39 protein-coding genes and 1 pseudogene are annotated in these 42,557 nt (G+C 41.7%); 17 read left to right on the top strand and 23 right to left on the bottom strand.

Annotation, left to right across the window (positions count from 1 at the left end; translation table 11 throughout):
• From D3222_RS17930 to acs, 5 genes are all read right to left on the bottom strand, one after another.
• Positions 1–169 (bottom strand): transposase family protein (locus D3222_RS17930; RefSeq protein WP_198672855.1); only part of this gene is annotated, 169 nt, incomplete at its 3' end.
• An 82-nt stretch (positions 170–251) separates the two neighbouring features.
• Positions 252–1,313 carry a sulfatase-like hydrolase/transferase gene (locus D3222_RS17925; RefSeq protein ID WP_232832569.1) on the bottom strand — a complete coding sequence of 354 codons (1,062 nt, stop codon included), beginning with the start codon at positions 1,311–1,313 and terminating at the stop codon, positions 252–254.
• A gap of 153 nt (positions 1,314–1,466) precedes the next feature.
• Complete coding sequence (gene actP, locus D3222_RS17920) at positions 1,467–3,116, bottom strand: cation/acetate symporter ActP (RefSeq protein ID WP_118987367.1); 1,650 nt, start codon at positions 3,114–3,116, stop codon at positions 1,467–1,469.
• Positions 3,113–3,424 carry a DUF485 domain-containing protein gene (locus D3222_RS17915; RefSeq protein ID WP_118987366.1) on the bottom strand — a complete coding sequence of 104 codons (312 nt, stop codon included), beginning with the start codon at positions 3,422–3,424 and terminating at the stop codon, positions 3,113–3,115. The genes actP and D3222_RS17915 overlap by 4 nt, the downstream gene beginning before the upstream one ends.
• Positions 3,425–3,487: 63 nt before the next feature.
• Positions 3,488–5,443 carry an acetate--CoA ligase gene (gene acs, locus D3222_RS17910; RefSeq protein ID WP_118987365.1) on the bottom strand — a complete coding sequence of 652 codons (1,956 nt, stop codon included), beginning with the start codon at positions 5,441–5,443 and terminating at the stop codon, positions 3,488–3,490.
• A 373-nt stretch (positions 5,444–5,816) separates the two neighbouring features.
• Between acs and sodA the strand changes: the two genes are divergently transcribed.
• The 3 genes from sodA (at position 5,817) to D3222_RS17895 (ending at position 8,085) form a co-directional block, all read left to right on the top strand.
• Entirely contained in the window at positions 5,817–6,443 is a 627-nt protein-coding gene (gene sodA / locus D3222_RS17905; RefSeq protein ID WP_118987364.1) for a superoxide dismutase [Mn], read from the top strand.
• Between the two features lie 118 nt (positions 6,444–6,561).
• Entirely contained in the window at positions 6,562–7,233 is a 672-nt protein-coding gene (gene yiiM / locus D3222_RS17900) for a 6-hydroxyaminopurine reductase (RefSeq protein ID WP_118987363.1), read from the top strand.
• Between the two features lie 261 nt (positions 7,234–7,494).
• On the top strand, positions 7,495–8,085 hold the full coding sequence (locus D3222_RS17895) for an RNA polymerase factor sigma-70 (RefSeq protein ID WP_118987362.1): 591 nt from the start codon (positions 7,495–7,497) through the stop codon (positions 8,083–8,085).
• Positions 8,086–8,288: 203 nt separating this feature from the next.
• Here D3222_RS17895 and D3222_RS17885 read toward each other — a convergent pair whose 3' ends face one another.
• Genes D3222_RS17885 through D3222_RS17870 form a run of 4 tightly spaced genes read right to left on the bottom strand, consistent with a single transcriptional unit; the run spans position 8,289 to position 10,732 of the window.
• Positions 8,289–8,768, bottom strand: a complete 480-nt coding sequence (locus D3222_RS17885) for a DoxX family protein (protein ID WP_118987360.1) — start codon at positions 8,766–8,768, stop codon at positions 8,289–8,291.
• A 1-nt stretch (position 8,769) separates the two neighbouring features.
• Complete coding sequence (locus tag D3222_RS17880) at positions 8,770–9,519, bottom strand: HvfC/BufC N-terminal domain-containing protein (RefSeq protein WP_118987359.1); 750 nt, start codon at positions 9,517–9,519, stop codon at positions 8,770–8,772.
• A complete protein-coding gene (gene bufB, locus D3222_RS17875) occupies positions 9,488–10,414 on the bottom strand; it encodes an MNIO family bufferin maturase (RefSeq protein WP_232832568.1) in 927 nt (308 codons plus the stop codon). The genes D3222_RS17880 and bufB overlap by 32 nt, the downstream gene beginning before the upstream one ends.
• A 24-nt stretch (positions 10,415–10,438) precedes the next feature.
• Positions 10,439–10,732 (bottom strand): BufA1 family periplasmic bufferin-type metallophore, encoded by a 294-nt coding sequence (locus D3222_RS17870; protein ID WP_118987358.1) that lies wholly within the window; start codon positions 10,730–10,732, stop codon positions 10,439–10,441.
• 234 nt (positions 10,733–10,966) lie between these two features.
• Here D3222_RS17870 and D3222_RS25110 point away from each other — a divergent pair, with 234 nt between their 5' ends.
• A complete protein-coding gene (locus tag D3222_RS25110; RefSeq protein ID WP_157975354.1) occupies positions 10,967–11,152 on the top strand; it encodes a hypothetical protein in 186 nt (61 codons plus the stop codon).
• Positions 11,153–11,328: 176 nt separating this feature from the next.
• Here D3222_RS25110 and trpS read toward each other — a convergent pair whose 3' ends face one another.
• From trpS to pilM, 11 genes are all read right to left on the bottom strand, one after another.
• Positions 11,329–12,366: a tryptophan--tRNA ligase gene (gene trpS / locus D3222_RS17865; protein WP_118987357.1), complete on the bottom strand. Its 1,038-nt coding sequence runs from the start codon at positions 12,364–12,366 to the stop codon at positions 11,329–11,331.
• A gap of 4 nt (positions 12,367–12,370) precedes the next feature.
• Entirely contained in the window at positions 12,371–13,075 is a 705-nt protein-coding gene (locus tag D3222_RS17860) for a phosphoglycolate phosphatase (RefSeq protein ID WP_118987356.1), read from the bottom strand.
• Positions 13,065–13,745 (bottom strand): ribulose-phosphate 3-epimerase, encoded by a 681-nt coding sequence (rpe, locus tag D3222_RS17855; protein ID WP_118987355.1) that lies wholly within the window; start codon positions 13,743–13,745, stop codon positions 13,065–13,067. The genes D3222_RS17860 and rpe overlap by 11 nt, the downstream gene beginning before the upstream one ends.
• A 60-nt stretch (positions 13,746–13,805) precedes the next feature.
• Positions 13,806–14,618: an adenine-specific DNA-methyltransferase gene (gene dam / locus D3222_RS17850; RefSeq protein WP_118987354.1), complete on the bottom strand. Its 813-nt coding sequence runs from the start codon at positions 14,616–14,618 to the stop codon at positions 13,806–13,808.
• A gap of 84 nt (positions 14,619–14,702) precedes the next feature.
• Entirely contained in the window at positions 14,703–15,629 is a 927-nt protein-coding gene (locus D3222_RS17845) for an SPOR domain-containing protein (protein WP_118987353.1), read from the bottom strand.
• A 171-nt stretch (positions 15,630–15,800) separates the two neighbouring features.
• Positions 15,801–16,901 carry a 3-dehydroquinate synthase gene (aroB, locus tag D3222_RS17840; protein ID WP_118987352.1) on the bottom strand — a complete coding sequence of 367 codons (1,101 nt, stop codon included), beginning with the start codon at positions 16,899–16,901 and terminating at the stop codon, positions 15,801–15,803.
• 47 nt (positions 16,902–16,948) lie between these two features.
• Positions 16,949–17,470: a shikimate kinase AroK gene (aroK, locus tag D3222_RS17835; protein WP_036779445.1), complete on the bottom strand. Its 522-nt coding sequence runs from the start codon at positions 17,468–17,470 to the stop codon at positions 16,949–16,951.
• Between the two features lie 369 nt (positions 17,471–17,839).
• Positions 17,840–18,874: a type IV pilus secretin PilQ gene (gene pilQ, locus D3222_RS17830; protein WP_118987351.1), complete on the bottom strand. Its 1,035-nt coding sequence runs from the start codon at positions 18,872–18,874 to the stop codon at positions 17,840–17,842.
• Positions 18,867–19,412, bottom strand: a complete 546-nt coding sequence (locus tag D3222_RS17825) for a hypothetical protein (protein ID WP_118987350.1) — start codon at positions 19,410–19,412, stop codon at positions 18,867–18,869. Before D3222_RS17825 ends, pilQ begins: the two co-directional genes overlap by 8 nt.
• Entirely contained in the window at positions 19,399–19,950 is a 552-nt protein-coding gene (locus tag D3222_RS17820; protein WP_118987349.1) for a PilN domain-containing protein, read from the bottom strand. Before D3222_RS17820 ends, D3222_RS17825 begins: the two co-directional genes overlap by 14 nt.
• Before the next feature lie 2 nt (positions 19,951–19,952).
• Positions 19,953–20,783 (bottom strand): pilus assembly protein PilM, encoded by an 831-nt coding sequence (pilM, locus tag D3222_RS17815; RefSeq protein ID WP_118987348.1) that lies wholly within the window; start codon positions 20,781–20,783, stop codon positions 19,953–19,955.
• 119 nt (positions 20,784–20,902) lie between these two features.
• On the opposite strand from pilM, the gene mrcA reads away from it, so the two are divergent.
• Positions 20,903–23,431 carry a peptidoglycan glycosyltransferase/peptidoglycan DD-transpeptidase MrcA gene (mrcA, locus tag D3222_RS17810; RefSeq protein WP_118987347.1) on the top strand — a complete coding sequence of 843 codons (2,529 nt, stop codon included), beginning with the start codon at positions 20,903–20,905 and terminating at the stop codon, positions 23,429–23,431.
• A 43-nt stretch (positions 23,432–23,474) separates the two neighbouring features.
• On the opposite strand, the gene nudE is transcribed toward mrcA, so the two are convergent.
• Entirely contained in the window at positions 23,475–24,023 is a 549-nt protein-coding gene (nudE, locus tag D3222_RS17805) for an ADP compounds hydrolase NudE (protein ID WP_118987346.1), read from the bottom strand.
• A 350-nt stretch (positions 24,024–24,373) separates the two neighbouring features.
• Here nudE and D3222_RS17800 point away from each other — a divergent pair, with 350 nt between their 5' ends.
• From D3222_RS17800 to pckA, 4 genes are all read left to right on the top strand, one after another.
• The gene (locus tag D3222_RS17800; protein ID WP_118987345.1) at positions 24,374–26,488 is read left to right on the top strand and encodes an intracellular growth attenuator family protein; all 2,115 of its coding nucleotides are present in this window, start codon (positions 24,374–24,376) and stop codon (positions 26,486–26,488) included.
• Positions 26,489–26,545: 57 nt separating this feature from the next.
• On the top strand, positions 26,546–26,962 hold the full coding sequence (hslR, locus tag D3222_RS17795) for a ribosome-associated heat shock protein Hsp15 (RefSeq protein ID WP_118987344.1): 417 nt from the start codon (positions 26,546–26,548) through the stop codon (positions 26,960–26,962).
• A 22-nt stretch (positions 26,963–26,984) separates the two neighbouring features.
• A complete protein-coding gene (gene hslO / locus D3222_RS17790) occupies positions 26,985–27,857 on the top strand; it encodes an Hsp33 family molecular chaperone HslO (protein ID WP_118987343.1) in 873 nt (290 codons plus the stop codon).
• Between the two features lie 214 nt (positions 27,858–28,071).
• Positions 28,072–29,691, top strand: a complete 1,620-nt coding sequence (gene pckA / locus D3222_RS17785; RefSeq protein WP_118987342.1) for a phosphoenolpyruvate carboxykinase (ATP) — start codon at positions 28,072–28,074, stop codon at positions 29,689–29,691.
• An 83-nt stretch (positions 29,692–29,774) separates the two neighbouring features.
• Here pckA and D3222_RS17780 read toward each other — a convergent pair.
• Positions 29,775–29,912 (bottom strand): annotated as a pseudogene (locus D3222_RS17780) (pirin family protein); the annotation flags it as partial.
• A gap of 718 nt (positions 29,913–30,630) precedes the next feature.
• Here D3222_RS17780 and D3222_RS17775 point away from each other — a divergent pair.
• The 8 genes from D3222_RS17775 to D3222_RS25105 all read left to right on the top strand — a co-directional run bounded on the left by D3222_RS17775 (position 30,631) and on the right by D3222_RS25105 (position 41,815).
• Positions 30,631–31,968, top strand: coding sequence for a sensor histidine kinase (locus tag D3222_RS17775; protein WP_232832567.1), 1,338 nt, complete (start codon positions 30,631–30,633; stop codon positions 31,966–31,968).
• Positions 31,968–32,594: a response regulator transcription factor gene (locus tag D3222_RS17770; RefSeq protein WP_118987340.1), complete on the top strand. Its 627-nt coding sequence runs from the start codon at positions 31,968–31,970 to the stop codon at positions 32,592–32,594. The genes D3222_RS17775 and D3222_RS17770 overlap by 1 nt, the downstream gene beginning before the upstream one ends.
• A 107-nt stretch (positions 32,595–32,701) precedes the next feature.
• The gene (locus D3222_RS17765; protein WP_118987339.1) at positions 32,702–33,193 is read left to right on the top strand and encodes a GlcG/HbpS family heme-binding protein; all 492 of its coding nucleotides are present in this window, start codon (positions 32,702–32,704) and stop codon (positions 33,191–33,193) included.
• A 1,022-nt stretch (positions 33,194–34,215) separates the two neighbouring features.
• On the top strand, positions 34,216–35,397 hold the full coding sequence (locus tag D3222_RS17760; protein WP_118987338.1) for a hypothetical protein: 1,182 nt from the start codon (positions 34,216–34,218) through the stop codon (positions 35,395–35,397).
• A gap of 52 nt (positions 35,398–35,449) precedes the next feature.
• On the top strand, positions 35,450–36,166 hold the full coding sequence (locus D3222_RS17755; RefSeq protein ID WP_157975353.1) for an NlpC/P60 family protein: 717 nt from the start codon (positions 35,450–35,452) through the stop codon (positions 36,164–36,166).
• 86 nt (positions 36,167–36,252) lie between these two features.
• A complete protein-coding gene (locus tag D3222_RS17750) occupies positions 36,253–40,341 on the top strand; it encodes a hypothetical protein (RefSeq protein ID WP_118987336.1) in 4,089 nt (1,362 codons plus the stop codon).
• An 81-nt stretch (positions 40,342–40,422) separates the two neighbouring features.
• Positions 40,423–41,565 (top strand): RHS repeat-associated core domain-containing protein, encoded by a 1,143-nt coding sequence (locus D3222_RS17745; RefSeq protein WP_118987368.1) that lies wholly within the window; start codon positions 40,423–40,425, stop codon positions 41,563–41,565.
• Positions 41,566–41,644: 79 nt separating this feature from the next.
• Positions 41,645–41,815 carry a hypothetical protein gene (locus D3222_RS25105; RefSeq protein WP_157975352.1) on the top strand — a complete coding sequence of 57 codons (171 nt, stop codon included), beginning with the start codon at positions 41,645–41,647 and terminating at the stop codon, positions 41,813–41,815.
• Positions 41,816–42,274: 459 nt separating this feature from the next.
• Here the strand turns inward: D3222_RS25105 and D3222_RS17740 are convergent.
• Positions 42,275–42,557, bottom strand: a 283-nt coding sequence (locus tag D3222_RS17740) for a transposase (RefSeq protein ID WP_198672854.1), incomplete at its 5' end; no start/stop codon positions are given.

Here is a 42,557-nt window from a genome sequence, read left to right as displayed (position 1 = left end):
GTTTAAGCCACTCGAATTGTATCTCACCAAATTCCTGGATTGATTTCCAGCCAGAAGCCCCACATAACACAGCAGAAAAAGCTAAAAAAATCACATCCATTAATTCATGTTTTTTATTGATGTCAGAACGTGGGTCATCTATCTTGCTGATAAAGTTGAAAATACTCATTATTAAGATCACGCTTTTATAGAATAGAGAGATCTTAACGTTTTAATGAGAGAAGTGGCTATAAAAAGTTATATTTTGGTCTTTATTTAACCCAAATAACCTTGTTAAAATTGTGAGATCTTGCCCTGTCTAAATAGGGCAGTAACTCTTCATCATATCCAATATATTCATTCCATTTTTGGCTTTCAGCCATATTAGCAATAACTGTGATCAGGCTATTGCTTTTATCTGATCTTCCTTGGTTACTTATCCAAGTTGTCTTAAATCCTGCATCGTTAGCTAAAGATATGATATTGTCGGCATAATGAACCTTATTTCTAAGCTGATATAAAGTAATATTAGAAAGTGAAATAGGTAAGGATAATATAGTAACTGGAGCTGGAGAGATAGCTTGATTGAATATCAGCATATTTCTCTGCATCGTGTCTAATGTTGGTGTTGTGGTTTTTTCATAACCGTACAAAGACATATGATCTCTTCTTGCTGATTCTCCTATCAGTAATATGTAAATATCAATATTTTTATCTTCTTGTATATAATTAAAATTTACTTTAACAGAAGAAATATTTTTAATTTTTTGATTTTCATATATTGCTTTTACCATTGCTGATGAGTTATAGAAGGGTGTTACCATTAAAAAGTGTTCTGATAGAATAATATCATCAGAATATTTTTTTCCTGAGATATAGTAGTCAACAGGCACTAACAGGCAGACAAAAATAAAAGCCCATAAACTGGATTTGAGTAATTTTTTGTCTATATTCTTTGATAACCATCTAATAGACAAAAAATATACTAACAGCATAAAAATAAAGAAAAATACATAGTATTTGTTGTAGGACAACATACCTACAGCTTCATTGCTATTTGTATTGATAAAAGTATTGGCAATAGTTGAAGAAAAACTTATCTGATGTTCATTAAAGAAGAAAAATGATGTGGATATATTAATCGACCACAATAGAGAAATAAGAAAAACCAATGGTTTAAGATATTTATAACAATAAAAAAATGCGTTAGCATTTACCAGCAAGAAACTCAGTAATATTATTCTTAACTTATACTCACCCGCTAAATCACTAATGAAGATTATCGGTAATAAAGAGAGAGTCAAAATAATAATAATTGGCCATTTATTTCGCATACAGATTAATAATTTAATTAATAAATTTAAATAAAAGAGTTAATCATTAACCTGGGATTAAAACAAGAGGTTAACTTGTGAAATAGCTCTGATTTCAAGTGGCTTCTAATGAAAATACCTCTCCCGAAGGAGAGGTTGGACATAAAAACGTAATTAGTGTGCTTTTCCTTGTGCGATACCAAGTCCTGTTTGTGATTGAATAAATTGGATTCTAAATTGTTCTCTTTCCTGTGTGCCTTGTTGTGAATTATCGGTGATAGAGAATAGCCATGAACCAATAAAGGCGATAAGCATTGAGAATAATGCTGGATATTCATAAGGATAGATGGGTTTCTCGTGACCGAGAATGCTGACCCAAATTGTTGGGCCGAGAATCATTAAAACTACCGCTGTAATTAATCCTAGCCAGCCTCCGGCTAATGCACCACGGGTAGTGAGTTTACGCCAGTACATGGATAAAAGAATGATTGGGAAGTTACAGCTTGCAGCAATAGAAAATGCTAATCCAACCATGAAGGCTATATTCTGGTTTTCAAATAAAATACCTAATCCGATTGCGATAAACCCAAGTATCACAACCGTTATTTTTGATACTTTCAGCTCATCTCGTTCATTAGCTTTACCGCGTTTAATGGCGTTTGCATATAGATCATGTGATACCGCTGATGCGCCAGCCAGAGTTAACCCCGCAACAACGGCTAGAATTGTGGCAAAGGCGACAGCAGAGATAAAACCCAGGAACAAGTTGCCTCCAACTGCACTAGCAAGGTGAACGGCTGCCATGTTAGTACCACCAATGAGTGCGCCGGTAGCATCTTTAAAGGAAAGATTTGGACTAACCAGTAAAATAGCACCGAAGCCGATGATAAAGGTTAGAATGTAAAAATAGCCAATAAAGCTAGTAGCATAGAAAACGCTTTTTCGTGCCTCTTTCGCATCACTTACAGTAAAGAAACGCATAATAATATGAGGTAAGCCAGCAGTACCAAACATCAATGCGAGACCGAGAGAAAGTGCGGATATTGGGTCAGATACCAACCCTCCTGGACTCATGATGGCTTCACCTCTTGAGTGGACAGCAATGGCTTCTTTGAACAGCGTATTGAAATTGAAGTTTACTGTTTTCATGACCATAAGGGCCATAAAGGTGGCACCAGCTAGCAATAAGATAGCTTTGATAATTTGTACCCAGGTCGTTGCTAGCATACCGCCAAACAGAACATAAAGTACCATTAGGATACCAACCAATACGACTGCAACATGGTAATTGAGTCCAAAAAGCAATTCGATAAGTTTACCTGCACCAACCATCTGAGCAATAAGATAAAGGGCGACAACAAACAGTGAGCCAATTGCAGATAACGTACGGATTGGACGTTGTTGTAGCCGGTAAGAAGCGACATCGGCAAAAGTATAGCGTCCAAGGTTTCTTAATCTTTCGGCAATCAGAAATAGGATAATAGGCCAGCCAATCAAGAAGCCGATAGAATAAATTAGTCCATCATAACCAGACGTATAGACTAAAGCGGAAATGCCGAGGAATGATGCTGCGGACATAAAATCTCCAGCAATTGCCATTCCATTTTGGAAACCAGTAATACGTCCACCCGCCGTGTAGTAATCAGTACGGGAGCGTGTTTTTTTTGAGGCCCAGTAAGTGATATAGAGTGTAAAACCGACAAACAGGACGAACATGATAATGGCCTGAGTATTGACAGGCTGTCTTTCTACGGTTTCGGAGATTGTGTTAGCCCAAGTAAGATGAGGAAATAGCACTATTGCTAATAACAGGAACTTTTTCATTTCTTTACCTCACTGAGAATTTGTGAGGTAAGGTGATCAAACTCGCTGTTGGCTCTAATTACATATAGGCCGGTTAAGACGAATGAAATAATAATTAAACCAATACCAACCGGTATTCCTCGGGTAATATTGGAACCATTATGAAGGGGAGTACCTAGCCATTCGGGGGCAAATGCAATGAGAAAAATAAAACTGACATACAGAACTAATATGATTATTGATAACAACCATGCAAAACGTCCTCGCTTTTCAACCAACTCTTTGAAACGGGGGTTATTCTCAATTCCTTGGTAAATGTCGTCATTCATCGGAGTATATCCTCTTATATTTATTATATTTTGATTACAGCCGCCGTAAGGCGGCATGATCTGTCATGAAATACTCATTGTTTGTTTTTCTTCCAACAATTTTTCTACTACTCCTGGATCTGCTAGTGTTGAAATATCTCCTAGATTGCTGGTATCGCCGGAGGCTATTTTGCGCAGAATACGGCGCATAATTTTTCCTGAACGGGTTTTTGGTAAGGAGTCTGTCCAGTGTAGGATATCTGGTGTAGCAATCGGACCGATTTCTTTACGTACCCAATTACGGACTTCTGTATAGAGTTCTGGAGAGGGTTCTTCACCATGATTCAAGGTGACATAGGCATAAATTGCCTGCCCTTTAATGTTATGTGGAGTACCTACGACAGCAGCTTCTGCAATTTTAGGATGGGAGACCAAAGCAGATTCAATTTCAGCCGTACCTAGACGGTGGCCGGAAATGTTCAGCACATCATCAACACGGCCAGTTATCCAATAGTAACCATCTTCATCACGGCGTGCTCCATCACCACTAAAATACATTCCCTTAAAGGTAGAGAAATAGGTTTGTTCGAAACGGTCATGATCGCCAAATAGTGAGCGTGCTTGTCCGGGCCAGGAATCGGTAATAACCAGGTTTCCTTCACAAACACCTTCTAGTAGTTCACCAAGATTATCAACCAGCGCGGGTTGAACACCGAAGAAAGGTAGCGTTGCTGAACCTGCTTTTAGTTCGGTTGCGCCTGGCAGTGGTGTGATCATGAAGCCACCAGTTTCTGTTTGCCACCAGGTATCGACAATCGGGCATTTGCTGTTACCAATTTTCTGGTAATACCATTCCCAAGCTTCCGGGTTAATCGGCTCGCCAACTGATCCCATAATACGCAGAGAAGTACGTTTCGTTCCTTCAATAGCTTTGTCACCTTCAGCCATCAGGGCACGAATCGCTGTGGGTGCTGTGTACAGGATATTTACCTGATGTTTATCAATAACCTGGCTCAGACGGTTAACCTCAGGATAGTTTGGTACACCTTCGAACATTAGGGTAATAGCGCCACAGGAAAGGGGGCCGTAGAGCAGGTAGCTATGTCCGGTAACCCATCCGACATCGGCTGTGCACCAATAGACTTCCCCCGGCTGATAGTCGAATACATATTTAAATGTTAGAGATGCATATACAAGGTAACCTCCAGTGGTATGCAGTACACCTTTGGGTTTGCCGGTAGAGCCTGAGGTATAGAGAATAAACAGCGGGTCTTCTGCATTTATCTCTTCAACTGGACAGTCAGCACTCGCGTCTGCTACCAATTCATGCCACCAAAGGTCACGGCCAGATTGCCAGTGGCCAATATTTCCAGTACGTTTAAAAATGATCACATTGGATACATTGACAACGGCTGCATTATTTAATGCGTCATCAACATTCTTTTTCAGGGGAATTGTACGTCCGGCCCTCAATCCTTCATCGGCGGTAATGACCAATTTGGTATTTGAATCGATGATACGCCCGGATACGGCATCAGGAGAAAAACCTGCGAAAATAACAGAGTGAATAGCACCAATGCGGGCACATGCTAACATGGCAACCGCTGCTTCTGGCACCATCGGCATGTAAATAGCAACAACATCGCCTTTTTTAATACCCAGATTTTTCAATACATTGGCAAACTGACATACATCATGGTGTAGTTCACGATAGGTTATTGTTTTGGATTCTGTTGGATCATCACCTTCCCAGATAATAGCGGTTTGCTCACCACGTTCTTTTAGATGACGATCGAGACAATTTGCGCTTAAGTTTAGTGTTCCATCTTCAAACCAGCGGATATTGATATGTCCAAGATCAAAAGAGGTATTCTTTACCTTGGTGTAAGGCTTAATCCAGTCAACAATTTTTCCTTTTTCACCCCAGAACCTTTCGGGATCTTGCAACGATAATTGGTAGTCTTGTTGATATTGTTGCTCATTCATCAGGGCATGTTCTGCAATGGCGATAGGAATAGGGTGCTTCATTATTTTGGTCATATAATATTCTCCTTACGAATGTTAATATTATGTCAAATCAAAGTTAACTAAAGTGTAAAGAGAATTTTTGTTTTTTTTTTGCGCGGAAGATCACGCAATAAAAAGAATATTTTCCACGTGATTGTCATTTAGTGTGGCGGGTTTATTTAGGTTTAATGGCTAATCAAAAATAGTAATTCAAAATCCTAATCCAATAATAATGTTTAATATAGACAAATTGACTGATAAGTCACTGAAACACAGTTGTATAATAAAACCATAATGAGAATATGGTATTGATAAACATTTCCAATAATATTTAATTAACTATAATGATCACGTTGTTCACAAGGTGTGGACTTTGAACCATTCTTATATGACTGGAGTACATGATATGAGCTATTCATTACCTTCTCTTCCTTATTCTTATGAAGCTCTGGAACCTCATTTTGATAAGCAGACGATGGAAATCCACCATACCAAGCATCATCAGACTTACGTTAATAATACCAATAGCGCCTTGGAAGCCTTCCCAGAGCTGGCAGGACTGGGTATTGATGATCTGATTCAGCAATTAGATAAGGTACCTGCTGATAAACGTACTTTTGTTCGTAATAATGCTGGTGGGCACGCTAACCATAGCTTGTTTTGGAAAGGTCTGAAATTAGGCACAACTCTGCAAGGCCCATTGAAAGAAGCTATTGAACGCGATTTCGGTAGTATAGATTCTTTTAAAGAGAAATTTGAGCAGGCAGCGGCTACCCGCTTTGGTTCTGGCTGGGCGTGGCTAGTACTGAAAGATGATGGCAAGCTGGCGGTTGTATCGACTGCTAACCAGGATAGCCCATTAATGGGTGAAGCGATTTCTGGTGCATCTGGTTATCCGATTATTGGTTTGGATGTTTGGGAACATGCTTATTACTTACAGTACCAAAACCGTCGTCCTGACTATATTAAAGCGTTCTGGAACGTTGTTAGCTGGGATGAAGCAGCGATACGTTATCAGGAAAAAGTGAAATAACTTGCTGAATAATTTCTCTTTTCTGCTATGCCGACTGATATGACAGTCGGCATTTTTATTGGTTGAATGTTAGTTTATGATGGAGTTGTTAGACTGATTTCAATAAGGAAAGTGAATTATGTATTGTCCGCAGGTATATACAGGTAAAATTGAAATATCAGGAAAACTTTCTGCCAGTGCAATTAACAAACGGATGGTTGATGGTAGCCTGCGTCTGACTTCTTTAGGATTAGAAGGTGATGAGCAGGCTGAAACCCGTTTCCACGGCGGCCCTGATCGCGCACTTTGTCATTATCCTCGTGAACACTATGATTTCTGGAAACATCAATTTCCTGATCAAGAAGATTTTTTTATTGCTCCAGCATTTGGTGAAAATATTTCCACAACTGGGTTGACCGAAGAAAATGTTTGTATTGGTGATATTTTCAGTTGGGGAGAGGTAATGATTCAAGTAACTCAGCCTCGCTCGCCTTGTTACAAACTTAATTCTCATTCCAGTATCAGCAATTTTTCTGCCATTATGCAGGAGAGTGGCCGTTGTGGCTGGCTTTATAGAATTATTGCAGTGGGAAATGTTAGCCCAGATGAACCTCTTGTTCTTGTTTCCCGTAATAGTGATGTTTTCGTTAAGGAAGCGATAGCGATTGCTTTTAATATGCCATTTGATGAAGAGCAATATCGTCGGTTGATGAGTGCCGCTGGGTTATCTGCTAGTTGGAGCCTGACTATGCAAAAGCGGGTGATGTTTGGAAAGATTGAGGATTTTAACCGTAGGTTGTTTGGGAAATAATAAAATGTGCACGTGGTGAACGTGCACATTTAACCGTATTTAGCAGTTATTAAACCACTGATACACTCGATGGGTTGAACGAAAAACAAATGGCTTTGGGGAAAAGAGACTTCCCTTGCTGCACAAAAAACAGATTTAATTTAGAATTGCCTCCGTTCCCCAAATGGTCCCTAAGTCATGTGAGTGAATTTAAGCGATTCCGCCAAAATGGTGTCGTAATACCCGGTTATCCCGAACAATCCTGTTAAGATAGAAACCACAATGTCCGATATCAATAATCTGCTGCGGGATCCGCAGTTTTTTTCCATGCTGCATAAACAGATGTTGCAGTTTGCCAGCTTGCAGTTGAATGATTTTCATCAGGCGGAAGATGTTGTTCAGGAGGCGCTGGAAGGGGCGATGAAGAATGCCTCTTCCTTTGCCGGACGAGCCTCCTGGAAGAGCTGGGTGTTTACGATCCTGCGCAACAAAATCTCGGACGCTTTGCGTATGCGTTATCGGCACAGCAGCGTGCAACTGACTGATGATGTTGATGAGCAAAATTTCGAAGCGTTGTTTGATGAATCTGGTCATTGGCCGCGAAACGAGCATCCTCAGCGTTGGCATTTACCGGATGAGGCGGCCGAGCAGGAGCAATTCTGGACGGTTTTCGAGCTTTGTCTGACACAGTTGCCAACGCAAAACGCGCGGGCATTTATGATGCGCGAATTTATTGGTCTTGAGACTCAGGAGATCTGTCAGGAGATGGCGCTCTCTGTCAGCAACCTGAATGTGATGCTCTGGCGTGCACGTATGCGTTTACGCGAATGTTTGTCACAACGCTGGTTTTCCCAGGAGGGTAAATATGCTTAGTTGTTACCAAGCTACGCGCCTGATGTCTCAGGCGCTGGATGAAAAAATCGTGCTTTCTCAACATGTTCAGCTGATGCTGCATTTGCGAATGTGCTACGGGTGCCGAAACTTCAGACAACAGCTTGCCGACCTGCGCACTATCACTTCCGCGTTCGCTCGTGGCGAAAACGAGAATCAAAATAAAGTAACGTAGGGAGGCGGAATCAGGTACGATGGCGGTAAATTAGGCGATCAAGCGAAAACCTCCCACCGCCATACATCATCAGATACAACTGAGCCGTCAGCCAGGTAGCGTGGACAGGCCAGGCATCCGGATAAACAAATATCTGAATCACCAGCGTCATTACCATTAGTGCTAGTGCGGAGAAGCGTGTCGCAAATCCGACAATCAGCAGCAGCGGAAACAAGTGTTCTGCGGTTGCGGCCATGACGGCAGCAACATCGGGTGGCAGCAGAGGAAGATTGTACTCGCTGGTAAAGAGTGACACGGAGCTGTCGGTAACGCGCGGAATCCCTAGTTGCCAGGGTGTACGTGTCTCCAGAATATCTATGTTTAATCCCACCACTTTGCTTTGGCCCGACAACCAGAATGTTGCGGCAAGGCTAATGCGCGCCAGAAGGGGGATAACACTTTCCTGCGCAATGTGTTGCCCTTTTAACACTAATATTTTGAGTAATGCCATCTTAGCGCTCCGTGTTGCTATATAGAGAAAGGATCAGCCCGTAGTGCTGCATGCGTTGTAAAACCTGCTGAGGCTCAAAAGTTGCATCCTCCCAGGCGGCGATCTCTAGGGCTTCGGTAAGGCACCGACCGGACTGGATCATGGCAACAAATTGCATTTCCGCACGGTTGAGCAACATTATTCGCACGTCATCGTCAACACGGCACAGCAGCATATGTTCCGGCTGGAATGGGTCCAGCGCCATCTCGTTTTCACTTTGTTGGTGTGAGGCCCACAGGCTGAAGACAGCATAATCTGAACTGAAGAGCCGTACCGAAGGATGGATCTCCATCAGCAACTGTGCGGGATCGTCACCGGGGACCGCTTCTGCCGTTTGTACGGCAGAGTCCGCCGCGTGCAGCGATTCAATAAACAACATTTCCAGCCGGGTGAGATCGCTCAGCCAGGGCCAGTCTGCCAATGGCTGAAACGTTGCAATCCAGTCCGGCAATTGCGCGCCATAGCCCGCCAAAACAGGAGAAGAAGGCGGTTGTTGACGTATAAACTCCGCCGCCATCGCACGGAAAAAGCACTCTCCGAGCTGGGCGAGAAGGACGGGGCAGTTTTCGGCCAGTGCGTCGATCAGCGATGTTATGACATTATTACGATAAATCGCAAAACGTACCGCCGGATCGCTACCGTTCCAGGCTGTCAGCCCCTTAGGTACCGTGAGGTCGGGGTCAAGAAGTGCTTGATACAGTTGTTGTTGCATTTTTCGTACTCTCTGTAATGTAACGCTGGGCATGGCTGGCTTCGTTCAGCAACACGTCTAATGGTGGAATATTGCTGTCCCATTCGAGCAGGGTGGAGATCGGCCCCGTTTTACTCAGGGTTTTGTTATAGAGATCCCAGACCGGCTCGGTCACATGACTGTCGTGTGAATCAATCAGCAGCAGGTCGTTTGCCCCATCGCGGCTTTCCGTATAGCCCGCCAGATGAATTTCACCGACACGGTGAAGTGGCAGCTCGAATAGCATTTGCCACGGGCAGCGATTATGGTTGATGCCACTGATATAGAGATTGTTCACATCCAGCAGTAGTCCGCATCCGGTGCGGCGTATCACCTCGGAGATAAAGTTAGTCTCGCTCATGGTTGAGGCACTGAACTCGACGTAGGTGGACGGGTTTTCCAGCAGAATGGGGCGACGCAGCGCATTCTGTACCTGATCGATGTGTTCGCAGACCCGCGTCAACGTGACGTCAGTATAAGGCAGCGGCAGCAGATCATTGAGAAATAGATCGTTGTGCGTCGACCAGGCAAGGTGCTCAGAAAAAACGGCCGGCTGGTAGCGTTCAACCAGCGCGGCAACACGTTGTAAGTGGGTCTGATTCAGAGGATTTTCTCCTCCGATGGACAGGCCCACACCATGAATAGAGAGCGGATAATTTTGGCGAATGGCGGTCAGTGCCTGATGAAACGGACCACCCGCAACTAGATAATTTTCCGCGTGAATTTCAAAAAAACCTATGTCGGGTTTATCGCGCAGAATAGCGCGAAAATGCTCTGGCTTTAATCCGATCCCTGCTCTGGCCGGAAGCCTATTTAGCATGAGGCGGTCAGGAGCATCACGAGAGACGCTGTGTGAGGGTAAAGAAATTGTCATCATATGAGCTCCTGCCTGATGCCGAAATTACACTTCTTTAAATGCGTTTAGTTGACCAAAACCGGTCGGGGAGGTAGGAGACTTCATTTTTACGCAGGAGCCCGCCGGTACCATTTTCCAGGCATTACCCTGATAATCCTTTTTTGAGGTACCAGCACAGGTGGTGCCTGCACCTGCTTTACAGTCATTTTTCCCTTTCAGAGAAACGCCATAGCATTTCTCCATTTTGCTGCCGGAATCCGCCATTGCTGAAGTGCTTCCCGTAATCAATACACTGCCTAAAGCCAGGGCCAGTAATGCTTTTGTCGTTTGCTTCGTCATAGAACGTTCCTTTTATATTTGTGTAGAAGGTAAATTACTGCTTTGCTGAAACAAGCCTTTGCTTCACTCAATTAGTCGTACCACGAATCAATTTCTTACAGTGAATATGAGAAAAAAAATGATTTTTTTATAGTTAACTGATTTTTAATGACTTATTTTTGTGACTCAGATATCGGCCTGTACAAGAAACAGGTTTGTTTTAGGATGTTTTCCGTTTTTTAAGCGGATCCCTTCATGTTTATCGTAGTAGGGGGTTTGATGCTCAGTGGAGCGAAAACTCATGGTAAGTGGCAAAAAATGTCGGAAAAATCGTTTGAATCCCCGATTTTTCCGTCTGGGGCGGCAGGAAACCGTCATGGTGAGGTTTCCGTCTACTTATGCTATCCGACATGGTTTATCAGGCAGATTTCAGCCTTGTGAGCCGTGTTGTCCTCGGCACTTGGGTTGTGGTTTTCCGAAGTCGCCTTGCATGGCGATGGCCTCATGTAAAAGAAATCACCTTGTCAAAACACGCCTACAGGGTGAGGGTGACCATCCCATTAACCTTTTTCTGTAGCTTGAAATGTGCACGTAGTGAACGTGCACATTTTATCGATTTAAGGGTGAGCAATAAAGCCAACAGCTTCATACACTTTATCTAGCGTAATCTGAGCGCGGGCTTTTGCCTTCGCTGCGCCTTCTGCCATGATTTTATTCAGCAGGACTTCATCGTTACGGAAATGATGGAAACGCTCTTGTAACTCAGTCAGCATATCGGAAACTGCATCAGCAACAGAACTTTTTAGATGACCATACATTTGGCCTTCAAATTCTGCTTCCAGTTCAGGAATGGTTTTGCCAGTAACGCCCGCGAGGATATCTAATAAGTTGGAAACACCCGGTTTTTGTTCTAGATCATAGCGAACACGAGGGGGTTCTTCTGAATCTGTGACTGCGCGTTTTATCTTTTTAGCGGCTGATTTTGGATCTTCCAACAAAGCGATAACGTTGTTGCGGTTATCATCTGACTTGGACATTTTCTTTTCTGGGTCTTGAAGAGCCATAATGCGAGCACCACCCGTTGGGATAAACGGTTCTGGTACGGCGAAGATATTGCCGTAGATGGCATTAAATCGTTGAGCGATATCACGGCTCAATTCAAGGTGTTGTTTCTGATCGATACCCACAGGAACCTGGTTTGTTTGGTATATCAAAATATCCGCCGCCATCAGTACCGGATAGTCAAACAAGCCTGCGTTGATATTTTCGGCATGACGAGCTGATTTGTCTTTAAACTGAGTCATGCGGCTGAGTTCACCGAAATAGGTATAACAGTTTAGAACCCAGCTTAACTGAGCATGCTGTGGTACATGTGATTGGATAAAAATAGTACTTTTTTCTGGGTCGATGCCACAAGCTAGGTAGAGCGCTAGTGTATCCAGAGTGCGTTTTCTCAATTCTTTTGGGTCCTGGCGGACCGTGATTGCATGTTGGTCGACAATGCAATAGATGCAGTCGTAATCATCCTGCATTTTAACCCACTGACGTAACGCCCCCATGTAGTTACCGATGGTTAATTCACCGGAAGGTTGTGCGCCGCTGAATACAATAGGTTTTTGGGAGTGTAGTGTTTCAGATACAGTGGGTTCATTCATTTTATTATGCTTCCTGAAGTTTTAAAGATGGGAGTCCAATTATGGATAGCAAATCCGAAAAATTCGCTAATATGCAATCTGGATTGCTTAATGCAATAGATTCACCGTAGTTATATCCATAAGTTAAACCAACACAAGGGCAACCCGCCGCTTGTGCTGCTAAAATATCATTACGGGAATCACCGACAAAGAGCAGTTCTTCCTTACGCAGTCCGAATGTGCCCATTGTTAAATAAATAGGTGCCGGATGTGGCTTTTTCTCTTTAACATCATCACCACCTAACACTAATGAAAAATATTCACTGATGCCTAAAGAAGCCAGCAGAGGAGCAATGAAAAGTGTTGGTTTATTGGTGATGATACCCATTGGCAAATTGTGTTTTGCCAGTTCAGCTAATGTAACTTTGACTTCCGGGAACAGTTCACTGCCTGTTGTTACCGTTGTTTCATAGAAACGGTCAAATAGTTCGCGGGTTTCTTTATGCAGTTGGGCAGTTAATTTGACTTTGGCCCATGTTAACGCACGTTCGACCATAATGTCTGCGCCATTACCTACCCAGGCAGCAACCCGCTCTTTTCCCGCAGCCGGGAAACTTTTGGTTAATAGTGCTTGATCCAGTGCATCTGCCAAACCACCGGCGCTGTCTACCAGTGTTCCATCCAGATCAAAAGCGATAGCACGAATACCTTTTAATACCTTATTTGTCATGAGATACCTTTGACAATTCACTACGCATATTATCAATAACCGTTTTGTAATCTGGCTGACTGAAAATGGCTGAACCAGCAACAAACATATCTGCCCCCGCAGTTGCTGCCGCGGCAATATTGCTAGCTTTAATCCCACCGTCTACCTCAAGACGGATATCATAACCGCTGTCATCAATGATCTTACGAACCTGACGCAGTTTCTCTAGTGTTCCAGGGATGAAAGATTGACCACCGAAACCAGGGTTTACTGACATCAATAGAATGACATCTAGTTTATCCAGGACATAATCAAGGTAACTCAGAGGCGTTGCAGGATTGAATACCAAGCCAGCTTTACAACCATGCTCTTTGATGAGTTGTAAACTGCGGTCAATATGTTCACTGGTTTCTGGATGGAAGGTAATATAAGTCGCTCCTGCTTTGGCAAAATCAGGGATAATGCGGTCAACCGGTTTTACCATCAAATGGACATCGATTGGTGCGGTGATGCCATAATCTCGCAGAGCCTGGCAGACCATAGGCCCGATAGTCAGGTTAGGGACGTAGTGGTTGTCCATAACATCAAAATGAACAACATCAGCCCCCGCTGCCAGCACCTTAGCTGTATCTTCACCCAGCCGCGCAAAATTTGCAGATAAAATGGATGGGGCAATCAGAAAATCTTTCATTATCTTCTCCAAATCGTTTCTATCATCCCTTAGTTGCGAGGCAAAAGGGGGGCGGATAAATCAGCGATATAATGCCAAGAGTTCGTCTACCTTACTGCGGGCAAGGATATTCCTGCTAATAGTACGACGTGCTTTGACAATATGAAGTGAAGCCTGATAGTACCATTTTCGTGTCATTGGCGTATCGTGGTTGGATATCAAAACAGGAATTGCACGTTCTGATGATAACTTAAATGCAATATTTGCCAGATTTTCCTGATCTGCAATGTTAAAGCTATTGGTGTGATATGCCGTAAAGTTCGCTGTTGCTGACAAAGGGGCATAGGGAGGATCGCAATAGATAACCGAGCCTTTATGTGCCTTGTTCAACGTGTGTTGATAGTGCTCACAGATAAAAGTAGCATTTTGGGCTTTTTCAGCAAACCAGTGTAATTCTTCTTCAGGAAAGTAGGGTTTTTTATAAAGCCCAAAAGGTACGTTAAATTTACCATGAGAATTATAACGACAGAGGCCGTTGTAACAGTGGCGATTGAGATAAAGGAATAACACGCTGCGGTGGAACGGGTCAGTGCTTTGGTTAAATTGCTCCCGTAACTGATAAAAATGTTCGGCTGTATTGTATTCTTGGGTGAACAGGGGGCGTGTGTGGACGATAAACTCATTAGCCCTGAGTTTTACTGTGTTGTACAGGTTAATCAGGTCACTGTTGATGTCGGCGAGGATATAAGAATCGTAGTCTGTGTTCAAAAAGACAGAACCTGCGCCAACAAATGGCTCTATCAGACAACTACCGGCTGGCAGATGACGTTTGATGTCATCTACCAACGGGTATTTTCCACCGGCCCATTTTAAGAAAGCGCGTTTTTTTTTCATGCTGTCAATTAATTACTCAATCATTCCAGAGCCGCAGATTGTACTCTGTTTAGGACAGCATATCAGCGCCTAATAAGTATTGTTTTATTTTCTTAGGTCTTGTTGCACTTGCTGCATCGTTCTAACCCAAGGTTTTTTCGCCTGAATATCGACCGGTAGAGATGAAATAGCCCCTTTGGCTTCAGAGATGGAACGGTAATCACCATGAATTAAAACAAACCAAACTTTTCCATTACGTTTAGTTTCATAAACTTTGTAATGGGTAAGGTTATGCTTTTTAGCAAAAGCGGTCAGCGTATCTGAGCGGCTGGCACTACTTAATTGCAAAGTGTAGTGGTTTGCCGGGGTTTTTAATTGATCACTACTGGTGCTACTGACCACATTGTTTTTACTGCTAGCATGATTTGTCGATGGTTTTGATTTAGCCAGTGTTTCTGATTTCAGTGGACGGATATTTTCTGATTTTTGCTGTACTACCGGTGGCGGTGTTACTGGCTGTGGTTGTTGGGCTTGATTCAGATTCTGTACTGCGTGATTTATATTACTTTGTTGTTGAGTCAGTGCATCAGGAATATTTCCTGGTAATTCAATGCGCTGATTTTGGGTTTCGCCATTGTTAGTTTGACGCTGATGAGGTTGAGTTGAAGTACCACTGACAGGAGGAACATTGATTTCCTGTGGTCTGTTAATTGTATTTGCAGTGGTATTCTCTGATGTTATGGATTGATTGTCATCGTTGTTGGATGGTGAACCTGATAAATCAATATTCTTCTCGGCAACATTTGGCGATTGCTGTTTTTCATGTTCAGTTGGGGCTTTTAAGGCAGAACTGATAGCAATAATCAGCAGTAGCAGCACTAAAATCCCAATGCCGAGCATCATTTGCTGACGTGAAACCGCAAATTTGGGTTTGTTTAATGGCTGACGAGAGCGTGAAGGACGGCGATCTGAGGTATCTGGCCTAAACTCGTTATTTGCTCTTTGTTCATTTTCTGATTTGAATTCGTCCATATGCCCTCCAAACAGAGCCAATACTGCCAATTGCAATTGAAGTCAGTCCGGCAGGCTGACTTAACGAAGATAGAAATTTGTCTGATAGAGTCGTTATTTTATGACACAACAACCAGATGGATGCAAAAAAACATTTAATTTAATGCCATAAGCATACAAATTACTTAAAATTTACCCATTTTCATAGGGTAAACACTGACGGATAGCGTCAAGAACACAGTTGTGTTCAATATCTGAGCGGAGATCAGCTTTACCTATTTTTGTTGGAAGAACCAGTCGTAATTTACCTGCTATAACTTTCTTATCTCGCATCATATGTGGGAGGTAGGCTTCTGGTGGCATGTTTTGTGGCCCGTGTACAGGCAGATTTGCCCGTTCCAACAATCGGATAATACGTTGAATATTCTGTTCAGAGAAATTATCAGCAAGTTGAGCTGTTCTTGCTGCCATGACCATTCCGGCGGCAACCGCTTCCCCATGTAACCAGGCACCATATCCCATTTCAGTTTCGATGGCGTGGCCGAAGGTGTGACCAAGATTCAGCAGGGCACGCAAGCCACTTAATTCTTTCTCATCTGCTGCGACAACTTCAGCTTTCAATTCGCAGCAACGACGGATGCAGTAAGCCATTGCTTGGTTGTCGAGAACCAGCAATTTATCCATGTTATCTTCAAGCCAGTTAAAAAATTCACTGTCGAGAATGATACCGTACTTAATGACCTCAGCCAGACCGGAAGAGAATTCGCGGGCTGGAAGCGTTTGCAGGCAATTAAGATCGACCATCACAGAGACTGGTTGATAGAATGCACCTATCATGTTTTTGCCAAGAGGATGGTTTACCGCGGTTTTTCCTCCGACGGAGGAATCAACCTGGGCAAGAAGGGTGGTAGGCATTTGAATAAAATGGACACCACGTTGATAACAGGCAGCGGCAAAACCAGTTAAATCACCGATTACGCCGCCGCCGAGAGCGATAAGCGTTGTGTCCCGGCTGTGGTTATTTTCCAGCAAAGCAGAAAATACGTCATTTAATACGGAAAGAGATTTGTACTGTTCACCATCAGGTAGAACCACTTCATCTACCCGAATTCCGGCTTGCTGCAAGGTGGCTTTTACTTTTGCCAGATACAGCGGAGCTAGGGTTTGATTCGTTACCAGCATAACTTGCTGGTCTGCTTTTAGTGGTGCAAAAGCAGAAGGGTCGTCAAATAACCCTTTTGCAATGGTAATTGGGTAACTACGTTCCCCTAAAGTGACAGTGATCTTTTCCATAAGCAGCCTTCGCCTTAATTATTTATCGCTGTACAGACTTGCTTGAATCAGTTTTTTTCCAGTAACTCAATGATTTGGTTAGCGACAACTTTAGCGCTTTGTTCATCGGTACGGATAGTAACATCAGCAATTTCCTCATATAGAGGGTTACGTTCGCTTGCTAAATTTTCTAAAACTTCGCGTGCTGGTGCATCAACTTGAAGTAAGGGACGTTTTTTATCGCGCTGGGTGCGTGCTAACTGTTTTTCAATGGTGGTTTCCAAGTAGACCACGACACCACGGGCAGACAGACGATTACGGGTTTCTCTGGATTTCACAGAACCTCCGCCAGTCGCCAATACAATGCCTTGTTTTTCAGTGAGTTCGTTAATCACTTTTTCTTCGCGTTCGCGGAAGCCTTCTTCGCCTTCCACGTCGAATACCCAGCCCACGTCAGCTCCGGTACGTCGCTCAATTTCTTGATCGGAGTCGTAAAACTCCATATTGAGTTGCTGAGCTAACTGACGACCAATAGTGCTTTTGCCGGCACCCATAGGCCCAACCAGAAAGATATTACGTTTCTCTGCCATGTTTTTGGTATTACTAAGACTATTCGTTAATGATAACCCGCCCCGCTAATCAAATCAGCAGCGGGACCTAAACTGAAACCTCATGAGCGGTAATGTGAGATCAGATAACAAAATTATCTCAGTACATCAGCCAGTTTTGCAACTATATAAATCAACGACGAGCTTTTTGTGACGGAAGCTCTGGTTTCATTGGCTGATTATTGTGATGTTAAACCCGACCACTCAATTAGCTAACTCTTGTATGCTAAATTGGTCTCAGCGTCAAATCTATAAACAGGATTAGTTGGAAAAATCTGCGCATAATCATACGAAATAGTTAAATTTTTTATATCCAACTTACTGATGTAACGATTATATTTTTCTTGTTGGTTAAATATCTATCAGTTGAGGCGTAATAAATATGACTAACTCACGTCGGCTGTGTTTATGACCTTTTTGGTTAAATAGTGAGCCGAGTAGTGGGATGTCTGATAGATAAGGTACCTTCTGGGTTTGCTCGCTTTTTTTCTGTTGAAAAATTCCACCGAGAATAAGTGTTTCACCATTCTTTACAGTAACTTGAGTTATTATTTCCTGTTTGTCGATGGTTAAATTCTCACCTCCTCCTTGACTTATTGAGATCCCTGGCATGTTTTGACTGATTTTCAGAGAGAGTCTGATTTTGTTTTTTCTCAGTATATGGGGTGTGACTTCCATTCCTAGTACGGCTTCTTTAAATTGCACAGTACTTTTCTCTTTTTCTTGGCTGACGTAGGGGATATCAGAGCCTTGCTTGATGCTGGCTAACTGTTGATGCGAGGCGGTTAGTCTAGGGCTAGCGATAATATCCAGTTGGTTTTCTTGTTCTAAGGCACTGAGTTCCATTTCCAGCAAACTGGTGTGAATGCGAGCAATATTGAACGCAAATCTATGCATGTTATCGTTGGCTGCTTGGTTGATATTGAGGCGATTTATCCCCGTTGATGTATTAATCTGCTCTCCTATTGGTATACCCCAATAAATGCCGAGTTCATGTAATGCCTCTCGGCTACTGGTCACGATATGTGCAGTGATCTGCACTTGCTGCTGTGGTGTATCTATTTCTTTCAGCCAGCTTTTTATCTGCGCGATGGCAATGGGGGTATCCTGTAAAATCAGACTGTTAGTTTCAGGATCAAAATCAACTTTACCCTCTTTTGTTATCAGTGCGGGCGTATTTTGCCTGAGATTCATGGCGATTCTTTCTGCGTCTGCATATTGTAATACGGTTGAGAGGGACTGAATTTCGGTCTCATTGACTGATTGATCAAATAACTCAACCGATTGCTCTTCTGTCTCTATCATCGGGGGAGCAAAAGGATTTCTTATTTCTGCAACAACAATCGCGGGCAGGAAAAGGATAAACAGAATAAATTTTTTAGTCATAAAATTCCTCATGTGAGGTTTCTGACAGGGTTATTTTGACGTTTAGGGATTCGTCTGATGGAGAAATGGAAAGCTGTTTGATCAGCAGCGGTGGATATAACGCTTGTAGCGCCTCAAGAAAACTTAGCATCTGTTCGTAGTTCAAACAAATTGTGATTTGCCAGAGCGTTTTTTCCCCTTCTTTTTTACGTTGCCACTCAAGAACTTGTGCGCCAGAATTTATTAATGGCTGTTGTAATTGTTTTATTGCGGTAATTTTTACCGCATTTTGTCGCGGCTTACTGAATTTATTTTCTATTTGGTTGATGTGTTGTTGTATATCTTCCAATAGCGGTAGCTGATTTAGTTGTTCATTGGCGGCTTTGGTATTGATTTGTTGGGCTGCTATTTTTTGTGTCAGGCTACTTCGCTGTTCAGCTCTTTCTTGCCAGAAGAAAAGATAAAACAGAATCAGAAATGGCATGATGATAGCTTGCTGCCAGATAAAGAGCTGCCAGGTTGGTTTGGCAAACCACCATAAATAGTCACTTTTTATCATTGGATATCTCCGTCTGCCAGTTAGCGTCAATAATAAATTGCCTGATTTGTTGTTCGGTGGTAATCATCTTTTTTAGTTGAATTTCAGATAATTGCCCGTTGTTTTCAAGATTATCCAGCAGAGACGTCATACTGGAATAATCCAGACTATTAGCAACCAGTTTTAATTGACCTGCCTGATCATCGAAAGCGGTTAACCAACTTCCTTCCGGTAATAATTCAGGTAATTCATTAAATAATTGCCAATGTTGTTGGTTCTGTTTCAGCCACGTTTGTTGTTGTTTTAATTTATAGGCTAGTTTGTTGTGAAGATTGACCGCCTCCTCTGTCTGAGTTATCTGTTGTTGCAAATATAATTGTTGCTGGTTGAGTTGCTGCCATTGCCTTTGATACTGGTTAATCGTTTCCTGTTGTTTTAATAATATCCAGACGAGCACTGTCAGCCACAACATCAATTGCAATAAGAGAAGAATCGACCACCAACGATAACGATGTTTTAGCCGGGTTTGGCGCCAAGGTAGAAAATTAACCTGATACATCGTTACTTATCATCCGGTCTGAGTGCTAAACCACCGGCTATCACATATTCCATCAGTTGAACTGGTAGTGGTGGTTGATAGCGGCGAAATGCTGTCAGCATATCCCAAGAGCAAGTTCCTTCAGGTAGGGTTTCTTGTTGGTAGCTACTGTAGTAAACAGGCTGTTCAGCCATGGATGAGGCAGATAATTGACGGATAATCTGCTGTGGAGAAACAGCCGTATTTGCTAATACCAGATCATAAGCGAAGGGGGCATTGGCAGGAGATACCCATAGCCAACCAGATTGTTGCCTGTGTAACAGCCAACTATCAGCGGGAACGCCGGCATATTGCGCTATATAGCGTAGGGCACAGGGAGCAATATCAATGGCATCTGGAAATATTCCTGCTTGTGCAAGACATTGTAGCCAGAGGTTGAGATCTTTCTGGCGAGCGGCGCTGATGTAGGCATTTTGTTCAATAATACGGTAATCCAGCGCCAGTTCTCGGGTGTTAAAGGGAAATTGTTTCTCGGCACTGGCGTTGATAAACCAGCCTTGTTCCGGCTCTTTAAGATTGATATCTGGAGGCAAAGTCAGATTCCTCTGCAATGTTTGCTGTACAGGTAAGGCGAGTCTGAAACTGATTTTTTTAGGTAATTTTTGGCGCCATTGATTTAAAATATCACATAATATTTCTGGCCGTTGTAAACGGCCTTCTGGCATAACCGCATCAGATAAAAGATATTGCCAGCAGTGGCGAAGCTGCCAGCCATCTCGGCGTTTTATAGCTGCGACGGCGCGAAGGATGCCATTTTGGATGTCCAATCCGACATACCATTTTGGTGAATACATATATCGATCTCCATATCAGTAATTTTAATAAAAGACCATATTCAAGGTGCTGTGTAACCTTTATACTACGCGCCGATTGTTTATAAACCACCCGACTAACGTGGCATGGGAAATTTCAGGTGAAGTTCGTAAAGTATTTTCTAGTCTTTGTCGTGAGTTGCATTTTTCTGGGAACGGCCTCGATTTTTGGTATGTACAAATATATCGAGCCTCAGTTACCTGATGTGGCGACATTAAAGGATGTTCGATTACAGACACCAATGCAGGTGTTCAGTGCAGATGGTGAGCTTATTGCCCAATATGGTGAAAAACGCCGTATTCCTCTTGAGTTGTCCGAAATTCCACCCATTATGGTGAAGGCATTCATTGCAACGGAGGACAGTCGTTTTTATGAGCATCACGGGGTTGACCCTGTAGGGATTATCCGGGCAGCATCTGTCGCGATGAGTTCAGGCCGTGCTTCTCAAGGGGCAAGTACCATTACTCAGCAACTGGCGAGAAATTTCTTTCTCACTCCTGAGAAGACGTTGATGCGTAAAATCAAGGAAGTTTTTCTGGCTATCAGGATTGAGCAATTGCTGAATAAAGATGAGATCCTCGAACTCTATCTCAATAAAATTTACCTTGGTTACCGGGCTTATGGTGTTGGGGCTGCGGCTCAAGTTTATTTTGGCAAAAATGTCAATGAGTTGACACTGAGTGAAATCGCCATGATTGCCGGTCTGCCAAAGGCACCTTCTACTTTTAACCCGCTTTATTCTTATGGCCGGGCGATTAACCGCCGGAATGTGGTTCTGAGCCGTATGCTCAATGAGGGCTATATTACTCAGCAGCAATATAATCAAGCTAGAAGTGAAAAGTTGGTTGCTAATTACCATGCGCCTCAGATTGCTTTCTCTGTGCCCTATTTGTCCGAGATGGTGCGTCAGGAGATGATTGAGCGTTATGGTGAGAATGCTTATACCGACGGTTATAAAGTTTACACCACGATTACCCGTAAACTTCAGTTGGCTGCCGTGGATGCGGTTCGTAATAACCTCATTGATTATGATGTGCGTCATGGCTACCGTGGGGCGCAAGAAGTTTTGTGGAAAGTGGGCGAACCTGTTTGGGGTCGGGAACAGATTGTCAAGAAGCTTAAGACCTTGCCAGATTATGGGCCGTTAATGCCGGCGGTAGTGACCAGCGCGGGTACTGATCAGGCAATAGTGATGTTGGCTGATGGCAGCAGTGTGGAATTACCCATGATGGGTGTCCGTTGGGCCAGAAAGTTCAAATCTGATAGTGTGCAGGGTGCGGTTCCTCGTAGTGTGAATGAAGTGGTTCAAGTTGGTGAACAGGTTTGGCTTCGGAAAGTAAAGGATATTTGGTGGTTGGCACAAGTGCCAGAAGTTAATGCTGCTTTGGTCTCTATTGATCCGAATGATGGTGCTGTGAAGGCGCTGGTTGGTGGATTTGATTTCAACTTGAGTAAATTTAACCGTGTCACGCAGTCATTACGTCAAATTGGTTCTAATATTAAACCATTTCTCTATACCGCAGCGATGGATAAAGGGCTGACATTGGCTTCATTGCTGAATGACTTACCAATTAGCCGTTGGGATGCAGGTGCTGGTACTGACTGGCGTCCGAAAAACTCACCAGCAACTTATGTTGGGCCAGTCCGTTTGCGTCAAGGATTAGGACAATCGAAGAACGTCGTGATGGTTCGAGCAATGCGAGCAATGGGAGTCGATTATGCTGCTGATTACCTGCAACGGTTTGGTTTCCCGGCACAAAATATAGTACGTACAGAATCTCTGGCTTTGGGATCACCATCATTCACTCCAATGCAAATGGTACGTGGATATTCGGTCATGTCCAATGGTGGCTATCTGATCGATCCTTACTTTATTACTAAGATTGAAAACGAAGATGGCGATATTCTCTTTGAGGCTAAGCCTAAAATTGCATGTCCACAGTGCGATATTCCAGTAATTTATGGGGATACGGTACGTTCAATCGAACTTTCTGAGAACTCGATTGAGAATGTTGCTCAATCTCATGTTAGCCAGCAAGAGATATTACCGTTACCTGAATTGGAAAAAGCCCCGGTAATTGATAGTCGTGAAGATGCGCAAAAATACGCTCCCCATGTCATTAGTACTCAGTTGGCATTTTTGATCCATGATGCTTTGAATAGTAATATTTTTGGTGAGCCGGGTTGGTCTGGTACGGGTTGGCGTGCCTCGCGCGATCTGAAACGCCGTGATATTGGTGGTAAAACTGGAACAACCAACAGTTCAAAAGATGCCTGGTTCTCAGGTTATGGGCCGGATATTGTCACGACGGTTTGGATTGGTTTTGATGACCACCGCAGAAGCCTTGGCCGTACAGCGGCCAGTGGTGGAGAGGCGGGTGCTAAGAGTGCGCAGCCAATTTGGGATGATTTTATGAAAATTGCCCTAGAGGGTGTTCCAGAAAAAGAAGTCACTCCTCCTCCTGGGATTGTTTCTGTGGTGATAGATCGTAAGACAGGTAAGCTTGCTGGCGGCGGCGGAGATACCCGTAATGAATACTTCATTGATGGAACTCAACCTACAGAGAGTGCGGTGCGGGAAGTTGGCACAACTTTAATTGAGAATGGTGAAAGTCAGGAGTTATTCTGATGATAAAGCAGGCACAACGGAAGCGTTGTTGTGCCTGTGAACTTCAACGGTGTTTTAAGTATTTTTGTGCCAGAAATAGGGCGCAGACATTACGCGCTTCGTTGAAATCAGCGTGATCCAATAATGACATCATATTTGCTATTGGCCAACGTATTTGCGGTAGTGGTTCAGGTTCGTCTCCTTCCAAGCTTTCTGGATAGAGATTTTCAGCAATAACAATGTTCATTTTGCTAGAAAAATAGGATGGAGCCATAGTGAGTTTGGCTAATTGTTCTATTTTTCTGGCACCAAAACTGACTTCTTCTTTTAATTCACGGTTAGCGGCTTCAAAGATACTTTCCCCAGGGTCGATCGCGCCTTTAGGAAAGCCCAACTCGTACTGCTCAATGCCGACTGCATACTCACGAATAAGCAACAATTCATCCCCAATGACCGGGATTATCAGAACAGCTTCCCGATTGGCCGGACGCATCCGTTCATAAACGCGTTTTACACCGTTACTAAATTCGAGATTAACTGACTGAATATGAAATAAACGTGAATGGGCAATGTCCTCTATGTGTAAGATTTTAGGGTTTTTCAGGTCATTCATAATTGCCCCTGATGGTTTAATATTGGTTGAGTTGAGTGCCTGTGCATTATTACGTCATAAATTATTTCATTAACCTTAGATTTTATGATGAAATTAGGTACACTCCATAGCTTGACTAAATATGGCCGATTATTTTGATAAATGATAGTGATTATCGCTGGTTATTGTTGTTGCTGTTATCTTTATCCTCTTTGGAAATAGATCTATGTTGTATATAGTTTAGTGCGTTATTATATAACTCATTGTAAAATAAATTAAAAAATAAATAGAAATAACCTAATTCAGAACTTAACGTGTAGTTGCTAATTTGCAAACAACAATAGCAAGATTGTCATGGGTATGGGGATAAAATGAGCATAACAGTCGTTATATTGGCTATCTTGATAATTAGCCTGATTGTCATGGCTTCCTTTCTGATTTTCAAATGGAAGCTACATGATAACGCCCGTTATCTGCCTTCTGTTGCTGAACCAACCTATCGTAAACTTAATGCTGATGAATATCAGACTATTGAATGTTATTTGAATCGAGTGTTGCCGCCAGTTGTAACAGACCGTATTAATAAACCAAGTTGGCCAATTCTAATGGGTAAAAATGATATGGTTTATACTATCTGTCATTCCATTACCCGGTTTTCTGTTGCTTCCGATGAACTACATAGCTGGCGTTACTATATTGATATGGCAGAAATTCATTTGCCGTTTTTCCTTGAGCCTTTTATTAAACAGCAGAATATTATTGATGTTGTGTACACCGCGACAATACCACTTGTTATTTCGATTAATGGTCACTTTCTGAAAGATTTTCAACAGGATTTTCCTTCTGCTCCGGTAATTTCAGATGTATCTCATCAGCAGGCATCGATCCAAAAAAATGGTGAAACCAGCGTAAAATTACAAAATATTCGTAAAGAGACATTGGAAGAATATCGGTTGAATCACTCATCGGGTATTTGGGAGGGGGGATTTTTGTGTTTCGGATTTTTCATTTGGTTTCTTGCGTTACTTTCACCAGCACTGCTTTTGCCGTGGCTGATGTTGATTGCAGGTAGTTTAGTCGTTATCAGTTTTTGGCCATTACTTTGCCCACTCTCAATATGCAGGCGCCAGGATATTCACTGTTTTACCGGTATACCAAAACGATGGGGATTATTTGGCGAATTTGAACAAGGACAAATGAGTAATATTTCTCTTGGTGGGATTGATTTAATTTATCCTCCTCATTGGGAGCCCTATATTGCTCACTATCTTGATCAGAAAACCAATATTGATATTTACACTAACGGTCAGGTAGTCAGGCAAGGGCATTATCTCTCTTTGCATGATGAAGAGAAAAATTACCCTTATCGTCGTTATGGAAAAAATCTCATGATGATCGTTAGCTGTTTGCTTATTATGTTACTGCTCTATTTTTATCAACCGGTTAGTGTACCGATGAAACTCAGTTTTGCCTGGTTGCGTGGCAGCAGCACAAAAGTTGTCACTGACGCTAATATGATGGAAGGGATGGAATTGCGAGTTGGGGATATCCTGAAAGCAAAAGGGGTTGGTATGTGTTATATGCCTCCAAACAATATGAATGGTAAAGGCGACACCTATTTTTCTCCGTTCGATTGTTCGGGGATATATTGGAATAGAGTTAATCCACTGCCAATACCAGAATCAGAAATTATAGAAAATGCAGCTAAACTGATTGCAACTGTTAATAAACAATTACGTTTACAGGAAAATGACGATGTAATAAATCCAGACCTTGCTCAGGAGATTTTCAAATCTGGTATGATCTTATTGGATGATTTCTCTAATATTATCTTGAAAACTAAAGAATTATGTGAAAAAGAAACAGACTGTTTACGATTGAAAAATGCTTTGGTTAACTTGGGTAGTGCTAATGATTGGCTAACTTTGTTAAAGAATGCAGAAAGTGGCAAGCTGGATGACACTCATGTTTTATTGCGTCCGGCAAGCGCTGAAGCTTTGGGGAAATTGGTTGATGCGACGACATCATCATTTATCTACCGGGAAATAGATAAAGTCGCAATGCTGCTTAATAGCCCTTCTCCTGGCGGAGTTCTACTTATCAGTGATGAAGGCAAACAACTGGTTGAGTATATAACGCCAGCCATCATCTCTTATGACCATAGTGCGTTGGAACAATGGCGTGAATTACAGCGGTTATCGGATATGGTATTGCAAACACCCTTTGAGACAACGGGAATTGTCACGGAATTGTCCGTAGATAGTAATGGAACCCGCCGGGTTGTGTTGCATAGTGAACTGGATTCCATGACACTTGCTCGTTGTATTGGTACCACTATTTTATTCTTGGCTCTTTTTACGACCTTAATCATTAATTTTGTGCTGGTTGTTAAGAAAAGTCGGCAGAACAAACAACGTTTAAACAAAATCAGGCAATATTACGATAACTGTTTTAATACACTTTTTCCGCCTGCGCGTTGGCGATAATCGACAATGGTATGTTAGGCTTTGCTTTATTTGCCAAAGCTGATGATGAGAGGAAAAATGAAGAGTAATTCAGACTCCGATCAAGCTGTCCGTCTGGATAAGTGGCTGTGGGTGGCCCGTTTTTATAAAACACGGGCTATTGCACGGGAAATGATAGACGGAGGTAAAGTTCACTATAATGGTCAAAGAAGTAAACCGAGTAAATTGGTTGAACCAGGGGCTGAAATTAAACTGCGTCAGGGTAATGATGAACGTATAGTTGAAGTTCTTGCACTAAGTAATCATCGGCGCGGTGCGCCGGAGGCGCAACAACTTTACCAAGAGACAGAAGCGAGTATTGCTAACCGGGAAAAAATGGCAATTGCTCGAAAAATGAATGCATTAACTATGCCTCATCCTGACCGCCGACCGGATAAAAAAGAGAGGCGCACGCTGATTAAGTTTAAAAATACCAAATTAAGTGGACAGGAATAACCTGCTCGAATGAGAGATATTTATGTTTAAACAAGACCAATTACACCGCTTTTTATTTGAGAATCATTCTGTACGTGGTGAGCTGGTTTTAGCCAGTGAAACTTACCAGCATATTTTGGAAAATCATGATTACCCGCAGCCGGTACAGCAGTTATTGGGAGAACTGTTGGTGGCAACCAGTTTATTAACTGCAACACTGAAATTTGATGGTGATATTACGGTTCAAATTCAGGGAGATGGCCCGGTCAAACTGGCAGTTATTAATGGTAATCATCAGCAACAAATGCGAGGTATCGCTCGTATTGATGGATTAGTGGCTGAAAATAGCAGTTTGAAACAGATGGTTGGCACAGGCTATATGGTTATTACCATTACGCCAACTCATGGTGAGCGTTATCAGGGAGTGGTTGCACTGGAAGGTGAAACACTGGCGGATTGTCTTGATGATTATTTCAGGCAGTCTGAACAACTACCCACTCGTCTATTTATCCGTACTGGCATTCAGGATGGAAGAGTTGCTGCTGGTGGTATGTTGTTACAGATTTTGCCAGCGGCGGAACAGGAGAGTGCAGAAGCTTTTGATCATCTAGCGCAACTTACTGCAACCATTAAAGGTGAAGAGTTATTTTCATTGGAAGTTAAGGAGATCTTGCACCGCCTTTATCATGAGGAGGATGTCATATTATATGAACCGCAAGCGGTCGAATTCCGTTGTACTTGTTCTCGCCAACGTTGTGCTGACACATTAGTCACACTTTCCGATGAGGATGTTAATCATATTTTGCAGAAAGATGGCAACATTGATATGGCGTGTGAGTATTGCGGCACACACTATATTTTTGATGCTGATGATCTTGCTGCAATCAGAACAGAAAAAAAGAACCGGCTCCATTGATATTCTATCTAAACAAAATTTTTCACCTTTTAAGGCGCGGATCCGCGCCTTTCTATCAATATCCATAATACTCAAAACTGCTTTTGTGTCTTTGGCCCCAGATTAAACTCAAAAAAATAGTGGGTTTTCAATTTTTTGATAACTATCGCTGTTAATTAATCATAACTATTTATTATTGCTTACAGAAAAAGCGTGACTACCCAGGAGCAATAACATGAGTGTTAAAGGCATTACCCCGCAGGAACTCGCGGACTATGGAATCCATGATGTTAACGAAATTATTTATAATCCAAGCTATGAATTGTTATTTTCAGAAGAAACCGAACCTTCACTTGAAGGCTGCGAGAGTGGCACTCTGACCAACCTGGGGGCTGTGGCTGTCGATACGGGGATCTTCACTGGTCGTTCCCCTAAAGATAAGTACATTGTTCGTGATGATGTTACCTGTGACACCGTATGGTGGGCTGATCAGGGAAAAGGTAAAAATGATAACAAACCATTACAGCAGGAAACATGGACATATCTGAAAAGCTTGGTGACTAAACAGCTTTCAGGCAAACGTTTGTTTGTGGTTGATGCTTTCTGTGGTGCTAATGCAGATACACGACTGAAAGTCCGCTTTATCACAGAAGTTGCGTGGCAGGCCCACTTTGTTAAAAACATGTTTATCCGTCCATCAGATGAAGAGTTGGCTGAGTTCAAACCCGATTTTATTGTGATGAACGGTGCGAAATGCACCAACCCGCAATGGCAAGAGCAGGGGTTGAACTCTGAAAACTTTGTTGCGTTCAACCTGACAGAGCGTATGCAGCTTATCGGTGGTACTTGGTACGGTGGCGAAATGAAGAAAGGGATGTTCTCTATGATGAACTACCTGTTGCCACTGAAAGGTATTGCGTCGATGCACTGTTCTGCCAACGTGGGTGAGAAAGGGGACGTTGCGGTCTTCTTCGGTTTGTCGGGTACAGGTAAAACCACACTTTCTACTGATCCAAAACGTAAGCTGATTGGTGATGATGAGCACGGTTGGGATGATGACGGCGTATTCAACTTTGAAGGGGGCTGTTACGCGAAAACCATCAATCTATCCAAAGAAGCGGAACCTGATATCTACAATGCAATTAAACGTGATGCATTGCTGGAGAACGTGACTGTACTGGCAGATGGCACGGTTGATTTCAATGATGGTTCAAAAACTGAAAACACCCGTGTTTCTTATCCTATCTACCATATTGAAAACATTGTTAAGCCGGTTTCCAAAGCGGGTCATGCAACTAAGGTCATCTTTCTGACTGCGGACGCATTTGGCGTGTTACCTCCGGTATCCCGTCTGACACCTGAACAGACTCAATATCACTTCCTATCTGGTTTTACGGCAAAATTAGCCGGTACCGAACGTGGTGTGACTGAACCAACACCTACATTTTCTGCTTGTTTTGGTGCCGCATTCCTGACCTTGCATCCAACTCAATATGCGGAAGTCTTGGTAAAACGCATGCAGGCCGCAGGTGCCAAGGCTTATCTGGTGAACACGGGCTGGAATGGTACCGGTAAACGAATCTCTATTAAGGATACCCGTGGAATCATTGACGCCATCCTAAGTGGTGATATTGAGGAAGCTGATACCACGACATTACCGATCTTCGATCTGGCGGTTCCGACTGTGTTACCGGGTGTTGATACCGATATTCTTGATCCACGTGATACTTATGCAGATAAATCTCAGTGGGAAGAGAAGGCGAAAGATTTGGCGCATCGTTTTGTCGACAACTTTGATAAATATACCGATACCCCGGCGGGGGAAGCTTTAGTAAAAGCGGGTCCTAAACTGTAATTGTAAATTTTTTAACCTCATCCGTGAGGATGAGGTTTATTTGATGTTCATATCGGAGGAAGGCCAAACAGTAATATTTCACTATCATCATTAATCACTCTCAGTGCTGAAAAATTCAAAAAATTGGCGTCGTAATAGTTGGCAAATGAGAAGGTATGCCAGCTAGTTAACCAGCCATGATCGGCATGGCCGCGATCTGATGCTTTGCGTAAATGGATCATATTCAAATCTCCTCAATGGTTTTTACAGTCTAATTGAGAAGAGATAGCATTAAAGCTTAAAAATCTGACCTATAAATTCAAATATTTTGAATAATTGGTGATTGAATTAATTAATAAAAAAAAGCCAGCACTTGGCTGGCTAAAGTAAACACTGGAAGCAATGTGAGCAATGTCGTGCTTTCATCTGTACCCCGAAGGCAGTTCATCTGAAAGCGATACGAATGATAATAATTATCACTATCGATTGTAAAGTGTTTTTTCTGGTCAAATATGGAATAATGGTGGAGATTCATCTTAACAATTTGATAAATATTACTATTTTTATGAATGTCGATGTGATGATCAAGGGAAAGAAAACTATTTCACTGAGTCGATTTGTTAAGTGATTACTTTAAATTATTCAGTAAATTTGACATGATATTAAGAGTCTTAACAAGGGTTACCGTAAACCCTTATTTGGGGTCTATCTGTCGAAATAATTTGATTAGGAGCTGAAACATGCTTAGACAGAATAAGCTAGAGCTGGAATTTTATTTACCATAGCCAACTATTTATTTTAAGAAATGTTTTGATTAAATAATTACGCTGTAATGAATTTTAATATGCTGCTCAATGCCAAATGTTCTCTAGAATTCAACTCATTCTGTCTAATAGCTGTTTCCTTTATATATTCTGACTGTATTTTAACGTCATGAAAGATATCTTTTCAGGTAATTATATGTGGCATTTCTTGGCGTGGATTGTGTTAACCGGTTTGACTATTTGGGGAATGATTAATCATTCACTAAATCAGAATTATCAACAACAAACAGTTTCATTTAATATTCTTTATCGAGAGCTGAGTGAAAAGCTGGCACAACATGACGCGATTGTATCGCTAACGGATACTAATATCGAATTAGATCGGCTACAGGAAAATTTTCCACAAATCGTCGGATTACAAGAGATGCCAATGAATGTATTAATATTCCCTATAATCAGTGAAGAGGGAAAGGGAAGATATTGGCTTAATAGTAAACGCGATTGCATCCGGTTATTAATAGATCTTAATATCCTGATGAAAGATCTATCATTATTGTCACAATTCCGAATGGTACAACTGGATTGGAATAATCGCCCATTGGTTACATATGGGCTGGAGAAAGAGCACTATTTTTGGAACTGGGAGAAAAAGTTAACCAATCGTTTTCAGCCTTTTGTGCTTAAAGTGGGTAACGATCAACAATGGTCTAAACTTCCGTGGGGCTATATTGTTTGTCTGAGTTTTTTATGGGCAGTGATTATCTGTTTTATTTTTTTAATTCAGAAGAATAAAAGATTGAGGAAAATTTCTGATTTACGAGCACATTTTTTTGAATTTACCCGCTTAAATACAATGGATGAAGTGGCAACAGGTGTTGTTCATGAATTAAATCAGCCTTTGACGGCGATTATGAGTTATAACCAAACCGCATTGCGGTTAATGAAAAAACAGCAATATGATAAAGTGACGCCAATACTGGATTCATCAATTTTGCAAACTCAACGCATCGCAAATTTATTAACGCAATACCGTCAAAAATTAACGACTGGGAGTATTATTTTACAACCTGTAAATATTCAAGCGATATTAGGTCGAGTTGAGATATTGCTCGATAGTGAAATTAAGGCCAGTAAGGTAAAGATAATAAAGCATATTGGTGATGAACTGCCAATGATATCTGCCGAGCCATTGTGGATTGAGCAAATATTTCATAATTTAATCAGCAATGCCATTCAGGCACAGCAAGAGCAAGGTCGGCCAGAATATCAAAATTGGATCTGCATCGATATCACCTATATCGATGACATGATAAAAATCATGATAACAGATGGTGGTCCTGGATTAAGTGATGAAGCTTTAAAGAACGTGTTTATTCCATTCTTCACAACACGCCAACAAGGTATGGGATTGGGAATGACGTTAACAGAAACATTAATTCATAAACTTGGTGGTGATATTAATGCTGGAAATTGCGAAACAGGAGGGGCGTGTTTTATTATTTGGTTACCAACTAATAAAGGTAAGGAGAAATAATGGCGGCAGTGATTTATCTTATTGATGATGATGAAGCGATCCGTGACTCATTATCTATGTTATTAGAAACAATGAATTGGCAGGTAAATTCATTCCCTGGTGCGCAAGAGTTTCTTGATGAAATTGGTAGCAAGAATATTGCAGCGCTTCAGGGATGTATTTTATTGGATATTCGTATGCCGGGAAAACCTGGATTGGCATTGCAGGACGATCTTTTAAAACTCAATAGTACATTGCCGGTTATTATCATGACCGGACACGGAAATATTGATATTTGTCGTCGTGCTTTTAAGAACGGGGCTTTCGAGTTTTTAACCAAACCTATTGATGCGGATTTATTAATTGAAACAGTTTCAAGTGCATTATTATTTCATCAGAAAGTATTTAAGCAACGTCAGATATATGAGCAGTTGAAAACGAAATTTAGCCAGTTATCTGAACGTGAAAGGGAGGTGATGAAAATTATTCTGGAAGGTAAAACCAGTAAACAAATTGCTCAACAGTTATCGTTATCACCACGTACCATTGAGGTTCATCGTGCCAATATATTTCATAAATTAGATATACATTCTTTACCACAATTAGTAAAAGAGTATGAGTTATTTAAGTCATTATCTTATGACTAAGTATTTTTACTAAGTAGAATAAGTAATTGGCCGAATAGATATAGCCGATAAATCTCATTAAGTTAGAACAGGATAATTCATCAACTTAAACTTAATGAGGTTTACCTATGAAACATTCTCTTCTCTATACTGTTTTGGCAGCAGGTTTATTTGCTCAATCTGCTTTTGCTTCATCACTAATTACTGAACGTAACATTACCCTTGAGGTAGCAAATAAATTAGCTTCTTGGGCAATTCAATCTTGTGCGGCTAATAACTACAACGTAACGGTTTCTGTTGTTGATAAAAGTGGGGTTTTGAAAGTGGTTCAGCGTATGGATAAAGCCGGGTTGCATACCGTTGAGGCGAGCAAAATGAAAGCTTATACCGCATTATCTACCCAGAGAACGTCAGAGGATGTAATGAAAACTGCACAATCGAATCTTGGTGCTCAATATTTAGGGGATATTCCAGGCTTCCTATTACTTGGTGGTGGTGTTCCTGTTAAATCTGGTGATAATGAAGTGATTGGTGCAATTGGTATTGGTGGCGCTCCGAGTGGTTCTTTAGACCAACAGTGTGCTTTTGATGCAATTCAGAAAATTTCATCAGATCTTTAAACTTTAAAATATGAATTTCTACAAATTTAATAATAATATTAAAATGTAATTAATCTATTATTATATTAATATGGGAAATTAATATCTTACAGGATAGTATTTTTAATGGAATGAAAAATTAAAAAACAAATCTTATATCCAATGGATTTTATTCTTGGTTAATGGCGTGTTTATAATAATTCATTGTTGTTATGGTTTGTGTCTGGTTATAAAGTAAATTTAAATTTCTTATTTTAAATATGTCCGATGTGTTATATACGCCATCGGACATATTTCTTTTGATTATAAAATCACTTCTGTCGACATTAATATTATCCTGGTTTGATAAATAAACTATTAACTTTCATTGTTAAGTTACATTGATTCCCAATTGTTTATTCTGTGTCGGATTTAAAATTCATTTTTATATTATCACGATATTATATAAAAATTAAATATGAAATGATGTGGATTTTTTCATTTGCAATGTAATGTATCAATGATAGTTTTGTCTATAAATAAAAAATTTAACTTTAGGTTTTATTATGATAATTAAAATAAAAAATTATTCAATCGACTCTATTTGTTATTTTGGTTAGAATATTGTTTTGTTTGTTTTTTATATTTTTGTTATTGTATAATACTAAAATGTAGTTATTTATTGACGGTTTTTTATGTTTGATGGTTGTTTTTAATAACTTGCAATATTATGAATAAATCAGATTTGATGTTAATTATCTATTCATGAAATAAAAATATTTTTCTTATCTTATTTGACGAAATGGAAAACTAGATATTAACTAAGTATTACCATGGTGATTTTTCTTATAGGTATTTGTCACCGTGAAGTTTTTAATTATGGCTATTTGAAAGTTGTATCCTGTTATGTATGGAATCTTTGTGGTACGTAAATGAACTAACGATAAGGTTGCTTGTAAATAGGCATCAATATGAATGGTTTGTAATTTAATTATCCATACAGATGTAAGAGAACATGGGTGTGTAGCCACAGACTTCTCTTATTCTGCTACATGAGGTTTAATATGATAAAACAATCAATCAATCTCGACGCTAGTGATCCTACCTCCCCCTTCTATTACCTAAAATCTAGTGGTAATAGCATCAACATAGAATTTAATGGCAGTTCATCACTGACAACGGGGCAAATTTATGGTAATGGGTTAAACCAAGCAGACATTCTTGTCATTATGCAGTTTCCGGCCGACACTACTACTCCGGGATGGACAACTGATGATAATGGGCAGTTAGTTCCTCCTGATAGTGCTCCCGTAGTCAAAGCGTCAGACAACTCTTGGTATGTCGATATGACAAGTGTCCTGACTGCCGATAATTTTTTCCCGACGTCTTATCAAGATACCCAAAATACGCCAATGAGCGAAGCCTCCTCAGCAAGTTGGTTTTTCTCTGAAGAAGAAAATGGGTTTTGTAATCTGGTCAACGCTACTGGAAATCAATCCTATCTGGTCGAGACTCAGGTTCTTGCTGCTACCATCAATGATGGAGTGATCCAGTTGCATCTATATATTATGTCTAATGAATCGACTGGTGCATCTATGGATGTGGCAGTAGCGTTGAGTGTTAGTGATTCATATGGTGTACCTGATGGAACCTATTCCACTGGTGAGAATGATCATAGCGGTTTTTGGGGGGCTGGAACGAGTAGTGGAGGTACACATCTCACCGTCCAAGCATTAGAGCCAAAAGTGTATGATACAAGCAATGTTTCATTTACATCAGGACCAACCTCCCATCCCTCTAATTCAGGCTCCAACCCTGGTGGATGTGAGGCTTATAATTTCTATTGGACCACATATTACTTAAACATCTCAGAGGATGGATATTATATTTCTTCTGTAACAACACGGGACGATGGGGGTGATCCAGGCGTTCAATTTTATGAAAAGCTCAATTCCTACTGGATGTCTGTTTGTGTTGACTTTTCTGCTTATTTTGGCCAGTCGCAACAAAATGTCGGGTTTCATTTTGATCAGGGAAGTTATACCTACTATGTCAGTGGGCCAATTAACGAATCTCCAGGTATTTGTTATTTGAATGTACGGAGTACTAATACATGTCCTGTTGGCTATTGGAATACATCGACAAATTCTACTTCTGCTGAGTTTAAAGATCAGTATGGGAATGTGGGAAAATTTACAATTTATTCTGAAGGGAATGACTATTTGTACTACGAAGCATCATCATAATTAAAAGAAAGTAGGGCAGACTACAGCATATTATTATATGAGGATTAATTTCATGATTACTAAATGTGAATGTACGAATAACTCATTCCCTAAAGACATTGAAGATGCAATAAATATTGCCGCACCTCACCTTATATGTGGTGTGAGTTATTATCCAGAAGTAGGTAATATAAAAAAATTCTGGTGTGTGAATACTTCAGAACTTACCACAAATTATTCCCGTATTTCTGAAACGGACCTGAATACTGTTAGAGAGCTTGGTACTGTTGCGTATGCTATTCTGGGTAGAATGAAAGATAATAGTGAATGTAAAGAAAGGGAACAGAGGTACTGTAATGAGCTTCAGTTACCTGTATTAAGTCTCTCATACGAGTCTAAAACTATGTCATTTATATTTCCTGACAATGAAATGGATTTGGTAGGTCGGCCTTTTATTCAGGAGAAATTTAATTGCTATACACTTATACAAGATTTTTATAAGCAAAAATACGATATCAAACTGAATGATTACCAAAAAAGTGAAAGAGATGATGATATTTTTCTTAACAATATAGAACGTGAGGGGTTTTATTCTATTTCTAAACGTGAATTAATAGAAGGCGATGTTATTTTAATGCAGATAAATGGTCCAACCGCCAATCATACTGCGATATATCTTGGTGAAGATAAAATACTTAATCATATGGGGAATAGACCGAGTGGTTATAATCAATTAAGTAGATTTAGTAAATATATCGTAGGATATTACCGCCACCTCAAGAGAGACTGAGAATTTAATTAAAGTGGAGTTAGCTGCTTTTTCTGCTAACTCCCAAATAATCATCGTTTTCTCTTTTTTTTCTAACGAGGTCCATTATGTCTCAAACATCTTCATCACAAGCTCAGACCAATTTTACTAGCTCTTCTGGTCAAGGACTTTATGTTGACCCGCGCACCGGCTGGGCAACAGCTAATTTCCTGTTGGCTTCGCTACCTGCTAATAACAACCTTGGGCCGTCAGTACAACTGTCTATTAGCTATTCCCCGTTTCTTTCTGACAATCCCTATGATGTTGGTATTGGATGTTCGTTGGGTTTATCCAGCTATAACTACGATACTAAGCAACTGACTCTAAATACGGGTGAGCAGTACTATTTGAATGATCCGGCTACTGTTTCCGGCAGCACTCAATTGGAGGTTAATCAGAAAAAACTTGATAATTTTGTGGTCTATAAAGAACAAGCACCAGGTGAAGGTTATCAGTATCGTGTGGTCTACAAAAACGGCACAGTCGATATCCTGCGCTATGTGAGTGCTGTCTTATATATGCCGGCTCTGACTTGTACCCCAGTTGGACACTATGTTACCTATGCTTGGAACGTCTATGGTGACAGTATGCGTCTGATAAATATTGTAGACGAAAGCGAAAACATCTTATTTCAGGGGGATTATTCGGACACGGAGGCCACGTTCCATTTCTGGCCGAATGTAGTGGATGAGGCATATTCTATTACGTTAATTAAGGGTAATGAATACCTTCAACAAATCACCAATGCTGCTGTTGATCCTGTATTCACTTGGACACTCACCTATTCTGTTGTTAATGGAATGAGTAATGAGCTGTTGACAGGAATCCTTGCTCCGACGGGTTATACCCAAAGCGTGCAATATGAATCGGGTGCGATGAACTTTCCTTCACAGGCCGGTGTAAAAACGGCTTTGCCTGCTGTAACACAATCTATCCAGAGCCCTGGTGCGGGCCAGCCAGATATTGTGACGAATTATAATTGGTCGTCTAATAATTACTTGGGGTATGGTTACCCCGGCATGAACAACTACCAAGACTATCAGGATAACTGTTTGCAGCAACTGGATGATTCTTTCAGCTATTCTTCCACTGCTGGCGTTTCAAGTGGTACAGGGGACGGTGCAGTCGCAGTGTCCATTCAGCGTACTTACAACAATTATCATCTGTTGATACAGAAAGTCGTCACCCAGGCTGGTTATGCGGCGAGCACTACTATAGATATCACCTATTATGCTGAGAATGGGCTATCACTTGATCAGCAACCGGATCAATATCAATGTCTTACCAGTCAAACCACTACGTACTCTGACGGTACGAACTCTCGTGCGGAGGTCACAGCTTTCACCTTTGATGAGTTTGGTAACATGTTGACCAGCCAGTCACCTGATGGTACGACAGATAACAATGGGACATTAACTACATACACTTACTACCCTGGTGATCAAAATACTTATGCTGAGGATAATATCACCTTGCTATGCCCAGCTGATCCGAATGGGATAACCCGATTTGTCCAGTCTCAAACTATTGTCCCGGCGGCGACAACGACAAGTTATGATGATGTTCCCACACAGCGTGTGGAGTACCGTTATTCCACCATTGATTGTTTGGCGGCGAATGGTGCTCCGATGGCGGGAAAGCAGGCAATTATTCAGGTGCAAGAAGACCATTACAGCCAACTGAATGGAAATGACATACATCTGTTAACCAAAGTTACTGACTATACCACTGACAGCCAGTCTGACTGGCTAGGGCAAATTACACAGATTACTTCGACGGTTTTTGGTCTTGATGATCCTAATCAGACATTTATCAGTACGGCAACCTTCAATGTGTCCATTCAGGATGGCACGACACTCTACCAAGATGTGACTTTTACTAGCCCAGATAACTTGTCATTTACTGTCAACCGTTCCCAGTCGTGTTATAGCGGTAAGGTCACTTCATTAACTGATCGCCAGGGTAATGTCACCACCTTTGATTACGATCTGTTAGGACGAGTCACCCAGAAAACGCTGAACGCGGGTGACAGCACCTACCAGACTACTCAAACCATAAGTTACACCTTAACTCCTGGTCGGGATGACACAAAAGCTAGTACTGTTCGTCAGGATGCTAATGGCAATCAGCAGGTAACTACATTTGATGGTATGGGACGCACCCTTAGTACATCTGTTAACGGTAATGCTCCGGGATTCCTAGCTGACATTTTGTATGTCATTGGGAAGCAGGCTTATGATGCTATGGGGCGCGTGGTTTTGCGCCAGTCCTTTGACTACACTAACCCTAATGAGCCTAGTGAGGATACTTCTCCTGTACCTTCGTCAACGCGTCAGCAGACAATTAGCTACGATGATTGGGGGCGGCCAGCGACAGTGATGATAACGGATGGTACAGAGGATGATTCCAATGCTGTCACCATCACATCAACTTATAACCCGGCTGTCACCAGCACAGTGAACAACGAGACTGTTACAACAGCACTTTTGTGTGCCACCGCATCTGGCATTAGTACAGGCTATCAGCAAGTTGATATCAATCCTCAGAAAAAACCGATCCGTGTAACACATCTTGACCATACGCAAACACCACTAGGGTATGTGACTCGCACGTATGATGGCTTGGGGCAATTACGTCAGGAAGAGGATGAGGTTGGTAGCATCACACAATGGATTTATGATGCCTATGGCCGGGTCAGCCAGACCACCCTGCCGGAGAATTCAACGGTCAATAAAACTTATTATGCAGGTTCATCCAAGCCGTTGATTAGTAGTATCTCAATTACTGATGGTACCAGCGTTGGTGCAACACCAATAGTTTTAGGAACACAAACCTTCGATGGACTTCACCGGCTGACAGCCCAGACAAATTGCGGGCGTAGCATGACCTATGGCTACAGTGATACACCAAACTATCAGGGTATCCAACTTTCTTCGCCAAACATTATCACTGATGCATTGGGACAGGTGGTCAATATTGATTACATTCTGCAATTGAATGAGGCAGTAAGCGGTGTCACCGCCAACAATGCTGATTGTACACCGGTCATTATGCAAACTGTGGTTTATGACCCGGTCACCGGATTGCCGGTTAGCACCAATGAGACCGACAGTCAATCCCAGACTATGAGCTACACCCTTCAAGGGAATCTCAGCAGCGAGGAGATATCACCACTGGTACCGGTGGGAGTACCGACGAGAACGGCAAGCTATGTCTATACCCTGATGGGACGGCCACAGCAATATATTGATGTCACCGGTGCAATACAGATTGTGACATATAATAGTTATGGCCGACTGATTACATTGGATGATCCGGCGGCTACTGTGACGATTGCTTATGACGCATTGGGACGAGTGTTAACACGTAAAACTGTCAGCAAGGAGACATCATATTCGCTGACCCTTGAGCTTAATTACGATGATATGAGTCGCGAAATACAGCGGGACATCACCGATCAGAATGGGGTTAGCCAACTGAGTATTGCCACCACTTACTATACAAATAGTCAGGTTGAAAGCCGGATTACCACTCAGGGAGGGACAATATTAAGACAGGAAGGCTACATCTATGACAGTCGTCACCGATTGGTCGAATATACAGTTTCTGGTAGTGAGCCGCCAGCTGATTCCTATGGAATGTACCTCAAAGATCAGATGTTTACCTATGATGCTTTGGGAAATATCACCGTCTGTGCCACGACGTTCTGGACTGATAACACCATGACGACCTCGGATACGGATACTGCCACCTTTATTCATGGCAATGCTAATGACCCGACACAGCTGACAGAAGTGCGGCACAGTAACACAACATATTATCCATCCAGCATATTTCTAAGTTACGACACCAACGGACGTATGACGATCGATGAAGCTGGCCGGACACTGACGTATGATCCGCTTGGTCGTTTGGCTGGTGTATCCGGTAATGATATCCACGGGCAGCCTATTGCCGGGGGCACGTACGGGTATGATGCGACCAACACACTGATACGGCAAGTGGTGACTGATGGAGATACGCATCTCCTGTATTACACACAAGGGGGAGAACAGAGCGTGGAGGTTCAGGTAGAGGCGCAAACTCTGCAACGACAGGTGAAACTGGGCCATACCTGTTTGGGGATAAGTGAAGAGGATGTGACTACGCCTTCATGACACTGGAATTAGAGCAACACTAAGGGAGAAGCTTGCTCTGTAACTGGGGTGGGTGAACACCAATTCAATTTTGAGGTTTTTATGTCACTAACACTGATTGGTACTGATCTGATGGACAGCGTACTGTTGTCGTTGAATTGCGAAAACAGTCAAATACAACAGACTGGCTATAGCCCCTGGGGAGGGATACCAGCAGTTATGATACCGGCTGGTGGCGTTCCAGGATTTAACGGTGAACGTATTGATCCGGTGAGTGGCACCAGCCACTTGGGGAATGGTTACCGGGCTTATAACCCAACACTGATGCGTTTTAGTAACACGGACAGTTGGAGTCCGTTTGGGGCTGGAGGTATTAATTCTTATTCATATTGTCTGGGAGATCCCATTAACCGGGTTGACCCTTCAGGGCATATGAGTGCAACAGGTATATTTTCAATAGTTTTTGGCGTAATCGGAATAGCCCTTGCTGTTGTGACTGGTGGGCTTTCCCTCGCGGTTACTGAAACAGCAGATGCTGCTATTGAAGGGATAGATATTGTTGCTGGCGGAGAAATGGCGGCATCAGCGGGCAGTGAGGTTGCAGGCAGTAGTGAATTGTCGGTTGATACCTTTTCATCTGTTGTGAAAAAGGGAGGTAAACTGGCTAAAAAGCTGGCCCCTAACATTATGGATGTTATCTCCAGCTCAACGTCTATTGCCAGTGCTGCCGAGGAATCAGAGGGCAATGATCACGTTGCTAAGATCCTGGGTATAACTTCACTGGTTTTCTTTGGTATTGGCATTGGGATTAATACTCCTCGTATTTATCATGAATTAGATGAACTGTCGCATAAAGGAACTCATATTTCTTGGCGTGAATCGCTAACTTTAGTTGAAGCGGGTGATATTCTGGCAGAGGTGGGGCTTCAGGCTGGAGAATTGGCTAGCCGGAGAGAGGAAAGTCAGGATGATGATGACACAGCAGATACATCCAATAATGTACAGAACGATCAACAGTATACTCATTCTTGGAAGCCGTCTGAAAATCAGCATCATCAGAAGAAGCTTATACGTTCTTTTTTGCCTCCATTGTTACCAGCCATTTTTCAAAAAGAGCGATCGTACGATAACAGAGTAATTGCGCTCTCTTCACTCTGGTCAACTTCATTAATTACTACTGAAAAAGCGATGATCCAACATACTTGGATAACAGCCAACCAAAGGAGAACGGTGGTTAAATGGTAATAGTGGGTAATGTAATAACGAAGCATTCACATCCTATTGTATTTCAACATTATGTTGTTTTTCTTTTTCAGGAGTGACTATGACCTTTTATCTTACTGCTACTGATCCGATGGATAGCATTTTACTGTCATTGAACAGTGAAAACAGCCAGGTACGGCAAACTGGTTATACTCCTTGGGGAGGAAGGCAAATTGCCATGATACCATCCGGGGGTACTCCGGGGTTTAATGGTGAACGTATTACCCGGTGAGTGGCACCAGTCATTTGGGGGATGGCGTGAATGCATTTAAGAAAGAATTCAATGATAAAGATGAATGGAGGAAGCTCACTAATAAAAAGGCAGGAAAAAAATATAACTTAATATTCGCAATATCTGTGAATCCGATGTTTCTAAAGACGTCCAGAGATTATTAGGAAAAAATAATGAGTGGTTAACTGTTAAATTATTTTAATTGTTATTATTATATGCAGTTAGATGAATGATTAATTCTTATATACTCTTCATCTTTCAAGCAGCCAACAAAGCAGCAACTTGAAGGATGAAGGGTATAAAATGGTTTTAATTATTCAGTGTTGGTACGAAATTAATACATTGTTGATGGCGTCATTTAAAATTAAATTAATGATTTTGGGATTGTAATAATTTCGTATCACATAAAGTTTTTCTTGGTAGAAACAATAAGGTTTGTGAAAATATACCCAAGAAACTTCAAGATGCAGTTTTTAGCACCTGAAAATGGTCGTTAATTCTAGACGTCAGCGAGTCCGCTATATCAGGTAACGTTGTGGTGAAAAATTTGAAGACTTTGTCTCGAAATTCATGCTTATCAGCGAAATAACGGTTATTTCGAACCTGTTCATTCATGACCTTCCATAATCGCTCTATCGGGTTTAAATTTGGGCTGTATGGAGGAAGGTAATGTAACTCAATATTGCTAACATAAGCCCACTCCTTCACAAGATGAGCTTTGTTGTAACCCGCCCCCCATCCA

Source organism: Photorhabdus sp. CRCIA-P01 (assembly GCF_003545805.1).
Taxonomy (GTDB): domain Bacteria; phylum Pseudomonadota; class Gammaproteobacteria; order Enterobacterales; family Enterobacteriaceae; genus Photorhabdus; species Photorhabdus antumapuensis.
This window is presented reverse-complemented; position numbering and strand designations above follow the sequence as displayed.

What these genes read in the sequence shown, in the direction of transcription:
- D3222_RS17925 (WP_232832569.1), bottom strand. Translation starts at nt 1,313, where the DNA reads ATGCGAAATAAATGGCCAATTATTATTATTTTGACTCTCTCTTTATTA.
- actP (WP_118987367.1), bottom strand. Translation starts at nt 3,116, where the DNA reads ATGAAAAAGTTCCTGTTATTAGCAATAGTGCTATTTCCTCATCTTACT.
- D3222_RS17915 (WP_118987366.1), bottom strand. Translation starts at nt 3,424, where the DNA reads ATGAATGACGACATTTACCAAGGAATTGAGAATAACCCCCGTTTCAAA.
- acs (WP_118987365.1), bottom strand. Translation starts at nt 5,443, where the DNA reads ATGACCAAAATAATGAAGCACCCTATTCCTATCGCCATTGCAGAACAT.
- sodA (WP_118987364.1), top strand. Translation starts at nt 5,817, where the DNA reads ATGAGCTATTCATTACCTTCTCTTCCTTATTCTTATGAAGCTCTGGAA.
- yiiM (WP_118987363.1), top strand. Translation starts at nt 6,562, where the DNA reads ATGTATTGTCCGCAGGTATATACAGGTAAAATTGAAATATCAGGAAAA.
- D3222_RS17895 (WP_118987362.1), top strand. Translation starts at nt 7,495, where the DNA reads ATGTCCGATATCAATAATCTGCTGCGGGATCCGCAGTTTTTTTCCATG.
- D3222_RS17885 (WP_118987360.1), bottom strand. Translation starts at nt 8,768, where the DNA reads ATGGCATTACTCAAAATATTAGTGTTAAAAGGGCAACACATTGCGCAG.
- D3222_RS17880 (WP_118987359.1), bottom strand. Translation starts at nt 9,519, where the DNA reads ATGCAACAACAACTGTATCAAGCACTTCTTGACCCCGACCTCACGGTA.
- bufB (WP_232832568.1), bottom strand. Translation starts at nt 10,414, where the DNA reads ATGATGACAATTTCTTTACCCTCACACAGCGTCTCTCGTGATGCTCCT.
- D3222_RS17870 (WP_118987358.1), bottom strand. Translation starts at nt 10,732, where the DNA reads ATGACGAAGCAAACGACAAAAGCATTACTGGCCCTGGCTTTAGGCAGT.
- D3222_RS25110 (WP_157975354.1), top strand. Translation starts at nt 10,967, where the DNA reads ATGTTTATCGTAGTAGGGGGTTTGATGCTCAGTGGAGCGAAAACTCAT.
- trpS (WP_118987357.1), bottom strand. Translation starts at nt 12,366, where the DNA reads ATGAATGAACCCACTGTATCTGAAACACTACACTCCCAAAAACCTATT.
- D3222_RS17860 (WP_118987356.1), bottom strand. Translation starts at nt 13,075, where the DNA reads ATGACAAATAAGGTATTAAAAGGTATTCGTGCTATCGCTTTTGATCTG.
- rpe (WP_118987355.1), bottom strand. Translation starts at nt 13,745, where the DNA reads ATGAAAGATTTTCTGATTGCCCCATCCATTTTATCTGCAAATTTTGCG.
- dam (WP_118987354.1), bottom strand. Translation starts at nt 14,618, where the DNA reads ATGAAAAAAAAACGCGCTTTCTTAAAATGGGCCGGTGGAAAATACCCG.
- D3222_RS17845 (WP_118987353.1), bottom strand. Translation starts at nt 15,629, where the DNA reads ATGGACGAATTCAAATCAGAAAATGAACAAAGAGCAAATAACGAGTTT.
- aroB (WP_118987352.1), bottom strand. Translation starts at nt 16,901, where the DNA reads ATGGAAAAGATCACTGTCACTTTAGGGGAACGTAGTTACCCAATTACC.
- aroK (WP_036779445.1), bottom strand. Translation starts at nt 17,470, where the DNA reads ATGGCAGAGAAACGTAATATCTTTCTGGTTGGGCCTATGGGTGCCGGC.
- pilQ (WP_118987351.1), bottom strand. Translation starts at nt 18,874, where the DNA reads ATGACTAAAAAATTTATTCTGTTTATCCTTTTCCTGCCCGCGATTGTT.
- D3222_RS17825 (WP_118987350.1), bottom strand. Translation starts at nt 19,412, where the DNA reads ATGATAAAAAGTGACTATTTATGGTGGTTTGCCAAACCAACCTGGCAG.
- D3222_RS17820 (WP_118987349.1), bottom strand. Translation starts at nt 19,950, where the DNA reads ATGTATCAGGTTAATTTTCTACCTTGGCGCCAAACCCGGCTAAAACAT.
- pilM (WP_118987348.1), bottom strand. Translation starts at nt 20,783, where the DNA reads ATGTATTCACCAAAATGGTATGTCGGATTGGACATCCAAAATGGCATC.
- nudE (WP_118987346.1), bottom strand. Translation starts at nt 24,023, where the DNA reads ATGAATGACCTGAAAAACCCTAAAATCTTACACATAGAGGACATTGCC.
- D3222_RS17800 (WP_118987345.1), top strand. Translation starts at nt 24,374, where the DNA reads ATGAGCATAACAGTCGTTATATTGGCTATCTTGATAATTAGCCTGATT.
- hslR (WP_118987344.1), top strand. Translation starts at nt 26,546, where the DNA reads ATGAAGAGTAATTCAGACTCCGATCAAGCTGTCCGTCTGGATAAGTGG.
- hslO (WP_118987343.1), top strand. Translation starts at nt 26,985, where the DNA reads ATGTTTAAACAAGACCAATTACACCGCTTTTTATTTGAGAATCATTCT.
- pckA (WP_118987342.1), top strand. Translation starts at nt 28,072, where the DNA reads ATGAGTGTTAAAGGCATTACCCCGCAGGAACTCGCGGACTATGGAATC.
- D3222_RS17775 (WP_232832567.1), top strand. Translation starts at nt 30,631, where the DNA reads ATGTGGCATTTCTTGGCGTGGATTGTGTTAACCGGTTTGACTATTTGG.
- D3222_RS17770 (WP_118987340.1), top strand. Translation starts at nt 31,968, where the DNA reads ATGGCGGCAGTGATTTATCTTATTGATGATGATGAAGCGATCCGTGAC.
- D3222_RS17765 (WP_118987339.1), top strand. Translation starts at nt 32,702, where the DNA reads ATGAAACATTCTCTTCTCTATACTGTTTTGGCAGCAGGTTTATTTGCT.
- D3222_RS17760 (WP_118987338.1), top strand. Translation starts at nt 34,216, where the DNA reads ATGATAAAACAATCAATCAATCTCGACGCTAGTGATCCTACCTCCCCC.
- D3222_RS17755 (WP_157975353.1), top strand. Translation starts at nt 35,450, where the DNA reads ATGATTACTAAATGTGAATGTACGAATAACTCATTCCCTAAAGACATT.
- D3222_RS17750 (WP_118987336.1), top strand. Translation starts at nt 36,253, where the DNA reads ATGTCTCAAACATCTTCATCACAAGCTCAGACCAATTTTACTAGCTCT.
- D3222_RS17745 (WP_118987368.1), top strand. Translation starts at nt 40,423, where the DNA reads ATGTCACTAACACTGATTGGTACTGATCTGATGGACAGCGTACTGTTG.
- D3222_RS25105 (WP_157975352.1), top strand. Translation starts at nt 41,645, where the DNA reads ATGACCTTTTATCTTACTGCTACTGATCCGATGGATAGCATTTTACTG.